54 protein-coding genes and 1 pseudogene (1 of these 55 only partly in view) are annotated in these 54,889 nt (G+C 70.4%); 28 read left to right on the top strand and 27 right to left on the bottom strand.

Features of this window, described 5'->3' with window-relative positions; all coding sequences use genetic code 11:
- Positions 1 to 319: 319 nt before the first annotated feature.
- Positions 320 to 1,195: a MaoC family dehydratase gene (locus ACFV9J_RS00760; protein ID WP_385347843.1), complete on the bottom strand. Its 876-nt coding sequence runs from the start codon at positions 1,193 to 1,195 to the stop codon at positions 320 to 322.
- The gene (locus tag ACFV9J_RS00765) at positions 1,195 to 2,487 is read right to left on the bottom strand and encodes a 3-oxoacyl-ACP reductase (protein WP_385347846.1); all 1,293 of its coding nucleotides are present in this window, start codon (positions 2,485 to 2,487) and stop codon (positions 1,195 to 1,197) included. Before ACFV9J_RS00765 ends, ACFV9J_RS00760 begins: the two co-directional genes overlap by 1 nt.
- Positions 2,488 to 2,649: 162 nt before the next feature.
- Here ACFV9J_RS00765 and ACFV9J_RS00770 point away from each other — a divergent pair, with 162 nt between their 5' ends.
- Together ACFV9J_RS00770 and ACFV9J_RS00775 are read left to right on the top strand one after the other, a co-directional pair.
- Positions 2,650 to 3,936 carry an acetyl-CoA C-acetyltransferase gene (locus ACFV9J_RS00770; RefSeq protein ID WP_385347848.1) on the top strand — a complete coding sequence of 429 codons (1,287 nt, stop codon included), beginning with the start codon at positions 2,650 to 2,652 and terminating at the stop codon, positions 3,934 to 3,936.
- A 260-nt stretch (positions 3,937 to 4,196) separates the two neighbouring features.
- Positions 4,197 to 6,137: an AMP-dependent synthetase/ligase gene (locus ACFV9J_RS00775; RefSeq protein ID WP_385347851.1), complete on the top strand. Its 1,941-nt coding sequence runs from the start codon at positions 4,197 to 4,199 to the stop codon at positions 6,135 to 6,137.
- Positions 6,138 to 6,152: 15 nt separating this feature from the next.
- Here the strand turns inward: ACFV9J_RS00775 and ACFV9J_RS00780 are convergent, their stop codons facing one another.
- Together ACFV9J_RS00780 and ACFV9J_RS00785 are read right to left on the bottom strand one after the other, a co-directional pair.
- Positions 6,153 to 6,797 carry a class I SAM-dependent DNA methyltransferase gene (locus ACFV9J_RS00780; RefSeq protein WP_385347853.1) on the bottom strand — a complete coding sequence of 215 codons (645 nt, stop codon included), beginning with the start codon at positions 6,795 to 6,797 and terminating at the stop codon, positions 6,153 to 6,155.
- 121 nt (positions 6,798 to 6,918) lie between these two features.
- Complete coding sequence (locus tag ACFV9J_RS00785; protein ID WP_030813734.1) at positions 6,919 to 7,122, bottom strand: cold-shock protein; 204 nt, start codon at positions 7,120 to 7,122, stop codon at positions 6,919 to 6,921.
- A 292-nt stretch (positions 7,123 to 7,414) separates the two neighbouring features.
- On the opposite strand from ACFV9J_RS00785, the gene ACFV9J_RS00790 reads away from it, so the two are divergent.
- The 3 genes from ACFV9J_RS00790 to ACFV9J_RS00800 all read left to right on the top strand — a co-directional run bounded on the left by ACFV9J_RS00790 (position 7,415) and on the right by ACFV9J_RS00800 (position 12,583).
- On the top strand, positions 7,415 to 8,263 hold the full coding sequence (locus ACFV9J_RS00790) for a menaquinone biosynthetic enzyme MqnA/MqnD family protein (protein WP_385347856.1): 849 nt from the start codon (positions 7,415 to 7,417) through the stop codon (positions 8,261 to 8,263).
- A gap of 71 nt (positions 8,264 to 8,334) precedes the next feature.
- Complete coding sequence (locus tag ACFV9J_RS00795) at positions 8,335 to 10,068, top strand: serine/threonine-protein kinase (RefSeq protein WP_385347859.1); 1,734 nt, start codon at positions 8,335 to 8,337, stop codon at positions 10,066 to 10,068.
- Positions 10,069 to 10,276: 208 nt separating this feature from the next.
- A complete protein-coding gene (locus tag ACFV9J_RS00800) occupies positions 10,277 to 12,583 on the top strand; it encodes a PQQ-binding-like beta-propeller repeat protein (protein ID WP_385347862.1) in 2,307 nt (768 codons plus the stop codon).
- Between the two features lie 43 nt (positions 12,584 to 12,626).
- Here ACFV9J_RS00800 and ACFV9J_RS00805 read toward each other — a convergent pair whose 3' ends face one another.
- Positions 12,627 to 17,213 carry an FtsK/SpoIIIE domain-containing protein gene (locus ACFV9J_RS00805; RefSeq protein WP_385347865.1) on the bottom strand — a complete coding sequence of 1,529 codons (4,587 nt, stop codon included), beginning with the start codon at positions 17,211 to 17,213 and terminating at the stop codon, positions 12,627 to 12,629.
- Between the two features lie 279 nt (positions 17,214 to 17,492).
- On the opposite strand from ACFV9J_RS00805, the gene ACFV9J_RS00810 reads away from it, so the two are divergent.
- From ACFV9J_RS00810 to ACFV9J_RS00820, 3 genes are all read left to right on the top strand, one after another.
- Positions 17,493 to 17,792 carry a WXG100 family type VII secretion target gene (locus ACFV9J_RS00810; protein WP_240330467.1) on the top strand — a complete coding sequence of 100 codons (300 nt, stop codon included), beginning with the start codon at positions 17,493 to 17,495 and terminating at the stop codon, positions 17,790 to 17,792.
- Positions 17,793 to 17,931: 139 nt separating this feature from the next.
- Positions 17,932 to 18,594: a hypothetical protein gene (locus ACFV9J_RS00815; RefSeq protein ID WP_385347868.1), complete on the top strand. Its 663-nt coding sequence runs from the start codon at positions 17,932 to 17,934 to the stop codon at positions 18,592 to 18,594.
- A 215-nt stretch (positions 18,595 to 18,809) separates the two neighbouring features.
- On the top strand, positions 18,810 to 19,109 hold the full coding sequence (locus ACFV9J_RS00820) for a WXG100 family type VII secretion target (RefSeq protein WP_240330467.1): 300 nt from the start codon (positions 18,810 to 18,812) through the stop codon (positions 19,107 to 19,109).
- Positions 19,110 to 19,593: 484 nt separating this feature from the next.
- Here the strand turns inward: ACFV9J_RS00820 and ACFV9J_RS00825 are convergent, their stop codons facing one another.
- The 9 genes from ACFV9J_RS00825 to ACFV9J_RS00865 all read right to left on the bottom strand — a co-directional run bounded on the left by ACFV9J_RS00825 (position 19,594) and on the right by ACFV9J_RS00865 (position 25,701).
- Positions 19,594 to 20,232, bottom strand: coding sequence for a hypothetical protein (locus ACFV9J_RS00825; protein WP_385347872.1), 639 nt, complete (start codon positions 20,230 to 20,232; stop codon positions 19,594 to 19,596).
- A 37-nt stretch (positions 20,233 to 20,269) separates the two neighbouring features.
- Complete coding sequence (locus tag ACFV9J_RS00830; protein ID WP_385347874.1) at positions 20,270 to 20,902, bottom strand: hypothetical protein; 633 nt, start codon at positions 20,900 to 20,902, stop codon at positions 20,270 to 20,272.
- The gene (locus tag ACFV9J_RS00835; RefSeq protein WP_385347876.1) at positions 20,889 to 21,302 is read right to left on the bottom strand and encodes a hypothetical protein; all 414 of its coding nucleotides are present in this window, start codon (positions 21,300 to 21,302) and stop codon (positions 20,889 to 20,891) included. The genes ACFV9J_RS00830 and ACFV9J_RS00835 overlap by 14 nt, the downstream gene beginning before the upstream one ends.
- 9 nt (positions 21,303 to 21,311) lie before the next feature.
- Positions 21,312 to 22,667 (bottom strand): hypothetical protein, encoded by a 1,356-nt coding sequence (locus tag ACFV9J_RS00840; RefSeq protein ID WP_385347879.1) that lies wholly within the window; start codon positions 22,665 to 22,667, stop codon positions 21,312 to 21,314.
- 4 nt (positions 22,668 to 22,671) lie between these two features.
- The gene (locus ACFV9J_RS00845) at positions 22,672 to 22,971 is read right to left on the bottom strand and encodes a WXG100 family type VII secretion target (protein WP_282085010.1); all 300 of its coding nucleotides are present in this window, start codon (positions 22,969 to 22,971) and stop codon (positions 22,672 to 22,674) included.
- A 126-nt stretch (positions 22,972 to 23,097) separates the two neighbouring features.
- Entirely contained in the window at positions 23,098 to 24,180 is a 1,083-nt protein-coding gene (locus tag ACFV9J_RS00850; RefSeq protein WP_385347883.1) for a hypothetical protein, read from the bottom strand.
- Positions 24,171 to 24,842 (bottom strand): hypothetical protein, encoded by a 672-nt coding sequence (locus ACFV9J_RS00855; RefSeq protein WP_385347886.1) that lies wholly within the window; start codon positions 24,840 to 24,842, stop codon positions 24,171 to 24,173. Before ACFV9J_RS00855 ends, ACFV9J_RS00850 begins: the two co-directional genes overlap by 10 nt.
- A gap of 221 nt (positions 24,843 to 25,063) precedes the next feature.
- Positions 25,064 to 25,267 carry a hypothetical protein gene (locus tag ACFV9J_RS00860; RefSeq protein WP_385347889.1) on the bottom strand — a complete coding sequence of 68 codons (204 nt, stop codon included), beginning with the start codon at positions 25,265 to 25,267 and terminating at the stop codon, positions 25,064 to 25,066.
- A 137-nt stretch (positions 25,268 to 25,404) separates the two neighbouring features.
- A complete protein-coding gene (locus tag ACFV9J_RS00865) occupies positions 25,405 to 25,701 on the bottom strand; it encodes a hypothetical protein (protein WP_282085004.1) in 297 nt (98 codons plus the stop codon).
- 159 nt (positions 25,702 to 25,860) lie between these two features.
- Between ACFV9J_RS00865 and ACFV9J_RS00870 the strand changes: the two genes are divergently transcribed.
- The gene (locus tag ACFV9J_RS00870) at positions 25,861 to 26,157 is read left to right on the top strand and encodes a winged helix-turn-helix domain-containing protein (RefSeq protein WP_385347892.1); all 297 of its coding nucleotides are present in this window, start codon (positions 25,861 to 25,863) and stop codon (positions 26,155 to 26,157) included.
- Between the two features lie 81 nt (positions 26,158 to 26,238).
- Entirely contained in the window at positions 26,239 to 26,778 is a 540-nt protein-coding gene (locus ACFV9J_RS00875) for a Uma2 family endonuclease (protein ID WP_385348843.1), read from the top strand.
- Positions 26,779 to 26,909: 131 nt separating this feature from the next.
- On the opposite strand, the gene ACFV9J_RS00880 is transcribed toward ACFV9J_RS00875, so the two are convergent.
- On the bottom strand, positions 26,910 to 27,491 hold the full coding sequence (locus ACFV9J_RS00880) for a hypothetical protein (protein ID WP_385347895.1): 582 nt from the start codon (positions 27,489 to 27,491) through the stop codon (positions 26,910 to 26,912).
- A 267-nt stretch (positions 27,492 to 27,758) separates the two neighbouring features.
- Between ACFV9J_RS00880 and ACFV9J_RS00885 the strand changes: the two genes are divergently transcribed.
- Both ACFV9J_RS00885 and ACFV9J_RS00890 read left to right on the top strand, forming a co-directional pair.
- A complete protein-coding gene (locus ACFV9J_RS00885; protein ID WP_385347897.1) occupies positions 27,759 to 29,054 on the top strand; it encodes a putative T7SS-secreted protein in 1,296 nt (431 codons plus the stop codon).
- Entirely contained in the window at positions 29,051 to 29,797 is a 747-nt protein-coding gene (locus ACFV9J_RS00890; protein ID WP_385347900.1) for a hypothetical protein, read from the top strand. Before ACFV9J_RS00885 ends, ACFV9J_RS00890 begins: the two co-directional genes overlap by 4 nt.
- A 34-nt stretch (positions 29,798 to 29,831) precedes the next feature.
- On the opposite strand, the gene ACFV9J_RS00895 is transcribed toward ACFV9J_RS00890, so the two are convergent.
- From ACFV9J_RS00895 to ACFV9J_RS00910, 4 genes are all read right to left on the bottom strand, one after another.
- A complete protein-coding gene (locus ACFV9J_RS00895) occupies positions 29,832 to 30,137 on the bottom strand; it encodes a hypothetical protein (protein WP_385347903.1) in 306 nt (101 codons plus the stop codon).
- A 74-nt stretch (positions 30,138 to 30,211) separates the two neighbouring features.
- The gene (locus ACFV9J_RS00900; protein WP_385347906.1) at positions 30,212 to 32,371 is read right to left on the bottom strand and encodes a hypothetical protein; all 2,160 of its coding nucleotides are present in this window, start codon (positions 32,369 to 32,371) and stop codon (positions 30,212 to 30,214) included.
- An 83-nt stretch (positions 32,372 to 32,454) separates the two neighbouring features.
- Positions 32,455 to 33,210: a hypothetical protein gene (locus ACFV9J_RS00905; RefSeq protein WP_385347909.1), complete on the bottom strand. Its 756-nt coding sequence runs from the start codon at positions 33,208 to 33,210 to the stop codon at positions 32,455 to 32,457.
- A gap of 69 nt (positions 33,211 to 33,279) precedes the next feature.
- A complete protein-coding gene (locus ACFV9J_RS00910; protein ID WP_385347912.1) occupies positions 33,280 to 34,191 on the bottom strand; it encodes a hypothetical protein in 912 nt (303 codons plus the stop codon).
- Between the two features lie 502 nt (positions 34,192 to 34,693).
- Here ACFV9J_RS00910 and ACFV9J_RS00915 point away from each other — a divergent pair.
- The 9 genes from ACFV9J_RS00915 to ACFV9J_RS00955 all read left to right on the top strand — a co-directional run bounded on the left by ACFV9J_RS00915 (position 34,694) and on the right by ACFV9J_RS00955 (position 41,461).
- The gene (locus ACFV9J_RS00915; RefSeq protein WP_385347915.1) at positions 34,694 to 35,413 is read left to right on the top strand and encodes a hypothetical protein; all 720 of its coding nucleotides are present in this window, start codon (positions 34,694 to 34,696) and stop codon (positions 35,411 to 35,413) included.
- A gap of 22 nt (positions 35,414 to 35,435) precedes the next feature.
- A complete protein-coding gene (locus ACFV9J_RS00920; protein WP_385347918.1) occupies positions 35,436 to 36,353 on the top strand; it encodes a hypothetical protein in 918 nt (305 codons plus the stop codon).
- Positions 36,350 to 37,657: a CpaF family protein gene (locus ACFV9J_RS00925; protein ID WP_164279012.1), complete on the top strand. Its 1,308-nt coding sequence runs from the start codon at positions 36,350 to 36,352 to the stop codon at positions 37,655 to 37,657. The genes ACFV9J_RS00920 and ACFV9J_RS00925 overlap by 4 nt, the downstream gene beginning before the upstream one ends.
- A 77-nt stretch (positions 37,658 to 37,734) precedes the next feature.
- Positions 37,735 to 38,736: a type II secretion system F family protein gene (locus ACFV9J_RS00930; RefSeq protein WP_385348846.1), complete on the top strand. Its 1,002-nt coding sequence runs from the start codon at positions 37,735 to 37,737 to the stop codon at positions 38,734 to 38,736.
- The gene (locus ACFV9J_RS00935) at positions 38,733 to 39,653 is read left to right on the top strand and encodes a type II secretion system F family protein (RefSeq protein ID WP_385347921.1); all 921 of its coding nucleotides are present in this window, start codon (positions 38,733 to 38,735) and stop codon (positions 39,651 to 39,653) included. Before ACFV9J_RS00930 ends, ACFV9J_RS00935 begins: the two co-directional genes overlap by 4 nt.
- Positions 39,654 to 39,751: 98 nt before the next feature.
- The gene (locus ACFV9J_RS00940) at positions 39,752 to 40,012 is read left to right on the top strand and encodes a hypothetical protein (RefSeq protein WP_030145342.1); all 261 of its coding nucleotides are present in this window, start codon (positions 39,752 to 39,754) and stop codon (positions 40,010 to 40,012) included.
- Positions 40,013 to 40,091: 79 nt separating this feature from the next.
- Complete coding sequence (locus ACFV9J_RS00945) at positions 40,092 to 40,568, top strand: TadE family protein (protein WP_385348849.1); 477 nt, start codon at positions 40,092 to 40,094, stop codon at positions 40,566 to 40,568.
- Positions 40,569 to 41,003 (top strand): TadE/TadG family type IV pilus assembly protein, encoded by a 435-nt coding sequence (locus ACFV9J_RS00950; protein WP_385347926.1) that lies wholly within the window; start codon positions 40,569 to 40,571, stop codon positions 41,001 to 41,003.
- Positions 41,000 to 41,461, top strand: a complete 462-nt coding sequence (locus tag ACFV9J_RS00955) for a TadE/TadG family type IV pilus assembly protein (protein WP_385347929.1) — start codon at positions 41,000 to 41,002, stop codon at positions 41,459 to 41,461. The genes ACFV9J_RS00950 and ACFV9J_RS00955 overlap by 4 nt, the downstream gene beginning before the upstream one ends.
- Before the next feature lie 16 nt (positions 41,462 to 41,477).
- Here ACFV9J_RS00955 and ACFV9J_RS00960 read toward each other — a convergent pair whose 3' ends face one another.
- The 6 genes from ACFV9J_RS00960 to ACFV9J_RS00985 form a co-directional block, all read right to left on the bottom strand.
- Positions 41,478 to 41,834, bottom strand: coding sequence for a hypothetical protein (locus tag ACFV9J_RS00960; protein WP_385347931.1), 357 nt, complete (start codon positions 41,832 to 41,834; stop codon positions 41,478 to 41,480).
- Between the two features lie 93 nt (positions 41,835 to 41,927).
- Positions 41,928 to 42,266 carry a hypothetical protein gene (locus tag ACFV9J_RS00965; protein ID WP_385347934.1) on the bottom strand — a complete coding sequence of 113 codons (339 nt, stop codon included), beginning with the start codon at positions 42,264 to 42,266 and terminating at the stop codon, positions 41,928 to 41,930.
- Between the two features lie 22 nt (positions 42,267 to 42,288).
- Entirely contained in the window at positions 42,289 to 42,894 is a 606-nt protein-coding gene (locus ACFV9J_RS00970) for a hypothetical protein (RefSeq protein WP_385347936.1), read from the bottom strand.
- A 37-nt stretch (positions 42,895 to 42,931) separates the two neighbouring features.
- The gene (locus ACFV9J_RS00975) at positions 42,932 to 43,327 is read right to left on the bottom strand and encodes a hypothetical protein (protein WP_385347938.1); all 396 of its coding nucleotides are present in this window, start codon (positions 43,325 to 43,327) and stop codon (positions 42,932 to 42,934) included.
- A gap of 25 nt (positions 43,328 to 43,352) precedes the next feature.
- Positions 43,353 to 44,933, bottom strand: coding sequence for a putative T7SS-secreted protein (locus ACFV9J_RS00980; protein WP_385347941.1), 1,581 nt, complete (start codon positions 44,931 to 44,933; stop codon positions 43,353 to 43,355).
- 78 nt (positions 44,934 to 45,011) lie between these two features.
- The gene (locus ACFV9J_RS00985) at positions 45,012 to 45,905 is read right to left on the bottom strand and encodes a Scr1 family TA system antitoxin-like transcriptional regulator (protein WP_385348852.1); all 894 of its coding nucleotides are present in this window, start codon (positions 45,903 to 45,905) and stop codon (positions 45,012 to 45,014) included.
- Positions 45,906 to 45,957: 52 nt separating this feature from the next.
- On the opposite strand from ACFV9J_RS00985, the pseudogene ACFV9J_RS00990 reads away from it, so the two are divergent.
- The 3 genes and pseudogenes from ACFV9J_RS00990 to ACFV9J_RS01000 all read left to right on the top strand — a co-directional run bounded on the left by ACFV9J_RS00990 (position 45,958) and on the right by ACFV9J_RS01000 (position 47,491).
- Positions 45,958 to 46,298 (top strand): annotated as a pseudogene (locus ACFV9J_RS00990) (ATP-binding protein).
- Between the two features lie 33 nt (positions 46,299 to 46,331).
- On the top strand, positions 46,332 to 47,246 hold the full coding sequence (locus tag ACFV9J_RS00995; protein WP_385347944.1) for a hypothetical protein: 915 nt from the start codon (positions 46,332 to 46,334) through the stop codon (positions 47,244 to 47,246).
- Positions 47,246 to 47,491 (top strand): hypothetical protein, encoded by a 246-nt coding sequence (locus tag ACFV9J_RS01000; protein WP_385347947.1) that lies wholly within the window; start codon positions 47,246 to 47,248, stop codon positions 47,489 to 47,491. Before ACFV9J_RS00995 ends, ACFV9J_RS01000 begins: the two co-directional genes overlap by 1 nt.
- Here ACFV9J_RS01000 and ACFV9J_RS01005 read toward each other — a convergent pair.
- A complete protein-coding gene (locus tag ACFV9J_RS01005; protein ID WP_385347949.1) occupies positions 47,481 to 48,587 on the bottom strand; it encodes a hypothetical protein in 1,107 nt (368 codons plus the stop codon). The genes ACFV9J_RS01000 and ACFV9J_RS01005 overlap by 11 nt on opposite strands.
- Positions 48,584 to 49,249 carry a hypothetical protein gene (locus ACFV9J_RS01010; RefSeq protein ID WP_385347952.1) on the bottom strand — a complete coding sequence of 222 codons (666 nt, stop codon included), beginning with the start codon at positions 49,247 to 49,249 and terminating at the stop codon, positions 48,584 to 48,586. Before ACFV9J_RS01010 ends, ACFV9J_RS01005 begins: the two co-directional genes overlap by 4 nt.
- A 283-nt stretch (positions 49,250 to 49,532) precedes the next feature.
- Between ACFV9J_RS01010 and ACFV9J_RS01015 the strand changes: the two genes are divergently transcribed.
- The 4 genes from ACFV9J_RS01015 to ACFV9J_RS01030 form a co-directional block, all read left to right on the top strand.
- Complete coding sequence (locus tag ACFV9J_RS01015) at positions 49,533 to 52,580, top strand: BTAD domain-containing putative transcriptional regulator (protein ID WP_385347955.1); 3,048 nt, start codon at positions 49,533 to 49,535, stop codon at positions 52,578 to 52,580.
- A complete protein-coding gene (locus ACFV9J_RS01020) occupies positions 52,577 to 53,356 on the top strand; it encodes a prepilin peptidase (protein WP_385347958.1) in 780 nt (259 codons plus the stop codon). Before ACFV9J_RS01015 ends, ACFV9J_RS01020 begins: the two co-directional genes overlap by 4 nt.
- Before the next feature lie 78 nt (positions 53,357 to 53,434).
- On the top strand, positions 53,435 to 54,634 hold the full coding sequence (mqnC, locus tag ACFV9J_RS01025; RefSeq protein ID WP_385347961.1) for a cyclic dehypoxanthinyl futalosine synthase: 1,200 nt from the start codon (positions 53,435 to 53,437) through the stop codon (positions 54,632 to 54,634).
- Positions 54,635 to 54,641: 7 nt separating this feature from the next.
- A protein-coding gene (locus ACFV9J_RS01030) for a hypothetical protein (RefSeq protein ID WP_385347964.1) crosses the window boundary here: on the top strand, positions 54,642 to 54,889 show its 5' portion. 352 nt of this gene lie beyond the right edge of the window; only the first 248 of its 600 coding nucleotides appear in the window; it begins with the start codon at positions 54,642 to 54,644; its stop codon lies beyond the right edge, outside the window.

The raw sequence follows: 54,889 nt of genomic DNA on the forward strand, positions 1-54,889 counted from the left end.
GGAGAGGTGCAGTCGCCGTTCCCCGTCGCCGCCGCGGGGGAGTCCGGACCGGAGGAGCCGGGACCGGGGAAGCCCGGACCACCGGGGGAGTCCGGATCGGGCGAGCCCGTGCCGGTGGTGGAGCCCGTGCCGGTGGTTCAGGCCGTCGGGTAGGGTCCGATCTCGCTGGAGAGGTGCAGTCGCCGTTCCCCGTCGCCGCCGCGGGGGAGTCCGGACCGGAGGAGCCGGGACCGGGGAAGCCCGGACCACCGGGGGAGTCCGGACCGGGGAAGCCCGGACCACCGGGGGAGTCCGGACCGGGCGAGCCCGTGCCGGTGGTTCAGGACGCCGGGTAGGGGCCGATCTCGCCGGAGAGGTGCAGCCGTCGTCCTCCGTCGCCGCCGCGCAGTTCGAACCGGCCGTCCCCGGCCCCGTACGCCACCGTCCCCGGCAGCAGCACGGGCGCCCGGAACTCCGCCCGTACCGCGGCCGCGTCCGGTGTCCCGTGCTCGGCGAGGCACCGGGCCACCGTCCACATGCCGTGCGCGATGGCCCGCGGGAAGCCGAACAGGCGGGCGGTGAGCGGGTGCAGGTGGATCGGGTTGCGGTCACCGGAGGCGGTGCCGTAACGCCGCCCGATGTCACCGGCGAGTCGCCACTCGGCGTGCACGGGGAGGGGTTCCCGCTCTCCCGAGGGGGGCTCCCCGGCAGGCGGCCGGGTGGTGGTGCGGTGCCGGGCCAGGTAGGTGCTGCGGGACTCCCAGACCAGGTCCGCCCCGGCACGGACCTCCGTGACCACCGTCGCCTCGGTGCCGCGCCGGTGCGGGGCCAGCCCTTCGACGTACACGGTGAGTTCGTACCCGGCGGTCGCGGGCATGGCGGCCCGGCGGGTGATGCCGATGGACGTGTGGACGAGGCCGAGCAGCGGCAGCGGGAAGCCCCGGCCGCTCATCAGACGCATGGCCATCGGGAAGCCCAGCACGTGCGGATAGGTCACGGGAAGCGCGTCCGCGCCGGTCGCGAACCCGCACACCCGCTCGTACGCCGCGAGCCGCGCGAGGTCGACGCGCAGGCCGGGCAGGACCAGCCGGGTGCGGGGGAAGTCCGCGTCCGGACGGGGGCGCTTGAGGGGTGACAGCAGCGCGCCGCGCGCGAGGAGCGGGGCCAGGGCGGGGACGCCGGTCAGGGTGGCGGGGGTCGGGGCCGCGGTGGTCATCACGCCCCCAGCAGGCTCTGGCCGCAGACCCGTACGACCTGGCCGTTGACCGCGCCGGAGGCGGGGTGCGCGAGCCAGGCGGTCGTCTCGGCGACGTCGACGGGCAGTCCGCCCTGCGCGAGGGAGTTCATGCGGCGGCCGGCCTCGCGGATGAGGAGCGGGACCGCCGCCGTCATCCTCGTCTCGATGAATCCCGGTGCCACCGCGTTCACCGTCACCCCGTGCTCGGCGAGGGCGCGGGGCGCCAGCGAGCGGACCAGCCCGACGATCCCGGCCTTGCTCGCGCCGTAGTTGGTCTGCCCCGCGTTGCCCGCGAGGCCCGCGATGGAGGCCGTCGCCACGATCCGGCCGCCCCGGTTGACGGCGCCCGCGGCGAGCAGCGCGTCCGTGGTGCGCAGGACGCTCGCGAGGTTGACGTCGAGCACGGAACTCCAGCGGTCGGCGGGCATGTTGACCAGGCGCCGGTCGCGGGTGATGCCCGCGTTGTGGACGAGGACGTCGAGCCCGCCGGGCAGCGCGGCGGCGATGCGCTCGCCCGCGTCGGCGGCCGTGATGTCCAGCGCGAGCGCGGTGCCGCCGAGGCGTTCGGCGGCCCGGCGGGCGGCGTCCTCGGCCTGCGGCACGTCGAGGACGACGACCTGGGCGCCCTGCCCCGCCAGCGTCTCGGCGACCGCCGCGCCGATTCCGCGGGCGGCGCCGGTGACCAGGGCGGTGCGCCCGGCGAGGGGGAGGGTCCAGTCGTCGGGGCCGGCGCTCTCACCCGCCGCCCCGACCCCGATCACCTGGCCGCTGACGTAGGCGGAGGCGGGGGAGAGGAGGAAGCGGAGGGTGGACTCGGCGGGCGCCGCGTCGGTGAGCCGTACGAGGTTGACCGTCCTGCCCCGCCCGATCTCCTTGCCGAGCGAGCGCGTGAACCCCTCCAACGCCTGCTGGACGGCGGCCTGGTGGTGGTCGGCCGGGTCGAGCGGGGCGCCGAGCACCACCACCCGGCCGCTCGCGGCGACGGACCGTAGGACGGGGTGCAGCGCGGCGTGCACCTCGGCCAGCGCGTCGACGTCCCGTACGCCGGTGGCGTCGAGGACGACGGCGGCGGGGCGGCCGTCCTCGTCCCGGGGCAGGCCCGTGCGGGCGAGGACGGGTGCGAGGTCGAGGTCGGTCTTTCCGGCGGTGAGGTGCAGCAGGCCGCCGTCGAGCGCGTCCCGCCGCAGCTCGGCGGGTTGTGGCAGCCCGAGCCGTCGGGTGAGGAAACGGCCGGGTGCGGTGCCGGTGAAGCTGAGATAGCGGTCGGCCATGTCTGTCTCCCAGGCGGCGGATGGGGGTCCCCCCGCGCGAGCGTGTTGGAGCGTGGGGGAGTGTCCAGGGGCCGGCGGTCGGGCTCGTGCCGCCCACTGCTGCTTACTCTGGAGTAAGGTTACCGGAGGTAAGTCTATGTCACGGGTGAGGAGCAGGTCGAGATGAGCCCTCTGGCACCGCAGCCCGCACGCCGCGTCGCGGTCATCGGCGGCACGCGCGTCCCCTTCGCCCGCTCCGACGGGCCGTACGCCACCGCCTCCAACCAGGAGATGCTCACCGCGGCCCTCGACGCCCTGGTCGAGCGGTACGAACTCCAGGAGCCGGGCGCGGTCGGCGAGTTCGTGGCCGGCGCGGTCCTCAAGCACAGCCGGGACTTCAACCTTGCCCGCGAGACGGTCCTCGGCTCGGCCCTCGACCCGCGCACTCCCGCCTACGACATCCAGCAGGCCTGCGGCACCGGCCTCCAGGCCGTGATCGCCGCCGCCAACAAGATCGCCCTCGGCCAGACCGGGTCGGCGATCGCGGGCGGCGCGGACACCGCGAGCGACGCCCCGCTCGGCGTCAACGACCGCCTGCGCCGCATCCTCCTTGAGGCCCGCCGGGCGAAGACCACCGGCGGCAGGCTCAAGGCCCTGGCCAAGGTCCGCCCGGGACACCTGGTCCCCGACATCCCGCGCAACGCCGAGCCGCGCACCGGCCTGTCGATGGGCGAGCACGCCGCGGTCACCGCACGGGCCTGGGGCATCACCCGTGCGGAGCAGGACGCGTTGGCCGCCGCGAGCCACCAGCGGCTGGCGGCGGCGTACGAACGCGGCCTCTTCCAGGACCTGGTGATTCCCTTCCGCGGCCTGGCCCGCGACCAGAACCTGCGCCCCGGCTCGACGGTGGAGAAACTGGCCGCGCTGAACCCCGTGTTCGGCCTAGACGCCCCCGGCCCCACCATGACGGCGGGCAACTCCACGCCCCTGACGGACGGCGCCGCGACGGTGCTCCTGGCGAGCGAGGAGTGGGCCGAGGCCCGCGGCGTCGGACCCCTCGCCTACCTCACGGCGTACGAGACGGCCGCCGTGGACTTCGCCGGCGGGGACGTGGCCGGTGGTGAGGACGGGCTGCTGATGGCGCCCGCGTACGCGGTCCCCCGGATGCTGGAGCGGGCGGGGCTCGGCATCGGGGACTTCGACCTCGTCGAGATCCACGAGGCGTTCGCCTCCCAGGTGCTGGCCACGCTGGCCGCCTGGGAGAAGCGCGGCCTGGCCCCGGTGGACCGGGACCGCCTGAACGTGGCAGGCTCCTCCCTCGCCACCGGCCACCCCTTCGCCGCCACCGGCGCCCGTATCGTGGCGACCCTGGCCACCCTGCTCGCCGAGCGGGACGGACCGGGGCGCGGCCTGATCTCGGTCTGCGCGGCGGGCGGCCAGGGCGTCACGGCCATACTGGAACGAACGTGACCTACCCTCAGGTAACCCCCAAGACTGCACACCTCCGGCGCGGGAAGATCGTGGAACGCGCACCAAGTCCCCACCTGGGCCCCGTACGATCCCGGAACTGACCGCCGGTAACCCATGTCCGCGGAACCGGCGATGAACGCCTCGGCGCGCGAGGCACGTACGTCATGCAGCAGAAGCAGCGACAGCCGAAGCAGCGGCACCGGAAGCCGCGACCGCAGAAGCAGGAGCAGTGTCTTCGCTGCACGTCCCAGGAGCCGCCCGTGTCCACCCCGCTTCCGTCCTTCGCCGCATCCGCCGCCTACGCCGACTCGCCCGGCCCCACCCTGGTGGCGCCCGAGACGCGGATGCTGGACGGAGCCGTACGGGAGGCCTACGTACCGCCGTTCGCGCCGCCGGTGCGCCGCGGGTCCCTCGCCGACCTGCCCTTCGACAACGCGGCGGCCGTCCCGGGCCAGGTCGTCCTCAGCCGCAGGTCGCCGGAGGGTGACTGGTCCGACGTGACGGCCGCCGAGTTCGCCGGGCAGGTGCTGGCCGTGGCCAAGGGCATGATCGCCGAGGGGCTGATGCCGGGCGACCGCATCGCGATCATGGCCCGGACGACGTACGAGTGGACGCTGCTGGACTTCGCCGCGTGGGCGGCGGGGCTGGTCACCGTCCCGATCTACCCCACCTCCTCGCTCTTCCAGACCCGCTGGATCCTCCAGGACTCCGGCGCCGTCACCCTGGTCACCGAGACCACCGCGCAGGCCGCGGCCCTCGGCCCCGAGCTGGACCGCATCCCCGACCTGGGGCACCTGTGGGTCATGGAGAAGGGCCACGTGGAGCGGCTCGCGGAGCTGGGTGCGCGGGTGCCGGACGCGGAGGTGGAGGTGCGCCGCGGCATGCTCGGCCCGGGCACGCTGGCCACCCTCATCTACACCTCCGGCACCACCGGCCGCCCCAAGGGCTGCGTGCTCACCCACGGCAACTTCTTCGCCGAGGTCGACAACGCCATCGAGCTGCTCTACCCCGTCTTCAAGGCGGAGACCGGCGAGGAGCCCTCGATCCTGCTCTTCCTGCCGATGTCCCACGTCTTCGGCCGCATGGTCGCGGTCGCCTGCGTCCGCGCCCGGGTCCGCCTCGGCCACGCGCCCAGCCTGAAACCCGAGGACCTGCTCCCCGACCTGGCGGCCTTCCGCCCGACCTGCCTGCTGACCATCCCGTACATGCTGGAGAAGGTCTTCAACAGCGCCCGCGCCAAGGCCGAGTCCGGAGGCCGGGCCTCCGCCTTCGACCGCGCCGCCTCGGTGGCGGTGCGCTACGGCGAGGCCAAGGAGGCCCGCCAGACCGGCACGGGCAGCGGCCCCGGCCGCGGCCTCAAGACCGCCCGCTCCTTCTACGACCCGCTCGTCTACCGGAAGATCCGGGGCGCTATGGGCGGCCGGGTCAAGTACGCCATCTGCGGCGGCTCCCCGCTCGGCCGCCGCCTGGCCGCCTTCTACGCCGGCGCCGGCATCGAGATCTTCGAGGGCTACGGCCTCACCGAGACCACCGCCGCGGCCACCGTCACGCCCCCGCTCAAGCCGCGCCTGGGCACCGTCGGCTGGCCGCTGCCCGGCACCCGCATCCGCATCGCCGCCGACGGCGAGATCCTCGTCGCGGGGGAGCAGGTCCTGCACGGCTACTGGGACCCGCAGGCCGGGGGCGTCGTCCAGGCCGCACCCGACGGCTGGTTCGCCACCGGTGACATCGGCAGCCTGGACGACGAGGGCTATCTGACGATCACCGGCCGCAAGAAGGAGCTGCTGATCACCGCGGGCGGCAAGAGCGTCGCCCCGGCCCCGCTGGAGAACTGGCTGCGCTCCCACCCCCTGATCTCCCAGTGCATCGTCCTGGGCGACCGCCGGCCCTACGTCTCCGCCCTGTTCACCCTCGACCCGGACGGCGTCACCCACTGGCGCCGGATGAACGGCAAGCACCCGGTGCCGCCGGAGCTGCTGGTGGACGACGAGGAGGTCCACGCGGTGCTCCAGCGCGCCGTCGACGAGGCCAACAAACTGGTCTCCCGCCCGGAGTCCATCCGCCGTTTCGCCGTCCTGCCCAGGGACTTCACCGAGTGGGAGGGCCACCTGACCCCCTCCATGAAGCTCCGGCGCGAGGTGATCATGCGGGACTTCGCGGGGGCGGTGGAGGGGCTGTACGAGGGGCTGTACGAGGGGTAGGGCAGCCCTGGGGGGTCAGCGGCGGGCGATGAGGAACGCCTGCGGGACCTGGGCGACGGTGGTCTCCTCGGTGATCCGCACCGTCCGGGACAGCACGGTGAACCCGGCCTGCTCCAGCAGCTCCGCCATCGGCTCCGGCCGTCGCCGTTCGAAGTCCAGGGCGACCGGGTGGCCCCACGGCCGGTCGTGGTGGTTGGGTTCGTCACCGACCGGGAAACCGAGCAGCAGATGACCGCCCGGGGCCAGCACGCGCCGCACCTCGCCGAAGAGGTCCGGCAGCCGCTCCCACGGCGTGTGGATCGACGAGTACCAGGAGACCGCCCCCGCGAGGGTGCCGTCCGGCAGGTCGAGGTCGAGCATGGACCCCTGCTCGAAGCGCAGCCCCGGGTTCTCGCGGCGCGCGATCGCGAGCATCGAGGAGGACAGGTCGAGGCCGAAGACGCGCAGGCCCAGCGAGGCGAGGTGCGCGGTGACCAGGCCGGGCCCGCAGCCCAGGTCGGCCACCTGCCCCTCCGGTCCGACCAGCTCGGCGAAGGCGCCCATCAGCGCCCGGTCCAGCGGGGCGTCGTCGAGCACGGTGCGGAAGCGGACGTGGTAGTCCTCGGCGATGGCGTCGTAGAAGGTTCGAGTGGTGGCCACGAAGGCGGGGTCGGCGGTCATGGGCGGACCCTAGTGGCAGCCACTGACAGCCTGGTCCCGGCGCCGAATTCACGAAGGATTCATAAAAGGCAGGAGCCCCGTCGCCGAAACCGGCGCGGGGCTCCTTGGGTACTGCTGTCAATCAGACAGGAGTGACATTCTCCGCCTGCGGACCCTTGGGGCCCTGCGTGACGTCGAAGTTCACCTGCTGGTTCTCCTCGAGGGACCGGAAGCCGGTCGCGTTGATCGCGGAGTAGTGGACGAAGACGTCGGGGCCGCCGCCTTCCTGGGCGATGAAACCAAAGCCCTTTTCGGCGTTGAACCACTTCACGGTTCCGGTAGCCATAAGCCCTCCTTGGGCCCAAAGGGTTGCCCTGCTCCAGAACCAGCAAGTGTGAAGACTTTGAATGTCGCACAACTGCATACGTCTGAGAACGACGAGAGCCCGCGGTCACATGCTCCGCAGGCTCTGTACTGCAAGGGAAACCAAACTGCAACTTGCTGTGAGCCTAGCACGCAGGCCCCCGAGCGCAACAGAGGTCAAGATCACTTCACCCGGACGTTTGAACGCCTGCGCCGTTCGGCTGACGCCGGGGGTCGCCGACGGGCGGATGCGGGCGGAGGGCTAGCCTCCCGATGTGGACAATTCTCGCACCCGGCCGCGTGTCGGCCACATCCAGTTCCTGAACTGCCTGCCCCTGTACTGGGGGCTCGCGAGAACAGGCACGCTCCTCGACTTCGAGCTGACGAAGGACACCCCGGAGAAGCTAAGCGAGCAGCTGGTGCGCGGTGATCTCGACATCGGTCCCGTCACCCTGGTGGAATTCCTCAAGAACGCCGACGACCTCGTCGCCTTCCCGGACATCGCCGTCGGCTGCGACGGCCCCGTGATGTCGTGCGTGATCGTCTCCCAGGTCCCGCTGGACCGCCTGGACGGCGCCCGGGTCGCCCTCGGGTCGACCTCGCGCACCTCCGTACGCCTCGCCCAGCTCCTGCTGTCGGAGCGCTTCGGCGTCCAGCCGGACTACTACACCTGCCCGCCGGACCTGAGCCTGATGATGCAGGAGGCCGACGCGGCCGTCCTCATCGGGGACGCGGCCCTGCGCGCCAACATGATCGACGGCCCGCGCTACGGCCTCGACGTGCACGACCTGGGCGCCCTGTGGAAGGAGTGGACGGGCCTGCCGTTCGTCTTCGCGGTCTGGGCGGCGCGGCGGGACTACGTGGAGCGCGAGCCGGTCATCGCCCGCAAGGTGCACGAGGCCTTCCTCGCCTCCCGCGACCTCTCCCTGGACGAGGTGGAGAAGGTCGCCGAGCAGGCCGCCCGCTGGGAGGCCTTCGACGAGGAGACCCTCGCGAAGTACTTCACCACCCTCGACTTCCGCTTCGGCGCCCCGCAGCTGGAGGCGGTCACGGAGTTCGCCCGCCGTGTCGGCCCCACCACGGGCTTCCCGGCGGACGTGAAGGTGGAGCTGCTCAAGCCCTGACACGGCCGGGGCGTCGCCGCGGCCCACTACCCTGCTCGCAGGTACCGGCGTACGGGGGAGGGGTGGACGCCATGCGGCCGCTCGAAGTCGACGAACCCACCGTGGTGGGGCCCTACCGGCTGCTCGGCCGGCTGGGCTCCGGCGGCATGGGCCGGGTCTACCTGGGCCGCAGCGCCGGCGGCCGCACGGTCGCGGTGAAGATCGTGCACCCGCACTTCGCGCTGGACGAGGAGTTCCGGGCCCGGTTCCGGCGCGAGGTGGCCGCCGCGCGCCGGGTCGGCGGCGCCTGGACCGCGCCCGTACTGGACTCCGACCCCGAGGCGCGCGTGCCGTGGGTCGCCACGGCGTACGCGGCCGGCCCGTCCCTGACGGCGGCCGTCGCGGACGGCGGCCCGCTGCCCGCCCACTCGGTACGGGCGCTCGGCGCGGGCCTCGGCGAGGCGCTGGCGGCCGTGCACGAACTGGGCCTCGTCCACCGTGACGTGAAGCCGTCCAACGTCCTCCTCACCCTCGACGGCCCCCTCCTGATCGACTTCGGCATCGCCCGCGCCACGGACGGCACCGCCTCCCTGACCTCCACCGGGGTGTCCATCGGCTCCCCCGGCTACATGTCCCCCGAGCAGATCCTCGGCAAGGGCGTGACCGGCGCGGCGGACGTCTTCTCGCTGGGGGCCGTACTGGCGTACGCGACGACGGGGCAGCCGCCCTTCCCGGGTGACTCCTCGGCCGCGCTCCTCTACAAGGTCGTCCACGAGGAGCCGAGCCTCGACGGCCTGGACGACGGGGAGCTGCGCGAGCTGGTCGCCTCCTGCCTGGCGAAGGACCCGTCCGCCCGACCGGCCCCCGCCGAGGTGGCCCGGCGCCTGGCCCCCGAGGGCGCCGCCCGCCTGGTGACCGGCGGCTGGCTGCCGGGGGCGCTGGTGGAACGGGTCAGCCGGAGCGCCGTACAGCTGCTGAACCTGGAGGCGGGGGAGGCGGAGTCCGGGGCCTCGGGGCCCGTGGGGTTCAGCCGGCCGTCGGTCACGGCGGGGGGTGACGCCGGGGTGGCGACCCCGGCCGCCGGTGTGTTCGGCCCGCCCCCGGTGATGCCGACGCCCACGTCGCCCTCGTACCCACCCTCGTCGCCTGCCCCTGCCCCTGCCCCTTCTCCCGTCCTCCCGTCCGTCCCCGGCCCGAGGGACGCCGGGCCACCGAACGACGACGCGTGCGCCGGGGCGGGCACGACGCACCCCCCGGGCCGGCTCGCCCTCTCCGTCGCGGCGACCTCGACGCAGGACGCCCAGGGACGCGGCCGGCGGCTCAGCTGCACCGTGGCACTGGCGGTGGCGGGCGCGCTGGCGGCGGTGACGGTGGGGTCGGTGTTCGTCCTGGACCTGCTGCCGGGCTCGGGCAACGACGCGAACAACGCGGGGGGCGACGACGGCACCCACGAGCCTCCCGCCGCCACCGCCGGGGCGCTGCCCGCGCGCTACCTCGGCACCTGGGAGGGCCAGGCCACCGCCCTGGACGGCAAGCTGCCGCTGGGCACCTTCCGGATCACCATCAAGCAGGCGAAGGCCGGCCAGGAACTGGGCAGGCTCCGCCAGACCGACGCGCTGGGCGGCGTCTGCGTCGACGTGATCACCCTCAAGAAGGTGACGGAGAAGCAGCTCGTCGCCGGGTCGGTCGGTGCCGAGGGCAACCACGACGGCTGCAACCCCGCGCCCACCACCGTCACCTTCACCCCGGTCGGCGACGACCTCGACTACGCGTCGAAGAGCGAGGAGTCGGGACGGCCGAAGGCACGGCTGTCGAAGGTCGGTTAGCGGGACCGGGTCTCCACCCGCCACCCGACACCCGCCCACCCCCTGCGCCGCGCCGTGCCCCGGTAATGGCCCTGCCCCCGTTGTTACTACTGTGTCTGCGAGACGAACACCGGCGATGAGGTGACCGTTCGTCAGGGCGTTCGGCAGGGCGTTCGTCAGGGCGTTCGGCAAGGCGTTCGTCAAGGTTTCGCTACGGGGAAGGCCCGCCATGGAGACACTGCAGTCGGACGATCCGCGGGAGCTGGGCGGTTACCGCCTCCTGCGAAGGCTCGGCGCCGGTGGAATGGGCCGTGTCTACCTCGCCCGATCGCCCGGCGGCCGTACCGTCGCCGTCAAGGTGGTCCGCCCCGACCTCGCCGCCGACCACGACTTCCGCGCGCGCTTCCGGCACGAGGTCGAGATCGCGAAGGCGGTCTCCGGCCGGTTCACCGCACCCGTCGCGGACGCCGACCCGGACGCGCCGCTGCCCTGGCTCGCCACGTCGTACGTCCTCGGCCCCGACCTGACCGACGTGGTCGCGGCCCACGGGGCGCTGCCCGAACGCACGGTGCGCGCACTGGCCGCCGGTCTCGCCGCGGCGCTGCGGGACATCCACGCGGCGGGCCTGATGCACCGGGACCTCAAGCCGTCCAACGTCCTGCTCGCTGCCGACGGACCCCGGCTCATCGACTTCGGCATCGCACGGGCGGTGGACGGCAGCCGTATGACCCAGACCGGCGTGGTGGTCGGCTCGCCCGGCTACATGTCGCCGGAGCAGGCGATGGGCAAGGACGTCGGCGTCGCGGGTGACGTCTTCTCCCTCGGTTCCGTGCTCGTGTTCGCGGCCACCGGGCGGAGTGCCTTCGGGGACGGCACGACCTCGCACGCGGGGATGCTCTACCAGGTCGTGCACGGAGAACCCGACCTGACGGACGTGCCCCCGTCGTTGCTGGGACTCGTCCGCGCCTGCCTGATGAAGGACCCGGCGCAGCGCCCGCAGCCGGGTGAGATCGTCGCCGCGCTGGCCGGGCAGGGCATCGACGCCGCCCTCCACGACTGGCTGCCGTCGGCCGTCGCGTCGACCATCGCGACCCACGCCGCGGGGATCCTGGACCTGGAGGCACCCGGAACGCCGGGGACCGCTCCGCAGCCGGAGAACCACCCGGTGACAGGCTTCGGCCCGGCACCGACCATGCTCGACGGCGCGTCGTCGACCGGAACGCCCGCTCAGGGCACGGCGCCCGGCGGCACCGCGGCGCCCGTGTACGGGACTCCGCTGCCCGGCACCGTCCGAGTCGGACAGGCCGCGGACCCCGCTCCCGGCCGCTCCCGTCGTCGCGTCCTCGGCCTGGCCCTGGGCGGCGCGGCGGCCGTCGCGGTGGCCGGGGGCGGTATCGCGTGGGCGCTCACGTCCGACGACGCGTCCGACGACGCGAAGGGGGCACCGGGCACCGGGACTTCGGCCGGTCCGGCGGACGACGACTTCACGACGCCGCCCGCCGGGGTGGCCCCGCAGCCGCTGTGGCACAAGTCGGCCGGGAAGGACAGCACCAGCCCGCGCGTACCGCTCCTCACCCACGACGGACTGCTCCTGGTCAGCGCCGACCCGCTGGTGGCCTACGACGTCCGGACCGGCAAGGCCCGCTGGACCAAGGCGGGCATCTGCCGGCCCGGGGCCCAACTCCTCTTCCACGACGGCAAGGTGTACCTCGCCGACGGCGACTACGAGGGCGCCCTGGTCGCCTACGACGTCAAGACCGGCGAAGAGGCCTGGCGCAGCCGCCTCGGCAAGCAGCTGTCCGTCGAGGACACCATCGCGATCGACGACAAGAACGTCTACGTCACGGCGACCGACTACGGCCAGTCCAAGAGCGCCACCGAGTACCGCACGGCCGTCGCGGCCGTCAGCCACACCACGGGAAAGAAGACGTGGATCCAGCACCGGGACTGGGGCACGAAGGACTACGACGTCCAGGGCACCGCCTCGGGCAAGTACCTGGTCTACGCCGACTCGAACCTCAACCTCACCGTCCGGGACACCGCCACCGGCGGCCAGGTGTGGACCAGGAAGATCGGTGACGAGTGGTCCTGGCGGCCCACGGTCGCGAACGGCCTCGTCTTCCTCCCGGGCGACGAACTCAAGGCCATCGACGTGGAGAAGGGCAGCTCGGCCTGGACACTCGACCCGGCCGGCCGACGCGGCTTCGACAACCCGACGGTCGTCGACGGCGTGCTCTACGTCAGCGACCACGACGACGGCGTATGGGCGGTGAACGTCAAGACCGGCAAGCGGAACTGGCTCTGCGACGAACTGGACGTCGACGGCCCGGAGTCGTTCCGCCGCGTGGGCTCGACCCTGTACGGCGCCACCGGCGCCGTCGACGGCGGCATCGTCGCCCTGGAGACGCGGACGGGCAAGCTCCGCTGGACGTACACCGACAGTAAAGCCGCCGGCGAGCCGTGGCAGGTCGCCCTCGCGGGCAACCGACTGCTGGCGACGCACGGCCACGAAATCTACGCGCTGCCGGCGGTGTAGCGAGGACGGCCGGTGCCCGCCTTTTCCGGGCGGCCGGTGCCCGTCACATCGGCGTCGTGACCGTCAGGTGCTCCCCGCTGCCGAGGTGCAGCATGCCCTTGCCGGGAGTGATCTGGCCGCCGACCATGCTCCGGTTCGTGCGGATGCCGATCAGCTCTCCCGCGGAGCTGTCCTGCGGAGACAGCAGGATGCCGCGGCGGGCCTTCTTCATGTCGACCTGCCAACCTGAGAAGCCGTCGCAGATCTCCTCCTCGTCACCGGCGATGACGACGGCCAGCCCTTCCTCCACCCCGCGTTCGACGATGCGCTTGAAGACGTCCTCGGCGTCGCAGTCGTCGTGCACCTCGGCGTCGTCGACCAGGACGACGACCGGCTGCTCGGGACTGGCCGTCCCGATCAGCTCCTCCATCTCGTCCTCGTCGATGTCCCGGCCGGTGAAGACCTTCAGGACGCCCTCCGTCCCCTCCAGTTCACGCAGCGGGGACGGGCGGGGCGTCGCCAGGATCAGCCGTACGCCCTGGGCGAGGCAGGAGCGCGCGACGTTCGCCAGCACGGTGCTGCGCCCGGACTTCGCGGGCCCGCCGATCACGAACGCCGGGACGCCCTGGGCGAGGTCGGGGCCGAAGGCGGTGAGTTCGTCGCCGCCGACACCGACCAGCGCCCACAGCGGGGAGGCGCTCGCCACCGGGTCACGCATCGCCCAGGCGTCGGCGAAGGAGATCCGGCTGGGCAGGACGTCGACGCGGAACGGGCGGCGGGAGCGCGGCAGCCCGGCGTCCCGGGCGGTCGCCGCCTCGCCGATCGCGGCGAGCGCGGCAGCCTGGCCCTGACCGGTGGTGTCCTCGGCGAGCAGGGCGAACTGGGTCTCGGTCGCAGTCCCGGCGGCGAAGCCGCGGCCGGGTGGAATCTCCTCGGGGATCTTGCGCGCGTTGATGTCCAGCAACGAGAAGTCGCCGCGGTCCGCGAGGCGCAGACCGTACTTGTCCTCGGTGAGGGAGGAGATCCGCCCCGTCAGCAGCTGACGGTCGCCGGTGATCACCAGGTGCAGGCCGACGCTCGCGCCCTCGCGCATCATCGCCATCACCTGGTCGGTGAGGTCGCCGTGGTTGTACTCGCCGAGCGTGGGCAGCCAGCCCTCCCAGCGGTCGAGGAGGACCACGATGTGGGGCAGTCGCCCGTCCTCGGCCGCGGCGGCCCGCTGCTCCCCGATGTCGGCGTAGCCCTCCTCCGCCAGCAGGTCCTGACGCCGGGTCAGTTCGCCGGTGAGCCGGTTGAAGAACCGGATGACCCGCTCCTGCTGATTGCGGCTGACGACCGCGCCGCAGTGCGGCAGCCGGGTCAGCGCGTTGAGGGCGCCGTTGCCGCAGTCGATGCCGTACAGATGGACGTCGGCGCTCGACAGGGTGCGGGCCAGGGAGCCCGCGACGGTACGCAGCACCTGCGAGCGGCCGCTGCGCGGGCCACCGGCGACGAGCAGGTGCCCGAAGGCGGCGAAGTCGACGACCACCGGGCGGCGGGCCTGGTCGGACGGCAGGTCCGCGATGCCGTACGGGGCCGCCGGCAGCGCCCCCTGACCGCGCACCTCCGGAATGTCGTCCAACAGCAGGGACTCGTCCAGGGCGGGCAGCCACGGAGAGTGCTGGGCCGGAATGCCGAGGCTGTGGTTGGCCTCCCGGATGGCGTCGACCAGGACCTTGAGGTCGGTGATCTCGTCGTCCTCCCGCGCCTCGGTCTTGGGCTTCGTCAGCGCGGCCCGGCCCAGTTCCTGCCAGGAGAGCTGCCCGGCCCACGGGGCGAGCGCCGCCGGATCGGCGGCACCGGGGCGGCGGCCACCCACGCGGCCCGACTGGAAGGGGATGAGGGAGGCGTGGCCGAGCCGGACGTACGCGCGGCCCGGGGTGCTCTTGGCGATGTGACCGGCTTCGGGAGCGTCGATGACGTCGGTCGACTCACCGGCGTCGGTCACGCGCAGCGCGATCCGCAGGTTGGTGTTGGCGCGGATCTCGGGCGAGACGACACCACTCGGCCGCTGGGTGGCCAGCAGGAGGTGAATGCCCAGGGAGCGGCCTCGCTGCGCGATGTTGACGAGACCCGTCACGAAGTCCGGCAGGTCGCGCACCATGGACGCGAACTCGTCGATGACGATGAGCAGCCGGGGCACGGGCGCGTGGGACGGGTCCCGGCGCGCCAGGTCCTGGTAGTCCTCGATGTCCTTGGCATCGGCGGCGGCGAGGATGTGCTCGCGCCGCTTCAGCTCCGCGCCCAGCGATTCCAGGGCGCGTTCGACGAGGTGCGCGTCGAGGTCGGTGACCATGCCGACGGTGTGCGGGAGCTTGACGCAGTCCTTGAAGGCGGACCCGCCCTTGTAGTCGACGAGGACGAACGTCATGTTCTCGGGCGTGTTCGCGACGGCGAGCGCGGCCACGATGGTCTGGAGCAGCTCCGACTTGCCCGAACCGGTCGTACCGGCGATGAGGCCGTGCGGGCCGTCGCGCCGGATGTCGATGCCGAAGGGACCGTCGTAGGACTCACCGACGACCGCCATGGTGGACTGGCCGCCCATGCGCCAGCGCGCGGCCACGTCGTCGCGGGTCGGGGGCTCCAGCTGGAGCACGTCGAGGAGCCGGCTCGAGGACGGGAGCGCGGAGTCCTCGGTCTCGCCGCTGATGTCGCGCAGGGGCGCCAGCGCCCGGGACAGCCGCGCGCACCAGGCGGGGGAGACGAGGTCGGGCCGCACACCGGACCTGCGCCGGGCACCGGTCTGCTCGACACGCAGTCGCAGTTCGGGGGCCCGCTCGGCGGCCTGCTCGTTCTGCTGGGCGCCCTGGTGCCAGGCTTGGAAGGAGGGGAAGCCACCGGCGGCGGCCTGCGGGGGATTGCCGGGCCGTGCGGCGGCGACGGCGGCGTCGTGGGCCACCGGCTCGGCGACGACGAAGGCCTGACACTCCCCCGGCAGGAAGCGCTCCTCCTCGTCCAGGCAGATCGCGTACAGGGCGACCGCCGGCCCTTCCCGCAGGAGCCGTACCACGCCCGGCAGCGACCTCAGCCGACGCGACCCGTCCCACACGACGACGATGTCCGGGTCGGCGAAGGCGGGGCCGACACCACCGCTGCCGTTCTCCTTCAGGGCCTTCTGCCGGGCGTCGAGCAACTGCGTCAGCTCGCCGACCCGGGCGCTCACCGTCTCGGAGTCCGTCCCGATCACCACGTTGACGTCCTGGCCGCTCGCGGGGCGGGCGTGCGGGAGCCAGCGGACCCAGTCCCAGCGTGGCTGCGCGTGGTTCTCGGTGAGCACGTAGAACTGAACGTCCATCGGGCTGTGCAGCACCGCGGTCTGCGCCACGGCCCATCTCGCGAGTGCCTGCGCCGAGTCGCCGGGCCCGGCGACACCGATGACGCCCAGGTCCCTCAGCGGCAGTGCGACGGGAGAGTCCTCGATCTCCCAGGTGACCTGACGCTTGTGTTCGTCCTGCTCCGGGTCGTCGAGAACGACTTCGGACGGCACCTGGCCGGTGCCGACCCGAAGGAGCAGATGGTCGGCGTCCGTGCGCCGCCGCTCCCACAGCCGGGTACGAGGTCCGGTCCCGAAGGCGAGCACAGCGGCGGGATCGGGACTGGCGCCCCGTCGGTCGAGCCGCTCCAGCCGCAGCGCGTCCTGGGCGTCCTTCTCGATCCGCTCCTTGGTCTCCTTGTACTCCTTGACCTGCTTCGCATGGGACTTGCGTCCGTGCTTCTTGTCATTGAAGTAGTTGCCGAAGAGCATGACCGGACTCAGCAGAGCCATGATCAGGTAGTACCAGCGCCCGAAGATCATGACGGACACGACCGCGCCGACCAGCGGAAACAGGGCCATCAGCCAGGGCAGCGGCCGGACTTCGTACTCCCTGGGCGGAGAAGGCAGCCGGAACTGCGTCGTGCGCTCCGCCGGCCGCAGTCGCGGAGGCCGGTTGTAGTCGAGCCCGGCTCCGTCTTCGGACCATTTCAGGGCAGCGTCGGGAGGGGAGTAGCCGGCTATCTCCAGGAGCGTGTTGCCGAGAGCGAGTTGGGACCCGAGAGGCCAGCTGCCGCCGTCGAAGCCTTCGCCGTCGAGCCGCGGACGACTGCCGCCGCCCTTCTCCTCGTCCCCGGCCTTCTTCGGCTCGATGCCGTGCAGGGCGACGTCGCAGGTGCCGTCCATGGCGATGGACAGAGTGGCGGCACGCGTGGCGAGTTCGGGGTCGTCGATGCGCAGGTGCGCGGCCGGGCCGCTGCCGATGTCGTACCGGCCGACACCCAGCCGGTGCACGGCACCGGCGGCGGGACCGCCGGCCACGCGGAACTCCACGACACCCGTCGGCTCGCCGGACACACAGCCCGCGGGATCGTGCAGGCTGACGACAGCGCCCTCGCGCAGCGGCGAGCCGACGATGGTGGCGCCGGGGTCGAGGGCGTAGCCGTCGACGAAGGCCTGCGGTGTACCGCCGGGGCCGGGGCGCCCGCCGATGGGGATGATCTCCGCACCACCGGTGACACCGACATGGCGCGCCAGCTCCCGAGTGATGTCGCCGACCGACGACTCCGCATCGGCGTCGAGCACCACATCGGTGCTGGCTCCGCCGACGGGGTCGACGACGGTCAGACTCAGGCGCACGTTCGTCCTCCTCGCTGGGCTGAGGCCGCCCCCCGGAACGCTGAACACATTGGAGCGACCTTAGCCGCCGTACCTCACCCCCAGGCAACGGGATGCGCTGGGCCGCACGGGCCGGGATGTGCACCGGTTCACGCTTGTGCTGCCGGGCATCCCTGTCGTCCCAAGAGCTCCACCCGTAGGATCTTTGCGCATGCGGACGGCCGGTGGACGAACGGCCGGGTGGACCGCGTCAGTCACGCCGCGGGGGAAGGCCCTGAGGCGACGGGAGGGAGAGCTGTCATGGCGAAGGACACGGACCTTACTTATGCCGAGATGGAGAAGAAGGCCACCGACCTGATCAAGGCGATGGGCGACATGGAGGACATGTTGAAGGCCATCGAGAAGGGTGTGGAGGAGCTGGTCGCCAACGGCTTCACCACGCAGAAGGCCTCCGGCGCGTACGACGAGTCCATCAAGGACTTCACCAAGGGCGCGGCCAAGACCGTGAAGGGCCTGGAGGGCCTGTCCAAGTTCCTCACCAACGCCAAGAAGGCGTACGAGGACCTGGACGAGCAGCTGGCCAAGAGCGCCAAGGGCTGAGCCGGGACATCACGCGACGCAGCCCGGTTCGGCGGGGCGTAAGTGTTCTGTCGCACCGGGTTGTCTGTCTGGACGAACCCTTCAGAAGGCGACCGGAACCGGCTGAGCCCGCGTCCGTATGCGCACGAAAGGTTCGAGCATGACCACGCTGGACGATCCCGCTCCGCTGGACGAGACCTTCGAGTGCGCCTTCGAGTTCCAGCCCGGCTGGATCGATCTCACGTTGCGCGAAGGAACCCGGGCCGAGGCCAAGGCGCTGGCCACGGAGGTCGTGAACCGGCTCAATCCACTGGGCCTCGAGATCGAGAAGAGCGCGGTCCTCGACGACATGGTCGAGCGGGCCGTGGACCTCAACGACGACGTGCCCACCCTCGCGGCGGCGTACTACTCCGAGGCGGGGGAGGCCCTGGCCAACCTCACGGTCGACTCGTACGGAGACGAGGGCGTATCCCGCCCAGGCCCGGAAGAGGTCATCCCGCTGCTTCTGCAGTGGGGAAACGCACAGGTCACGGGTGACCCCCAGATCACCCGCCTCGAGCTGGCCGCGGGGCCCGCCGTGCGCATCCAGGCGATGCTCAAGGTCAAGCGGATGCTCGGCTTCGGCCGCAAGCTGGCCGAGTTCATCAAGTACGCCGTCTTCCCACCCGGCATGGAGAGATTTGTCGTCGTCACGGTGATCTGGGAGAAGGCCGCCCTCACAGAACAGATCACCGAACTGGCCGACGAAGCGGTCCGGACCATGCGGATCACTCCGCTCCCGACGGGAGGCACCTCGACGTCCGCGGACGGGGGCACCGCATGAAGACGGCCGACCAGTTCTCCTCGCCGACCGAGGCCCGCCTTCATGGGCCGGGATGTGCACCGGTTCACGCTTGTGCTGCCGGGCATCCCTGTCGTCCCAAGTGCCTCGCCCGTAGGATCTTTGCGCATGCGGACGGCCGGTGGACGAACGGCCGGGTGTACCGCGTCAGTCACGCCGCGGGGGAAGGCCCTGAGGCGACGGGAGGGAGAGCTGTCATGGCGAAGGACACGGACCTTACTTATGCCGAGATGGAGAAGAAGGCCACCGACCTGATCAAGGCGATGGGCGACATGGAAGACATGTTGAAGGCCATCGAGAAGGGTGTGGAGGAGCTGGTCGCCAACGGCTTCACCACGCAGAAGGCCTCCGGTGCGTACGACGAGTCCATCAAGGACTTCACCAAGGGCGCGGCCAAGACCGTCAAGGGCCTGGAGGGCCTGTCCAAGTTCCTCACCAACGCCAAGAAGGCGTATGAGGACCTGGACGAGCAGCTGGCTAAGAGCGCCAAGGGCTAGTGACGTCGGTGACCGCCACATCGTTCGGGCGTGGCGAAGCACGATCCGTGTTCAGCCGCGCCCGGGATGGGTGGCTCCTGAGGAGGCGGTAACCCGATGCGACGCGATCTCCCACTCTCTGCGCTGGTTCCGGGGCAGCGACGGTAGAGGTCATTGCGCCCCACACACCTGCCCAGTCCGCCTCACACCCCGGCACCGAACGTGGGAGGGTCATGTCGAATGACGGATTGCGTCCGCGGTGGTGTCGTCAAGCAGGTTGGCCCGTTCATGGCCCGCCCTGTGCCATCGCCGCAGCTGACCTGAAGCCGCAGTCGACGCCATTGCACCCAGTTCTTCCCGGACGCGCCCGAACGTCCCATGCCCCAAAGGGGAGGAGCCCCGTGAGGAGCCAGTCCGCACATACCGAGTTGATACGACCCGTGACGGGTGTCGGCTGCGGTTGACCCGTCGTACTCGACAGGCAGCCAGTTCTCGGCGGCGCCGGTCAATGGGCCGCAGGGAGCCGGAGCGTCCGCGCGAAGTCGTCCAGGGGCTCCATGGCCGCGGCGATCACTTCCGGATCGTCGTGGTGCCCGCGGAGCAAGATGTCGGGGAGGCCGGGCGGAGTGTGCCAGTGGTACGTCACCGAGGTCATCATGATGCCGCTGTCCGCAGGGTAGGAGCGGGTGCCCCGGACCCCGTCCGCGCCCAGGTGCGGAGAGGCGAACGAAATGCTGCCGGTTCGCTGCTGCCAATCGGGGATCTCGGGGTGCGGCACAGTGAGCGCGGTGATTCCCTCGCAGGAGGTCGTGTCACGGGCCTCGCAGTGGATGCGGGTAGCGTGCATCACCAGCGGCATGTAGGTCAGCGGAACAGGGTGGTAGATAAACGCTTCGTCGGCCTCCAGCTTGTCCCGGAGCATGACGATTGTCTTCTCGTAGAAGTCCTTGTGGAATCGGCGGAGTTTGCGGGTGAGTTCGATGCCGTGGATGGCGGCCAGGCCGGTCAGGTGCAGGTCCAGCCATTCCTTGAGGTTCTTCTTGTCGATCTGGAGGTGAAGATAGCCCCAGACGTCTGGGTTGGCATCCGTGTCGATGTGGAGCGGGGCGCCAAGATCGGTGCTCCACAGGGTGCCGTCGGACATGAGTGGTCACTTTCTTCGGGGGCGGCAGAGAGGGCCTTCAGGCGTAGCTCCAGCGGAAGGTGTTCATCACAGCATCGAACAACTCCACGAGGATGTCATAGAAGGCGGGATCCGAGCCGGGCGCGATCAGGGCGCTGAAAGAGAAGGCCAGGTACTGGTCGGGGGCGCTGTCCGGGACCGGGACAAAGTACGCGACGCGGCGGTGAGCGACGTCGACGCCCTGGGCCGCGTCGGCAGGCACCTCCCGCTCCGAGCGCAGAGCCGCGGTGTCATCGAGCGTGCGCGTCTCGGCACCTGGAGTTACGGAGGCGAGCGCCGCCAGGACCGCGTCCGGGCCGCCAGCGGGCCTGACCCGTGGAATGTCGATCGGCGCGGAGGCCACGATCGAAACGGGAAGCGCGACGCCGTGAAGGCGTTCGGTGGGGAGGTAGAGGGTCATTCCGCCCTTGGCCCTGGCCCGGCGCACGACCTTCTTCATCTCCTGGGTGAGCTTCAGTCGTGCCTTCGGAATGTCATCCTTGGGGAAGCCCACGGGTAGTTGCGCGACGGCCTTGCGGACGATGTGGTCCATCGCCTCCTGGGTGCCCGTGCGCAGCGGAATGACATCCCAGCCGGGTGGCGGCACGAGGTTGAAACCGATCGGGGACCGACGGTGCTCAGCGGTGTTCATTGCGCCCCCGCGTCACTTCCACGGCATAGGTGCCGCCTACGAAAATCGCCCACGCCGGGGCGGCGATCATGCCCGGCCAGAATCCGAAGAAGAGTGATGGCAGAAAGAAGCCGCCGCCCATGGCGAGGTCCCGGGTGAGGTAAGGAGGCCGGTCCGCGTACCGGGGGTACTTCGCGAAGACCCAGACGTAGTGCAGGAGGCAGCCGATGATCCCGGCCTCGTAAACGTAGAGCACGTCGTTCATCAGTGGCTTCGGCAGCAGGATCATGACTCCCAATACCGGCAGGAACAGTGGCATTCCGATGAACAGCGTCAGCCGGAGTCGTCGGTTAGGGCCGGTGCCAAGCCCGGTGCGTGTGGCTTCGGCCTCGGCAATGCGATGCGCCGAGTTCAGGTCCATGCTCATTCCTCACCAGTGAGTGTCGGGGGCGGGCTTCAGCGTGTTGTCTTTCCAGTCTGAGTACGCCGCGTTGTAAGGCTTCTCGCCGGTTCCGACCTCCTCCTTGGTCCAGCTTGTCAGGTCGCTCTTGCCCAGTGCCTTGTCCACGACGTCCATCCCCATGCCGGTCCAGGCGATGCCGAGGCTTGCTTGGTAGGTCTTGTACGCCTTGTCTGCTGCCGCCCCTGCGGCCGCTGGGAAGGCGGCCTTGTTCGCCTGCAGCATCTTCGCCATGCCAGCCATCTCCTTGTCGCCGAGGTGCACCAGCGTCGACAACGGGCTGACCCGCAGGGGCCCTTTGGTGACCAGGCCGACGTTCTGAGAGATGGACTTGCGCATCGCGTTACGGGCCGCTCCGAGGGCCTGCCGCCCTGCCCCTGCCGGCAGGTTGGTCATCAACCGTCCTGTTTCGTCCAGGACACTCTTGACGCCCCTGAATCCTTGCCGCAGGCCGGCGGTCCGGGCGGCCTGGGCAGCGCCCACGGTGGCCTTGGCGCCGCTGGCGAGCTTCGCGGCAGCCCCTAGGCCACCCACGACGAGCAGCCCACCCACGACATCGAAGATGACGTCCGTCCAGGAGGCGTCGCCGGATGCCACCAGCAGGAGTCTGAGCCCGATTGTTAGCACCGCGATGCCAAGGACGACGAAGTTCAATAGAGGACAGGCGAGTGCCAGGAAGCCGGCAACTGTCGCGACCCAGCCGAGCGCATCGATGAAGGCCTTGAGCCCGTCCGCATGGTCATGAACCCAGCCCTTGACGTCGTCCCACCACGAATCCTCGATCACATCGTCGATCTCGTCGCGGATCTTCCCGGCGTAGTGGTTGGCGCGAGTGCTCCTGTTGCCGGTGAGGGTGTCCAGAGTGATTCGGAACGGTTGGATGGGGTCGTCGGCAGGGCTGGTGCCACTGGGGGACGCGTGCGGGACGTCCTTGTCCTCCGAAGCGGCCTTCTTTGCCTTGTCAGCCTCGACCTCCTCCTGCTTCTCCTTGGCCTGGCGCAGGAGCGTGTCGGCGTCGCTCTGGAAATCCTCCAGTTCGTTCGACCATTTGGTCAGGTGGCCATGCACCCGCTCGTACCGTCCGGCCACCTCCCGCATGTGCTTCTCCAGCGTGGAGGACTCGTCGCGCAGGGTCTTTACGTATTTGCCCTTCAGGGTCTCGTCGTCGCTGATCGCCTTCAGATTCTTGGCCTGGTCCCGGAGTTTCTTGGCCACCGAGATCATGTGCTTGACCTCGGCGCGGATCTCCTCAGGGTCTCCGGGAATGGGATCGGATTCGCACAACGGCTGCCAGTCCACCGGACGGCGCTTGGAAGTCGGTGTCATGGCGTTACTTCTTCTGCTTCTTCTTGTTTGCCTTGGCCAGTTCGTCGTCCAGATCCTGGAACGCCTTCTTGCTGCCGGCCACGAGCTTGCCGACCGATTCGATTGACTCGATGAGCCTGGTGCGGTAGTCGTCCCAATTGTCGACGAAGTCCTCCATGGCATCGGCGACGGAACCGGAGCCCCAATGCTCCTTCATGTCATCCCGGCGGTTCTCGATGTCCTCGAAGGTCTTCTTGAGCTGACCGAGTTTGCGCTCGCAGTCTCTGAGGAAGTCAAAGTCGACCGTCAGGTCCGGCTCACCCACGCACTTTCCTTCCCGCGTGCTTGATCGTGTCGGCCCGCATGGGGTGGGACCGCCTCGCCCCAGGCGGCACATTCGGCCCGAGACCAGGCCGCGTCTTCACGGCCTCTGCGTGGCCTGTGGATCTCATCAGCGGTTGACCGCCTGGATCTCCTGCACCGTGACGGCCTGGGCGTTCTCGAAGGTGCCGTCGGGCAGGTCGCCGCCCGCGCCGCCGGTGCCGGTCCAGGCGATCTCCCAGGTGATGGTGGCCTGGAGGTCGAAGGTGCCGTCTCCGGAGGAGCGGAGGTACTTGATGCCGCAGGGCGGGGTCCGGTCGGCCTTGCCCTTGGCGTAGGGCTCGCCGATCGAGCCGTCGTCGTTGATCGTGCACTCGCCTGAGGCGGGGTACGTCTCGGCATCCGGGGTGCCCGGCTCCAGCTTGAGCGACACGGGCTTGGCGGTGGTCGTGGCCGTGAGGGCGAAGCCGGGGGCGTTGATGGCCGCCGTGGCCTGGACCTCGTGGAAGTCGGCCTTGTCGAGCCAGGCCCAGGTCGGCAGGTTCACCTTCGTGGTCTCTGCCGGGGCGAGGGTGACCTCGGTGCCAGGGAGTTCCATGTGCTGGTAGGCGAGGGCGGCGAGTATCTCCGGGGTGATGGCCCGCTCGTAGCGGGGCGGCGGAGCCTCACCGTTGTCGACCCAGAAGGGGAGTTCGGTACAGGAGTTGCGCTTGAGGACGTCGGGCTCGTTGGGATTCTCGACGCCGGCCCAGAACATCCCCTCGCCGTCTTTGGCGACGTTGTAGTCCTCGTATCCGGGGTGGTCCTCCCAGCCGAACCCGTCCTCGTAGTGAGCCTTCGTCTGGCCGATCGCCGCCCCCGGAGTCCCTGTCATGCCGGGCGCGCTTGCGGCGTCCTTGATCTTTGCGGACATCTCCTTCTTGAAGTCCTTGGCGCCGAGGTACGGGGCGTACCAGCAGGGTGGAGGAGACCAGGTCACGTCCGAGGCCGTCACGTTCCCACTGCCGCCGTTCGGGGCGACGGATCCGGAGTACTGGATGCGGACCGTGGAGTGGATGCCGCTTTCATCGGCGCCGCCCGACTGCTCCGTCTCGGCACCTTTGTCGGACCCGACTGGTTTCCCCGCGTAGGCAGGAGTAGTGAGAAGGAGAGCGCCGATGGCAAGCGTCAGTGTCGCGACGCTGACTGTTGTGCGAAGTGACCTCACTGGCACTTTGCCGCCTTCGTCTCGACGAAAACCTTTGATGCCTGCCACAGTCCCTCAGCCGTGGGGTACTTGACCATAATGATTTTGTAGTAGTCGAAGTCCTCGATACTGGGGTCGGTTGTCAGGATCTTGTCGGTCTTGATCTCCTTGCCGTAGAACTTGCTCGAGTCGGCGCAGAACGCCACCTCCACGGACGTGCCGTTCTCGGCCGACCGAGTAGTGACGTCGTAGTGGCGCAGAGTTCCGGTGGCTGTCCAACCACCCTCGATCCAGGCTTGGATCTGCGTTTGTGCGTACTTCAGTCCGCCATCGGTGGCGTATGCCGCCACGGCAGCGTCCTTGGTCGTGCGCTTGTCGACGCCTCGGTAAATAGCTCGGAAGAAGTTGGCCGCGTCGTTCATCGCGGCCTCTTCGTTCTTGTTCTTCGGCTTGTCCCAGTCGAAGACCAGGTTCATGTCCTTGGGGAGGGACACGTCGACGCCGTCCGGCTTGTCCTCCGCCGCTGACGCTGAGGGCTTCGCCGGCTCCTTCGGTGTCTCCGTCCCCTGGTCGGCTCCCGCGATCTTGTCGTTGTCGCTGGACTTGTCGTCCCCGCCCCCGCAGGCCGTCAGCAGCAGGGTTGCTGAGGCGGCGAGCGCGGCAGCAACGGGCAAAGAGCGGCGCTTCACAGTGGACTCCCCGTGAGACAGAAGTGCGGTCGGCTACTGACGGTATCTACGGGGCTCTTGGTTCCGCCAGCGTGAGTCAGTCCGGAAAGCGGGGCACTTCAGGATTTATGCGTGCGCGGCTGTGTCTTGTGGCCTGAACTCGCCTGAACGGGTGCCGTCCCCGGACGCCTTGAAAGGTGTCCGGGGCTGGGCGGGGTGTCAGGGGGCGGTGGGTCTTGTGGCTACTGGGAGGAGTGGCACCTCGGGCATGCGCATGGCGGGTATGCCGTTGAGTGGGGGATGGGTTCGTTGGTGCCGCCGGCCTGGATCTCGGTCTTGTGTCCGGCGTCGGTCACGGCTCCGTCCGCGTCGACCTTGTAGACGCGGAGCGTGAGGCGGGAGCGGCGGCGGGCGGCGGAGTCGAGGATCTCGAGTGGGTCTGTCATCGGCGGGTAGTGCGGGGCGCACTCGGAGCATGCGTAGACGTTGAAGCCGGGGCCTGTGGCGGCGTGGACTTCGTGGACCAGGACCGGTTTGTCGGTGGTGTGTTGGCAACGGGCGCACATGCGCACGGTGGGGCGGGTCACCGGGTGGCCGCCGGTACGCGTACGCCGTGGATGTGGTGCGGGCCGATGTCGATGCCGAGGGTTGCCAGGTGGGCGGCGCGGCGGCGTTCGCGCTGGTGTCGGCGTTCGGCCGGGTCCAGGACGTAGGGGCGCACGAGCCGGGAAGCGTTGCCGTCGAGGAGTTCGGTGAAGCGGGGCGGCGGTGCGGGGATGAATCGGAGGGGCGGCGTCGCGCCCAGGCGGTGGCGGCCTCGTGGGCTGGGGGTGCAGATACTCAGCATCCACGCGAGGAAGCGGACGGTAAGGTCCAGCATGTTGGCGCTCCTTTGCAGCGTCGGCCATGCCCCGGGACGGCCATCATCCGTCGCCGGGGTCTTCTGGCTTTAAGGCTACATTGCTGCGCATGTCAGTGCATAGCAGTGCGCTGCATCGCATCTATTGATGCAGCTCAGGGCTGTTTTACGGTTGCTGGTATGGCAGCAGACTCAGGCGGTTCGCCGATCGACCCCAACAAGATCGCGTACGTCTACATGCAGGTGGCTGACCACATCGCTGCCCGCATTGCAGCGGGTGAACTGCGCCCGGGAGCACGACTTCCAGGTGAACGAGACCTCGGTGAGGAGTATGGCGTCGCCTACCTCACTGCCCGTCGCGCGGTTCGCGAGCTTCGTGAGCGTGGGCTCGTGGTCACACTCCCCGCCAAGGGCACCTTCGTCGCCTACCCGACGGAGTCCGACGAGTCCTCGGCAGCCGACCACGAGCAGGAGTAGACGGCCAGCCCGTCGGGATGTCTGCCCCCTCTCGCCTCACCCAGTCATAACGCCGATAGGAGGTGAGTCGCCGTGTCTGTGATGAGTGAGCTGATCGAGCGGGGCGCCGTCCCCGAGGGGTACAAGGTCGAGGTGTTCGACGGCAGGGTGATCATGACGCCGCGGAGTCCTGAACAGGACTGGACCGTTTCCGACGCCAGGGATGCGGTCAAAGCCTCCGGTATCCCACGTGAGCGCGTCTTCGGTGACGTACTCATCACCTTCCCCGGGGAGAACGACGCCGCGCCGGATCTGACGATCGTCGATGTCGGTGCCGAACGTCGAAGGAACAGCTACTCCTGCCTTGATGTACTGGCCGTGGTCGAGGTCCCGTCCGAGCCGGAGGACGAGAAGGACTACGTCCGGAACGTGCGGAAGTACGGTGGCTTCGGGATCGACTTCTACCTCGTCGCCGACCCCTTCAAGGCGATGGTCACTGTGGTGTCGGAGCCGCACGGTTCGGGGTACGGGCGGACTGTCGAGGTTCCGTACGGGCAGCCCGTCAGCTTCACGCTGGCCACCGGAGAGCGGGTCGAGATCGACACGGCGACGTTCCCGACGCGGACCACTGGGGAGGGCTGAATCCGTCGAGCGGGGTCGATCAGTGTCTCCGACACATCCTCTCGGTTCCCCTCCGGACCCAGGCCGGGTGCGCTTCTCGCCGGAGGCATCCGGCTGGTGTTCGTCCGCCTCTATCTCGACGGACTCGGAGGTCAGTCGACCCCGGAGTCTCGCAGTACGCGACTGTATTTCGTGTACCTGCGCCGTGCGATGGCGAGGCCCGTCAGCCACAGGGCGGCGAAGAACAGCCAGACGGCGCCGCACACGAGCAGCGACGGGGCGCTGAAACCGGTCTGGGACAGGGGAATGAGCATGGCCGCCATGAGGACCAGGAGGGCGATCAGTCCCCGCCGTCGGTGGGTGCGGCTGTAGTCGACCATGATGCGGGCGTGCAGGAGATCGACCTCGTGCCGCACCTCGGGCAGTGGCCGCAGGCGGCTCCCCCCGGGGCGCATGCCGGGCAGCGGCCCGGCTTCCGGCGCAGCGGGGTAGTGCCGTGCACTCCACGCCGCCCGCTCCGGCGCGTCCGGCAGTCGGCGGAAGGCGAAGTACGGGTTCGGGCTCCCCTTGGGCGACAGCGTGGACAGCCCGTCGTACCGGTATCCGTACTGCTCGGCGACGTAGGCGAAGGCGGCGAACTTCCGCCACGACCGCTGCAGGTTGCGGGCGTCATGCCGTTCGACACCCTGCGCGCCGTCCCGCAGCAGTGCTCTGAGCTGGGGCTGCAGGAACATCGGACCAACCTCCTGGGACCGGGTCGTAGCGCGACGTCGGGACGCCGTTACCGTGTGATCGGCGAGATGGCGCAACCACTCGCCCCACGGATAGCTTCCTATCACTGGGCCAGGCCGGCTCCCCGCGGCGGGAGGCGTTCGACACATAGGGATACGCAGGGACACGCAGGGACACGCAGGGATACACAGGGGGCAGAAGTGGGTTCGTCCAAGTACCCAAATCTGGGATTCGACCCGGCTCCGGGAGATCTGGAGACGGTGCGTCTGATGGTGGGCGCGATCGGCAGGGTCAGCCGCGAGAGCGGTACGGCGCACACGCAGCTCAGCAAGATCGGCGCCTCCGACGGCATCTGGACGGGCAAGGCCGCCGACACGTTCGCGAAGTCGGTTGAGAAGATCCCGCCCTACCTCAAGAAGGCCCTCGACTCGGTCGGCTCCGCCCACCGGGCCCTGTCCGACTGGGAGACCAGCCTGGACGGGTTCCAGTCGCGGGCCCGTGCTTTGGAGGAAGAGGCGGCAGCCGCGGCCAGGAAAGTCGGTACGGCCAAGGGGAGCCTGGACGGCCTGCCCGATGACACGTCCCAGATGACGGACAAGGAGAAGGAAGAGTACGAGAAGGACAAGAAGGGCAAGAAGGCGGCCTACGACTCGGCGAACGGTGAGTTGGAGGCCGTGCGAGGACGGGCGCACACCCTGCACGCGGAGTACGTCACGGCGGCGGACACGACCGCACGTACGGTCAAGGAGGCCGCGGACGACGCCCCGCCGGAGCCGGGCTGGTTCGACGACCTCGTGGACGGTTTCACCGATTTCCTGTCCGACGCCTGGAACGTCCTCAGCGACCCCAACTTCTGGAAGCTCGTCGGCGACATCCTCGCCGACATCGCCATGGTCATCGGCGTGGTGTGCCTGGTCGCCCTGATGCTGGGCACCGGTGTGGGAGCGCTCGGGCTGATCGGATTCATTGTTGGCGTCGGCGCGCTGGCCGCCCACGGTGCCGCGATGGCCGGCGGCGCGGAAGGTGTCACGTGGCAGACCCTGGCCTGGGACGCACTCGGGGTGGTCGCGGGCGGTGCCTCCCTCGGTGGGGCCAAGCTCGCCCAGGCGGGACGGGCGCTGGTGCAGTCCGGACGCTCCCTGCGTGCCTCGCAGGGGCTCATGGCGACGCTCGGCAGGATCGGCCCCGGAGGGTGGGGCAACATCGCGAAGATTCCCAGCGGTATGGCTAACTCGATGCGCGGGTTCGCCACGGCGGGCAAGGGCTGGGTGCACGTCGCCACGGGCAAGACCCTCGACGTCGCCGGCACGGTGACCGGTGCGGGTTTCGCGTTCGGCTCCAACACCAACGAAGGCCGGTGGCTGGACGGCGACTGGAACATCTCCGACATACCCGTGGTGGGTCCCGGAGCCGGCTTCGTCGACTACGAGGCGCCGGACAACGAGCCGAAGACGATGGCGCCCGGTCCCCTGGGCCCCCGGTTCGACAGCACCACCACGCTCACCTCGGCCGGCGAGAGCTTCACCAAGGGGCTCCAGCCCGGCAACTTCGGAACCGCCGCATGACCCGCACACCGATCGAAGCCGCCGCTGCCCGCCAGGTCCCCTACGCGTTCCGGTACACGGTGCCCGACGAATTCGTGCGGTTGCCCGACCCCGCAGCCGTCGAAGGCTGGGACAAGGCGCTCAAGCGACTCGTCCCGGATGCCGACGACGAGCAGTTGGCCTCGGCCACGGAGCAGATGAGGGCCGTGCTCCCCGGGCTCTCCGCGGGCGGGGAGGACACGGTCGATCTGGCGGCGATGTGCCTGGGTACGGAGGACGTCGCGGGCGAGGAGCGACTCTCCATGGGCCTGCTCGCCGTCACCGTGAAGCCGAGCGGGCATCATGACCGGCTGTTGACGGCTGAAGGCATCTACCGGGCGAAGCGCCACGGGTTCTTCGCCGGCGAGCACGAGCTGCAGGAACTGGACTTCGACCTGGGCAAGGGCGTGCAAGGGCGACAGGACATGCTCCTGGCGGTCAAACTGCCCTCCGGCCCGGCCGTGATGTCCGCGTCGTTGCGTCTGCTCACCCTGCCCGCGAGCTTCGTCGCCGAGAGCGGTCTCGCGGACGCCGTCGGCGACGACGAGACCGTACGACCGACCCTGCCGATTGCTTCACTGCAGCTGATCGTCCCGGCGCCGCGCGACTACTGCGTCTACGTGACGATCTCCACGCCGTCGGTGTTCCTGCTCGACTCGTACTGCGGTCGGCTCGCCCAGATCGGTCGGACTTTCACCTTCGACGTGGAGAAGGGCGCTCATTGAGGCCCGAGGCCCGAGGCGGTGGCGGGCGTACGCGCTACTTCTTACCCTCGTTCTGCTTCTTCTTCAGCTCGTCGTTCAGCTTCTGATCGAGCTTGGTGAACTCTTCCGAGGACTTCTTGGCGAATTTGGAGACGCCCTTGGTCAGCTTCGACAGCTGACCGAAGCCGTAGTCCCATGAGTCCGCGAAGTCGTCGCACGCGGACTCGAGGCCGCCGTGCCCGATCTGTTTGGAGTCGGCGTGCTTCATGTCCTTGGAGGCGGACTTCATCTGGCCGCCGCTGGTCTCCAGCGTGCCGGCCATCCCGAGGACTTCGTCACTCGCGAAACGCAGAAAGGACAACTGCCTCTCCCCTTCCCTCCCGATGCGCGCGGTTGCCCGAGCGTACCTCGGCCCAGCGATGGAAGGACTGGACCTCAGTGCACGTGCGACGACTCCCGGACCGCGGACGCCAGCCGTGAGATCCCGTCGCCGAGCACCCACAGCGGACTGCCCTCCGGTTCGTCGTACGGCACCCGGGTGCGGGCCGGGCCCGGCAGGGTCAGCTTGCGCTCGCGCAGTTCGTGCGGGGCGGCGGTCGCCGAGTCCAGGCAGAGGGGGCAGAGGGACAGCATGCGCCTGCGGTTGCCCTCTGCGGAGACCCGGACGTGGCGGCGCCCGGCCGAGGGACCGTGGAGCGGGTTGACTCCGCAGCAGTGGTCGTTGCTGTCGCCGTCGAGGGCGTTGCGGGACGCGCGGGCGAGGACGATGACCGCTAGGAGGGTCGCCGGGTCGGCACCCGGTGTTTGCGGTGAGGGCTCCTCGTCCACGTCGCCGTCGACGAGGAGCATGGCGGCCTCGAAACGGTCCCACGCCGCGGCGATGCGGAGCGACTCCCCTCCCGCCCGCGCGTCGTACGGCTCGGCGATGACGGCCTCGTGGGCCGCGTGGAGTTCCGTGCGTGCCGTACGCCGCAGGTACTCCTCCGACGGCTCCGTGGGTGACACCAGGGGCAAGGCGTCCGCCGGCAAAGGGGCTGGGTGGCGTCGGCGCATTACCGCAACCACGATCCCCAGGACGCCCGCCACCAGGCCGAGCAGCAGCGCTGCCGCGACGACGCCGACGAACAGGCCCGGCCAGAAGTCGGTGGCGAAGAGCGGCGGGAGACTGTTCTCCTTCTCGGGGCTGGGAGCGCGCGCGGGGTCGCCGAAGGTGGTCGGGTCCTCGGTGCGCGGTGCCTTGTCGAGGTACGTCATCAGCGCGTCGAGACGCTCGCCCAGGAGATGGTCGTCGGCCTCGTCAGCCCGGTCGTCCCCGAGGGCGATGGACTCGGGGAGGTCGAAGTTGAGGGGGAGACTTTGGAGGCGCAGGCCGTGGTTGAAGACGTCGATGTAGCCGGTCATCGGGTCGGCGACGACGTACACGCCGTCTGCCTCGCCGATCCCGTCGGCCTTGCTCAGTTTCGCCCGTACCGTCGCCGCGAACAGCTCCCCGTCCCCCGCGGACTCGTCCTCCGACAGGTGCGGTACGACGGTGACGTACACCGGACCGCCGCCCTCCGAGCGCCCGAACCGCTCGATGCGGTCGTGCAGCCGGGAGAGTTGAGTGGCGTCCAGGACCTGCGGGCTCTCCGGGTCGACGTACACCGGGTCACGCGCCAGGCCGGTCGCGACCCGCTCGACGCGGGCTGTCATGTCGCCGCTGGTGGGCAGGGGAGCGGGACCGCGTTTCGTCTGGTCGAAGACGAGCGGAGCGGTGACGGCGATCGCGGCCGCGGTGGCCAGGGCGAGGCCCGGGACGAGCAGACGCCGCCGCCACTTCGGCCGGTCCGTCTTGGGGCGGGGCGGGGTTGCCCGCGGGAAACGACGCCGCGACCACCGCACGCACCACGCCAGGAGCAGGATCGACAGCGGTACGCCGGTGAGCGCGATGCCCGTGACGAAGGACTGGTTCTGGCGGTCGGACGGGCCGATGTACATCCGCTCGGGCTCGTGGCCGTCCCGGAACCTCTCGTGGGCCGCGTCCGCCCGCGCCTTTGCCCTCTCGGAGCCCTGCGCCACGACGTCCACGAAACGTCCGAAGCTGCGCAGCGGGCCCGCGTCGTAGGGGAGCTCGAAGGCGGCGGTCGTCCGGGCGGCCTCCGCGGGGGCGCGTACACCGTATGCCGCCGCCTGCCTCACTTCCGATTCGTCGACGAGCACGAAGAGCCCGTCGCGCCCGAGCCGGTCGTGCACCGCGCCCAGCAGATCCTCGCCGGAGCCGCCCTGGCCCGGCAGCACGAGCACGTACGTCGGTACGCCGGTGCGCTCGGCGAGCCGGGCGAAGTCGGGCGCCATGGAGCGCGGGACCTCGCGGGGGAGCTGGTCGGTGACGTGGACCGGGTTCTCGCGGAGGCGGTCGGCCAGGTAGGCGGCCTGGGTGGGCGGCCGGTCGGCCGCCGGCGCGTCGGCGGCGCGGGCCGGGGCGGCCGCCAGGGGCGCGGAGGCGAGGAGCAGGGCGGTGAGACCGCACAGGGTGAGCAGCAGGCGGAAGGCACCGCTTGCGGTGTGGTGGGTCGGCGGTCGCCCAGCCGTCGTGAGTGTGGTCACCCCTCGCATTCCCCGTGCCCCCGTCTCCCGGTCGTGGATCTTTCGCTCGCGGCACTCTACTGACGGCTTCGCTGCTGCGAAACCGCCCTTATTCAGCCGAGCTTCCCGTTCTGCGCCTTCACCACCGTCGGCGACAGCTTCGCGTCGCTGGGCCTGCCGTTGGCGATCGCCATGCCGTCGACCGAGAAGTAGACGGCGAGGACGTCGCCGCTGCGGACGACCTCGCCGTGCAGGATGTGCGGGACACCGCGGAAGGCGATCGTGGACGTGAAGCCGAGCGACTCGTCACCGGCCGGGGTGACCTTCTCCGCCGTGACGGAGTCGTACGGGCTCTCGTTGCCGTTCGCCTTGGCCGTGAAGCCGCCCCCGCAGGCGTCCACGGCCTTGCGCGCGGCGGCGAAGGCGGACTGCGCCTTCCCCGGGGCGTAGGACGCCAGGGTGACGTAGGTGAAGGTGATGCCCTTCGTCAGCTTCGTCGGTGCGTCCGTCGGCCCCGAGGTGAGGCGGGTCAGGTCGGCCTCGGGGGTGCCGAGGGGCAGTTGGTTCATGGCGTACGCGAGGGGTGCGCAGACGGGTTCGTCGACCGTCACCTCGTCCGTCGACTTGGCGAAGGCGTACTCGGCGTCCGGTTCCTCCACCTCGAAGCCGTCGGTGTCGGCCTTCGTGACGATCGTCGCGGCCAGGTGCTCGGCGGGGGAGGGCGCCTCGGCCGTGGAGGCGGACGTCGACGCGCCTGCCTCTGGCTTGTCGGTCGCCGGGTCCGGCTCCGAGCTGCCTCCGCACGCGGTGAGCGCGGTGACGGACAGCAGGGACAGGGCGGCGAGGGCTGTGGACGTGGGGCGGTTCACGGGTACTCCGTTGCTCCGTAGGTGAGGGGGGTGAGGGGGGTGAGGGGGGTGAGGGGGAGAGGGGGCGGGTCAGTGGTGGCCGTCGAGCAGGGCGCGCAGCTGCGGGGAGAGCTCCGGAACGCGTGCGCCCGCTGCCTGCGCGGCCTCCAGCTCCTTGACGTACTTCAGGGCCTCCTCGCGCAGCTCCTCCTTCTCGCGGCCCCGGCGGCGGCCCGCCAGCCAGACCCAGATGGCCACGGGTACGAGGAGCAGGGCCGCGAATCCGACCCCGGTGCCCACGGTGACGGCCCAGGTCACGCCGCCCCCGCCGGCGAGGACCAGGAGGCAGCCCACCTCGTCGTGCCAGCCGCCCGCGTCCGCCGTGTGCTCGTAGTACGAGACGGCCGAGGGCTTCGGCGGGACGGGGACGGGGACGGCGACAGGGGCGGGTGCGGGCCCAGTGGCCGAGGGTGCCGTGGCCGTCTCCGTGTGGGCCTCCGGTACCGGTTCCACCGGCGGATACGTCGGGATCGGGGCCGCGCCCCTGCCGCCTCCGCCGGCCGTCCGGCCCTCCAGCCACGGCGGTATGTGCGCGAGCGGGATGCCGTGGGCGCGGGCGGCGCCGAGGACCTCGCGGTAGCCGGCCAAGGGGCCGTTGCGCAGTGCGTGCTTCCATTGGGTCCGCGCGTGTACGAGCAGGGCCACGCCGACGACTGTCAGGCCGCCGGCGGCACCCAGTACGGCGAACAGGTGGGCGTCCAGCGCCGGGGACAGCGGGATCCCGAACGGCAGGAACATGCCCGCCATCAGCGTCAGCAGCCCCAGATAGGCCGCCGGTCGGCGTTGTTCCGACTCCAGGGACCCGCGGCGCTCGGTCAGCAGCGCCGTCACGGCCGCGTCGTCGGTGTAGTCGACGCCGTACCGGGCGCCGATGTCCCGCACGGCCTCCCGTACCCGGGCGTCGGCTCTCAACGCCGCCCCGCTCACCGGAAGTAGCCCCATTTCTGTCCCCCGCTCCCTCTGTGTACGCACCCCGTCACTGGTCCGGGCGAAGATCATGGCACGGGCCGTTGGGTCCCTCGTGAGTGAATCGTGCAGGACCGATGGACGCTGCGTGACGAACGGCATGCGGACGGTGTCCGGGGCTGGTCGTTGTGGATTCGCGCGAGCACAGTGAGAGGGACTGCTCGGCGGGCCGTGCTCAAAGGGGCTCCACCGGTGCGAAGTTGCAGATGAGTAACGGCGTGCGGGGGTGCTGGGTAGTGGGTGGGCATGCCTTGAGGGGCTTATGTGCGGCTGATACGGTGCGATGGCTTGACACTCGCCTGACTGCTGGTTATTCGCCCAGGTCGGGCGGGTGCGTCAGGGGGTGCCCCGGGACGCCGACGGTCGGGCGGGCACGGGTGAAGTGTCCGAAATTGCAGATGATTCTGCGGACTTGGGCGATCGGCGCCCGAGTGAGTACGTGGCAGACAACTTTCTTGGTCGTACGGGGAGCGGTTGCGTGAGGATCCAGGAGCGTACGGGGGCGGGCGCGGGACGTTCCGCGGCTCCGGCTCAGCCGTCGGTCGGTGACCGGCTTCCCAGCCCTCCTCGCGAGCGCAAACCGGCGCTGGCCGCGCTGGCGGTGCTGCTGATCCTGCTGGGCGCGCTCGGCGCGACGATGCTGGTGCTGCAGGTCGGCGACCGGATCGAGGCGATCCAGGTGACGGCGGACATCAAGCCCGGTGAGTCCATCACCGACGACAACATCAAGGTCGTCATGGTGAACGACGACTCCGGGGCCGACTTCGTGCCCTGGGAGCAGCGCGAGGGCCTGATGAAGCTCGAGGCCAAGTCCACGATCTACGAAGGCACCGTCGTCGTGGGCCAGATGTTCGCCAAGAAGTCCGGCATGGAGGAGGGCAAGGTCACGGTCGGCGTCGCCCTCAAGGAGGGCCAGTACCCGAAGGGCCTGAAAGCGGGCGACAACGTCGCCGTCTACCGCGTCGGCAACAAGTCCACCGGCGGCGGGGACCAGGAAGGCTCCTCCGGGTCCGCCGGTGCCGACAGCTCGCTGCTGGTCGAGCGCGCGGTGGTCGAGGACGCCTCCGGTGCCTCGGGCGACAGCATCACCAGCACCAACCTGCCCGTCACGCTGACCGTCGACGCCGCCGACGCCGCGGCGCTGGCGCAGGCCGCGTCCGCGGGCGAGGTCGCCGTCGTTCTGATTCCCGGCAACTAGCCAGAAGGCGACCGAAGAAGCCATGGCCCTCATCGCCCTCGCCGCCGACAAGGGTTCCCCCGGCGTCACCACCGCGGCCGTCGCCCTCGCGGCGGTCTGGCCGCGCCGTGTCCTGCTCGCCGAGACCGACCCGGCGGGCGGCGACCTGGTGTACCGGTCGGCCGCCGCGCACGGCGGTCCGCTGAACCCGAACACCGGCATGCTGTCGATCGCCGCGACCGCCCGTCGAGGGCTCGTGCCCGACCAGCTCTGGGACCACGTACAGCCGCTCAGCGGCGGCCTCGAAGTCCTCGTCGGGCTCGGCATCTCCGAGCAGGCCGCCGGGCTCGCGGGCCTGTGGCCCACCCTGGGCCGGGCCTTCGCCTCCCTCGCCGACTCCCCGAACGCCCCCGCCGACGTCATCGCCGACTGCGGCCGGATCAGCGGGGACTCCCCGGCGACCGAGCTGTTCCCGCACGCCTCGCTCGTCCTCCTCCTCTCCCGCACCGAGCCGGAGGCCATCGCCCGGGTCCGGGACCGTGCCGCCGCGCTGTCCAACAAGCTGCACGGCGGATCGCGGGGCGCCGCCGGCCTCGGCCTGCCGTTGGTCGGCGTCGTCCTCGTCGCCGACACGAACGACGCGGCCAAGCTCTCCGGCCAGGTCAACGACATGCTGGTGCACGCCCAGACCGGCGCCCGCGTGGTCGGCACCATCGCCGACGACCCGGCCGGCGCCGACCAGTTGGCCGGACGCAGGCGCGGGCGGCTGGAGAAGTCGCTGCTCATCCGCTCGGCCCGCAAGGTCACCTCGGACCTGTACCAGCAGTTCGGCGCCGCCTGGTCGATGCCCACCACCGGCCCGGGCGGTCACCCCGGTCCCGGCCCCGGAGCTGCTGGTCCGACGGGTCCCGCCGGTCCCGCCGGTCCCGGCATGTCCGGCCACGCGGGGGCCGGCCGATGACCGCTGTCGACCACTCGTTGGTCAAGCGGTTCCGGCAGGACGCCGGCGACCGCATCTCCGAGCAGCGCCGCCAGGACCAGGTCAGCGGCGTCACGCCGATGTCCACCGAGGACGAACGGCACTACGCGCGCGCCGTCATCGCGCAGATACTGGAGGAGTACGCCCGCGCCGAGATCAACGGCGGGCGTACGCCGCTGGACGCGGAGACGGAGGAGGCGTACGCGGCCGCCGTGCACGCCGCGCTCTTCGGCGTCGGCCGGCTCCAGCCGCTCCTCGACGACCCCGAGGTCGAGAACATCGACATCAACGGCTGCGACCACGTCTTCGTCGGCTACTCCGACGGGCGCGAGACGCGCGGCGAGGCCGTCGCCGAGACCGACGAGGAACTCATCGAGCTGATCCAGATCCTCGGCGCCTACTCGGGCCTGTCCTCCCGTCCCTTCGACTCCGCCAACCCGCAGCTGGACCTGAGGCTCCCGGACGGTTCGCGTCTGTCGGCGGTCATGGACGTCGCCCGGCGCCCGGCGCTCTCCATCCGCCGCGCCCGCCTGGGCAAGGTCTTCATCTCCGACCTGGTCGGCAACGGCACCCTCACCCCCGAGCTGGGCCACTTCCTGGCCTGCGCGGTCCGGGCCCGCAAGAACATCATGATCGCGGGCGCCACCAACGCCGGAAAGACGACACTGCTGCGCGCCCTCGCCAACGAGATCCCGCCGCACGAGCGGCTGATCACCGTGGAACGCGCGCTGGAGCTGGGCCTGGACACCTTCCCCGAACTCCACCCCAACGTCGTGGCGTTCGAGGAGCGGCTGCCCAACTCCGAGGGCCAGGGCGCCATCACCATGGCGGAACTGGTCCGCCGTTCCCTGCGCATGAACCCCTCCCGCGTCATCGTCGGTGAGGTGCTCGGCGACGAGATCGTCACCATGCTGAACGCGATGTCGCAGGGCAACGACGGCTCGCTCTCCACGATCCACGCCAACAGCTCGCACGAGGTCTTCAACCGCATCTCCACGTACGCCCTCCAGGCGACCGAGCGGCTGCCGATCGAGGCCAGCCAGATGCTGGTGGCCGGCGCCGTCAACTTCGTCGTCTTCGTCCAGCGGCGCAACGACTTCCAGAGCGGCGGCCGGCTGCAGCGCATGGTCACCTCGGTCCGCGAGGTCAACGGCGTCGACGGCCGGGTGCTGTCCAGCGAGGTGTTCGCCGAGACGCCCGACGGCCAGGTCGTCCCGCACGCGCCCATCGCCTGCCTGGAGGAACTCATCGCCTACGGCTACCGGCCCAACGGAACGTGGGGGTGACGGGGAGGATGCAGACGACCACGCACACGACCACGCACACGACCACCACACTCGCGGCACTGGACTCGCTCGGCTCCATGGGCGGACTGTTCTCCACCACGGTCCTGTACGCGCTCGGCTGCGGTGTCGCCGTCGGCGGCGGCCTGGCCCTCTTCCTCGTCGCCGTACGCGGACTGCCCGCCAAGCCCGAGCACGAGAAGCGGCAGGCCAGCGAGCGCGTCAACGAGCTGATCCGGTGGGCGGGCCGGCGAGGTTCCGCCGCGGCCCTGGCCGGACTCGTCGTCCTGCTCCTGACCCGCTGGGCGGTGCTCGGCATCGCGGCCGGCGTCCTGGTCTTCTTCTGGGACCGCCTCTTCGGCGGCGCCGCCGAGGAACGCGCCGCCATGAAGCGGGTGGAGGCCCTCGCCTCATGGACGGAGTCGCTGCGGGACACCATCGCGGGCGCGGTCGGCCTGGAGCAGGCCATCCCGGCCTCCGCCCGAGCCGCCGCGCCCGTACTCCGCCCCCACCTGGACGCCCTGGTCGACCGACTGCGCTCGCGCACCCCGCTGCCCGAGGCGCTCCAGCACCTCGCCGACGAGATCGACGACGCGTCCGCCGACATCATCGTCGCGGCCCTCATCCTCAACGCACGGCTGCGCGGCCCGGGTCTGCGGCAGGTCCTCGGCGCGCTCGCCAAGTCCGCGCGCGAGGAGGTCGACATGCGCCAGCGCGTGATGGCGCAGCGCGCGTCGACCCGCCGGTCGGTGCAGATCGTGGTCGCGGTCTCGGTCCTCTTCGTCCTCGGCCTGTCCATCTTCAACCGGGACTTCGTCGAGCCGTACGGCTCACCCGTCGGCCAGCTCGTCCTGGCCTGCGTGTGCGGGCTGTTCGCGCTCGGCTTCTGGTGGCTGCGCAAGCTGTCGACCATCGAGACGCCGGAGCGCTTCCTGGTCCGGGACGGCGCCGACGTCCAGTTCGTGCGCCCCCGCACACCGGGTCAGCCGGGTCACCCCGGTCAGCCCGGTCAACCCGTACAGCGCCTGCCGCAACCGTCCCAGCCGTCGCCTGCGTCTGGGGACGAGGGGGTACGACGATGAACCTGACCATGCCGGTCCTGGTCGGCGCCGTCACCGGCCTGGGCGTCTACGCCCTGGTCCGCGCTCTGATGCCGAGCAGACGCAGCCCGATCCAGCAGGTCGCCCGCATCGACGCGATGCGGGCGCGCGGGGCGGCGTACGAGTCGTCCCGCGCGGCGCAGGACACCGGCCGTCTCGGTTCGCTGCGGGCCCAGGTCGGCGCCCGGGTCGCCGAGCTGTACCTCCAGCAGGGCTGGGAGCAGCGCTCGCTGCGCGCGGACCTGGCGGTGCTCGACCGCAGCTGGGAGAAGTTCCTGGCGACGAAGGCGCTGCTGGCGGTGGGCGGCCTGTTCTTCGGCCCGTTCCTGTTCGCGATCGTCTGGCAGCTGGGCTTCGGCAGCAGCCCGATCATCCCGGTCTGGCTGGCGCTGCTCTGCGCGGCGCTCTTCTTCTTCCTCCCCGACCTGGAGGTACGCAGGGACGCCGCCGACAAGCGCCGTGACCTGCGGCGCGTGATCGGGGCGTACCTGGACCTGGTCTCCATGAGCCTGGCCGGCGGCCGCGGTCTGCCGGAGGCGCTGATGGCGGCGGCGGAGGTGTCGGACGGCTGGGCCACCCACCGCATCCGCAACGCGCTGGCGGACGCGCGCATCACGGGCATCAGCCAGTGGCAGGCGCTGGGGCAGCTCGGCGAGGACCTGGGCGTCGAGGAACTCAAGGACCTCTCCGCCTCCCTCGCCCTGGTGGCGGACGACGGCGCCAAGGTACGCGAGTCCCTCGCCTCCCGCGCCGAGACCATGCGGCACCGCGAACTCTCGGAGATCGAGGGCAGCGCGGGCGAGAAGTCCCAGTCGATGCTCGTGGCCCAGCTCCTGCTGTGCGCCGGGTTCCTGGTGTTCCTGATCTACCCGGCGGCGATGCGGGTGTTCCAGGTGTGACGCAGTTTCCGGCGCACCCGCCGCACCCGCCGCAGCCACGATCCAGCAGCTCCGAGCCGCTTCGCTCCCAGAACTGACACGAGAGGACACAACCCACCATGAACGGACGGAACCTCCGCACCGGCACCACGGGCATCGTGCCCGTCGACTTCCTGATCACCTTCCTGCGGGCCCGCGTGGACCGCGCCCGCTCCGGTGAACTGGACCGCGGCGCCTCCGCGGTCGAGTGGGTCATCATCTCCGCGGTCGTCGTCGCGATCGTCGGCGTGGTGGCCGCCATCATCAACGCCGCGCTCAGCGACGGCGCCAACAAGGTCGGCGACTGCATCAAGGGCGCGGACGCGGGCAAGACCTGCTGACCGGCCGCCGGCGCAGGGCACTGACGGGGATGACGTGACGGGACGGACGGGGACGAGGACGCCGGGCGCGGTGCACGGCGTGCTCAAGGACGCGCTCGGGGGCGTGCGCAGACGGGTGCGCCGCAGGGTGGACGCCGCGCGGGAGGCCGCGACCACCCGCGGCGACGACTCCGGCATGACCGCGATCGAGTTCGTGCTGCTCACTCCGGTCCTGTTCTTCATGATCTTCGCGACGGTGCAGTTCGGTCTGTACTTCTTCGCCGACCACGTGGCGCAGGCCGCGGCCCAGGCGGGCGCGCGCAAGGCCCGTGCGACGGCCGACGCCCGGCCCGGCGCGTGGCGGGGCGAGGCCCGGGACGTGGTCGACAGCTACATCCGCCAACTCGGCCCGCAACTGGTCCTGTCCCCGGACGTGAAGATGCTCCAGCCGGAGCAGAACACGGTCGGAGTGGAGATCACGGCCCGCATCCCCACGGTCTTCCCGGGCCTGGACCTGACGGTGCACGCCCAGTCGGCCGGCCCGGTCGAGCGCTTCGTGCAGGAGGGGGACACCTAGATGAACCGCTCCCGCCTCACGGACCGTCGGCCGCAGGGGAAGGTGGACGACCGGGGGCTGTCCACCATCGAGGTGGTCATCCTGGCCCCCGTGATGATCCTCTTCATCCTGGTCCTGGTGGCCTTCGGCCAGCTCGTCGACGGCCGCGGCGCACTCGACGGCGCCGCCAGGGACGCGGCCCGCGCGGGCTCGATCCAGAAGGACCACGGTACGGCGATGGCGGAGGCGAAGAAGGCCGCCGAGGCCAACCTCGCGGACGTGTGCTCCGGCCCGGTCTCGGTCGTCCAGAAGAGCGCGGGCTTCGAACCGGACACCCTCTTCACGGTCGAGGTGAGCTGCGAGGTGCGCGGCCTGGACGCGATCGGCCTGAACATCCCCACGACCCTGTCGGCGACCTTCAGCTCCCCGCTGGACCCCTACCGGAGGACGGCGTGAGAACCCAGGTACGCGACTGGCTCGCGAACCGGCGCACCCGGCTGGACGACCGCGGCTCGGGCGCCGGCGCGGTCATCATCTTCGCCCTGGTCTTCCTGTCCCTGTCGGCCTTCGTCATCGACGGCGGCATGTCCATCTCCAAGCGCGAACGCGCCGCGGACATCGCCGAACAGGCCGCCCGCTACGCCGCCCAGGACATCGACCGCGAGGCCCTCTACGACGACGTGGGCGGCCCCGCCCCCATCAACTACGAGAACTGCAACGCCCGCGTCAAGGCATTCGCCGCCGAGATGGACATGACCGGCGCGGACATCGCCGCGACCCACTGCGTCACGGCCGACGCGGCCCAGGTGCAGGTCGAGGTCCAGCTCACCTACTCCCCGGTGTTCACCGGCATGTTCTACGGCGGCGACGTGGTGGTCCACGGCGAGGCGGTGGCGGAGAACGAGGTGGGGTGAGCGTCCGCCGGCGTGCTCAGCCCTGCTGCTCGTCCTCCGGCGAGATGCCGCCGGTCTGCATCTTGCGCAGCGCCCGGTCCGCGGTGCTGATCTCCGGAAAGTACTGCCGGTGCACCTTGTACGTGCGATCCAGCTCGATCTTGTGATACATGCCGGTCGGCTCGCCGAAACTGGTGTTGCGGGGGAGGCGTTGTACCCCGCCGCGGCCGATGACGAGGACCGCGCGGTCGGTGGCCACGAACGTCCACACCCGAGTGGTGAAGACCGTCGAACCGCTCTGCGCGATGAATCCCGTCTGGATCTGCTCACCGGGTTCCAGATGAGGCGCAGCCCGTTTGGCGATCAGTTCGACCCGCCGTTCCTGATGGCCCACGACTTCCCTCCGAACCGAGACGTGAGCGCCATCGTAGGGGAGAGGGGCCTGGCGACGCTCTCCGTACGAAGGTCAACTCCGGGTCCCTCGCCCTTACTTGTCCTTCGCGCCCTTCCCGCTGCCCCGCTTGTCCTGCGTCTTCACGGCGCCGTTGACCTTCTTGGTGAGATCGTCGTCCAGCTTCTTGAACTCGCGGACCACGGCGTCCGACATGCCGGCGAGGGCGTCGAGCTGCTGGGTGATGTCCTCGCGGCCGTCCTCCCAGTTGGACTCGAAGTCGCCGAGGGCGTCGTTGACGCCGCCGTCGCCGATGTCGTCCTTGTAGGACTCGAAGAGCTTCTTCGTGTGGTTCAGCCGCGTCTTGAGCGACCGCAGCCGGCGCCCGTAGTCCTCCAGCTCGGTCAACGGCAGCGCGAGATCGCTCTTGCCCATGGCCCGAAGTCCTCTCTGCGGGTCAGACGAAACGGAACGTGCCGGTCACGGCGTCGAAGATGTCGTGGAACGCCTCGGCGAGATCCAGCACCGGGCTGGCTCCGGAGACGAGGACGACCTGGTCGGTGGTTCCGGGGACGGGGATGTACGTCTGCGTCAGCACCATACGCAGGGTACGACTGTCGCCCCGCGCCACGGGCACGTCCTCCACGCCGTACGTCCGCGCGGCCGGGCCCACTTCGGGAATGTCGACGGTCGTCACCTTCCGCCAGGCGTCGCCTTCACGTCGCGCGGTGATCGTCCGCAGGCTGTCGGCGATGGCCCGGGGATCGGTGGACAGGGCGACACCCTGCTTGTTCTTGGCGCCGAGGACGGACACGGTGACGGTCGCGGAGAGCGGCACGCCGTCGAAGTTCTCCGCCATGCATCCCAGGTAGAGGGCACCGGAGTCGTGGGCGTCCTTGGCCATCTTCCGGAGCATGGCGGTCAGGTCGGCGCGATAGGGGGCCAACTCCGGGGTCTCTCGGACACGTTCATCGACCAACGCCCGTACCGTGGCCTCACGCCCCTCCGGGCGCATATCAAATTCCCACCAGGAATCCGGAACGGCTAGCGAGAAGCTCGGCATCGACTTACCCTTCCCTTTCTGTCGGCTCTGTAAAGCTTTAGTCGAGAGTCATGCCGAGATCTTCTGTGGCGATCGCGACGAGCCTGTTGTCTGGAACCTTCGATGGCGAGTAGTTTGCATCCCGGATGCGCGTGACGAATTGATCGGGCAGGGCGACGTGATGTTTGGAAACGTAATGCGAAAGGTCTCCGCGCCACACCCATTCGCCGTCGGTGTACAGAGAGCCGATACCGGTCAGGAGCGGGCCGTCGGCGTCCAGTACGTCAGGCCCCGCACTCATTTCACTCCAGATCTCGGTACCGCTCAGCAGGTAAGAGACGATTCCTGCTTCATCTGCCTCGCCGGAAGGTCTTACCGCCTCTCTGATCGAACCGCTCTCAGGGAGTCCCCATCCAGGGCTGAGTTCTGAAAAAAAACCTACCGGGTTAATCATGTGAGCTCCATATGTTCGCCGCGGCTCACGCCATGGGCAGGAAGGTGAGCCATGACCCGTTGTCCTTGATTTGCGGGGTGAAGGGACCGTCTCCAAAGGACGGGACACCCACAGCGTTGGTCGGGGCCTTGACGGGGACCCCCAGAGAGTTGGCCATGTGCTGGATCACTTCGGGCTGAGCCGCCCCGGAATGACAGGTGAGCATTCGGACAGGCTCGCCATTGTAGCCCGGTATTCGATTGATCGTGTCCAGGACATGATTGGGATGAACGGTGTGTCCGCCTGCTCGCTGTCCCGCTCGGTTAACCTGGCCGGCGACCATCCGGCCATCAGTCGTGCCGTGAATGATGACGTCTTGGTAACCGGGCAGTCGCTCCGCGACGTCAAAATTCCGGAGAGTTGCCGGATCGTATCCGATGGCAGTTGCCCCTGGTTTGTGATAAATGGGCATGTCGGACGGCAGGGCGTCGTCGGCTCTTCGGCCGGGTGGACCGACGTGGGGAGAGTCCGCTTTCCACCATCGACTCTTTCCCATCATGCTGAACAGCGCGAAACGTACGTTTTTCAGGTTGCGTACGCCATTGGCGAGGTTCTTCAGACCGCCACCGATGCCACCCATGGCGCCGGCACCAAGAGCTTTCAGCCCGCCCGCCTTCCACAGTTTGCCGAGCTTGGCGAGGCTGGTGAAGCCCTTGGTGGCGGGTATGCAGTCCAAGGCGGCCCATAGGAGATCGCCCCAGCCCGCCTCACCCTTGATGACTTTTCTTATCGTGTCCGCCATCACGACGAGCGCCGCAGCGAAGACCAACCAGCCCAACGGGCCGCCCACGATCATCACGATGATCCCGACGATCGTCACGACCCACTTGCAGATGGTGACGATCTCGTCCCAGTGGTCGGAGACCCAGTCGCCGATCTCCTCCCACCAGTGCCGGTTGGGGATACCGGCGTCGGAGGCCTCCCGGAGTTTGGCCACCGTCCGGCGGGCGGCCTCCTCGCGCAGCCCCTTCGCCTGGCCGGCGAGCTTCTTGGCCGCGTCGAGCGCGCTCTGTGCGCTCTCCATGTTCCGCTCGGCCGCCGCCTGGCGGGCCTTCGCGTGCTGGGCGTCACGCGTGGCGCGGCGGACGTCGGCCTCGTCGGGCTTGGGGACGTCCTTGCCGGCGTTCTTGGCCGGGTCGTACGAGTCGGTCTTCTCGGTCGCCCTGCGCACCCAGTCCTCGGCACCGGTCAGCGCCGTCTGCGCGGTGGTGAGTTCCTCGCGGGCCTTGCGCCCGTCGCGCAGCGCCTTGTCGGCCTTCTCCTGGGCATCCTGGAGATCGGGCCAGAAGGTGGCCAGCGCGTCGCCCGCCAGGCCGTACGACTTCTTCAGCTTGCGCAGCTTCTTCGGGGCGTCCTCGAACTCCTCGGCGAACACCGTCGCCGTCTTGCCCGCCCAGGAGAGGATCTCCTCCTCCTTGGCGATGCCCTTGAGGTCGCGCAGCACGTCGGACACGTCGTCGGCGAAGTCGTTCAGGGTGCCGGCGAGTTTGCGAATGCGGTCCGGGTCGCCCGGCGTCGGGTCCTTGTCCAGGTCGAGTACGTACCAGTCCGCCGGCCTGTGCGACACCGTGTTCTCCCCCGTGCCCGTGCGATGCCCTCGCGTAGAACGCGCGTCTGAACTTATCGCACCCGATCGGGGTCCCGGTCAGACAGTGGTCCTCTTGAGGCTCTGTATGAGGGCGGCGAAAGATCCGACCGGGATGGTGACTGTGCCCCGGGAGGGCGCCTTCGAGTCGCGTATGGCTATGCGGGTGTGCAGGGCTGCAATCTCCGGCGTTCGAAAGCGCTCCAGTTGGGACTGGGCGTCAAGGAATGCCGTGCCGCTGGGAGAGTCGCGAAGCACGGTGTCCAGCTGAGGGAGGGGCCCACCCACGTGCATCATGGCGGCGCCGGCGCCGGCGCCGGCGAAGTGATCGGTGTCGAACGGGATGACCCGCACCGTGACGTGTTCCCTCTCCGACTCGTCCAGGAGCCTGCGCAGCTGTGCTCGCGACACTCCGCGGTCGCCCACGCGGATGCGGAGCGCGGCTTCGTGGACCACGGTCTCGTAGGCTGCTGGAGCGTCGCGCTCGATCACTGCACGGCGTCTGAGGCGATGCTCCACGCGTGGACTCAGCTCGCTGTCCGGCAACTCCGGGACCATGTAACCGAAGACCGCGCGTGCGTAGTCGGGCGTCTGCAGCAGTCCGGGGACATGAGTGATCATGACCTCGTGCAAGAACGTCGCGTGGTGTTCCAGCTCGGCGACGTCCAGGAACACTGGTGGCAGGACTCCACGGAACTCCTCCCACCAGCCCTGAGTGCGATCGGTGGCCATCGCCACCATGGCGTCGACCAGGGCTTCGTCGGCGCAGGCGTAGTGAGCGGCCAGCCGTCGTACACGCGCCTCGCTCGCCCCGGCGAAGCCTGCCTCAACCTGACTCATCTGGGCCGAAGTCGAGCTGATCAGCCCCGCCACCTCTCGCGCCTTCAGCCCGGCGGCCTCCCGCAACCTGCGCAGTTCCGTACCCAGACGTACCTGCCGCGCCGTCCTGACCATGACGGCTGCGGCGATGCCACCGGCCTCCCCCTTCCGAGCAACGGAGTTCCCCATGCCCGAAACCGAGCCCGCCGACCCGGCCGCCCCTGGGAGTACACCCTCTACATCCCGAACGAGCCGCGCGCCGTCACCGTCTGCCGCCGCACCCTCCGGCTCATCCTCACCATGCACGGCCTCATCCGCCTCGTGGACACCGCCGAGTTGCTCGCCACCGAGCTGGTCTCCAACGCCGTACGGCACACGAAGGGGTCCGCCGCGCTGCGGGTCGGGGCCTGGGACGCCGACCCGGGGCCTCGCGCTCGTGCGGGCGTGTGCGGACCTGTGGGGGCGGCAGCCGCTGGCCAGGGGCGGGAAGCGGGGCAGTACGTGTGGTGTGACCTCGTCGCGGCATAGCTCGTTGATCGCGTCGTACAGGAGGGAGAGCTGATGGTCGGCTCGACGCACGAAGCGCTGCACTGGGTCTTTCAGAAGGACCCGGCGCTGCTGACGCGGGCGTTTCAGAAGGTCTTGCACGTTCCGTTCCCGGAGCCGCGTGACTTCGCGGTTCTGAATGCCGACGTCACGGAGATTGAGCCCGTCGAACGGCGCGTGGACACGCTGATGCGGGTGGAGACGGCCGAAGGGGCCTACCTCCTCGTCGTCGAGGCGCAGGGGAAGAAGGACGAGAGGAAGCGCGGCAGCTGGCCCTATTACCTCTCGTATCTGTACGAGAAGTACCGGTGCGAGCCGGTGCTCGTCGTGATCACGCAGAACAGTGCGACGGCGCGCTGGGCGGCACAGCCCATCCGGCGGGGGCTGCCCGGCTGGGACTCGATGACCGTGCGGCCACTGGTGATCGGTCCGGACAACGTGCCGGTGATTGCGAATGAGCGAGAGGCCGAGAGGGACGTTCCGCTGGCCGTCCTGTCGGCCATGACACACGGGCGTGGTGCCGAGGCCGCCGCCATACTGGAACCGCTGGCTTGCGCTCTGCGGACCGTCGACGGTGACAGTGCGGCGGTCTTCGGACAGCTCATCGAATCGTGCCTGGGCGATCCCCGGGCCAAGGACCTCTGGAGGGACCTGATGTCGGAGATCCGCTACTTCTTCAACAACCCGGTGGCCGAGAAGGTCCGTGAGGAAGGCCGGGTGGAGGGCCGTGTCGAGGGGCGTGAGGAAGGGCGAGCCGAGGACCGCTCCGAGATCACGCTGGAGATTCTGGAGTGGCGCGGTGTCCCGGTGAGTGGCGCAGTGCGGGAGCGGGTGCTTGCCTGCACCGATCTGAACCAGCTCAAGGTCTGGTCCCAGCGGGCCGTTCATGTCACGCGGGCGGAGGATCTGTTCAGCGGTGGGGGCAGCTGATGCCCAGGGAGATCCGCTACTTCTTCGACAACCCCGTGGCGTTGCAGGTGCGTGAGGAAGGCCGGGTGGAGGGTCGGATCGAGGAGCGCGCCAGGATGACGCTCCGTATTCTCGAATGGCGAGGCGTTCCGGTGTGCTCCGTCCTGCGAGAGCGCGTGCTCGACTGCTGGAACCTCGACCAGCTCGAAGTCTGGGCGCGGCGTGCGCTGACCGTGGAGCGGGCCGAGGAACTGTTCAGCGGTTGATGGACTGGATCTCCTGGACTTCCATGTCCTGGGTCGTCTCGAAGGTGCCGTCCGGCAGGTCGCCCTGGGCGCCGTCGGTGCCCTCCCAGGAGATCTCCCAGGTGAGCGAGGCATTCAGCTGGTACGGCTCGCCGTTCGACGCGCGGAGGTAGCGGATACCGCAGGGCGGGGTCTGGTCGGCCTTGCCCTTCGTGTACGGCGTACCGATGGAGCCGTCGGCGTTGATCTCGCAGTCGCCGGAGGCGGGGAAGGTCTCGGCGTCGGCCGTGCCGGGTTCCAGGTGGAGGGCGACGGGCTTCGCGGTCGTCTCCGCCCACAGCCCGGTGCCCGGCAGCTCGGCGCGGACCTTGACCTCCTTGAAGGTGCCCTTGTCGAGCCAGACCCAGGTGGGCAGGTTCACCGTGGACTTCGTCTGCGGCCTCAGCTCGACCTCCGTCTTCGGTACGTCGATCTGGTCGTACGCGTAGGCGGCGAGCGTCTCGGGAGTGGGGGCGTGTTCGTCGTCCGGGATCGTGCCGGCGTCCTGCCAGAACATGACGCGGCCGCAGTCCCATGCCTTGGTGTCGTGCTCGTGCCCCTTGCGGACCACGCTGCGCCAGAACATCCCGTCCTTGCCCACGTTGTAGTCCTTGTAGCCCTTGGCCATGGTGTTCTTCGACGAGTTGATGTCGAAGTTGTCCTGCTCCTCGCCCTCCTCGTAGTGATCCACGAAGATGCCCGAGGTCCAGAACTCATGGGCGTTCACGGCACCCAGGCCGCCGTTCTTCTTCAGGTCCGCGACCGCGGACTTGAGCTGTTCGGGAGTGAACACCGGCTCGTACCAGCAGACGGGCGGTTCCCAGTCGGGGTCGACGGAGGTCAGCTCCTCCATGGAGCCGCTGCCGGTCCGGCCGTCGGGGTAGGTGAGCTGAATCCTGGACTGGGAGACCGACGACAGCAGGGTGCGGCCGTTCGCGTCGCCCTTGGGGCTCTCGTCGGCTGGAGGCGTCGTGGTGTTGCCGGGGGTGCCGTTGGCATGGGCCGCCGGGGCCAGGCCTCCGATCATGGCGATCGACAGAGCTGCGGACGACCAGTAGAGGCGGCGACGCGCGGTCATCCCTTGCACTCCTTCACCCGTCCCTGCACCTCGATCTGCCGCGCCTGCCACACCGCCGCCGACGCCTCGGAGGGGCTCATCAGCAGGCTGAACTTCTGGTAGCTGTCCAGGTTCTCCTCGGTGTAGTTGACCTTCCCGGTCTTGACCTTCTTGCTGTAGAACTTCGCCTGGTTGCGGCAGAAGCTGACGAGCACCGACTTGCCCTCACCCACGGGGTCGATACTGGCGTTGAAGTACCGGTCGTCTCCGGTGACCGTCCAGCCGTCCTTGACCCACGCCTCGATCTGGGACTTCGCGTATTTCTCGGCGCCGCCGGTCGAGTAGAACTGATACGCAGGGTCGTTCGGATCCTGCTGCGCGATGCCGTGGTCCAGGGCGCGGATGTAGTTCGCGGCGTCCTCCAGGGCTGCGGCCTGCTCCGCGTCCGACGGCCTCTCGAAGTCGAAGACCAGCTTCAGATCCTCGGGCAGGCTCACGTCCGGCCGGTCCACGTCGGCCGTGCCCGCCGCCGAGGCCGACGGAGAAGAGCTGCTCGCCCCCGTCTCCGCCCCCTTGATGTCGTCCGGGGACGCGTCGTCGCCGTCTCCACCGCAGGCGGTCAGGAGCAGGGTCGCCGTTGCGGCGAAGGTGGCGGCGGTCATGGTGAGGGCGCTGCGGGCCACTGGTGTTCCCCCCGGGATACGGCGTGTGCGGCAGGAAACGAAGCTATCAGGGGTGCGTGCGCGGCCTCTGACCGGTTTTCGGGGATTGTGTGCGGAGTGTGAAGGGCGTGCTCGCAGAAGCGGGCAAACGGCGTGAAGGGGGCGGACGTTGTGATGCGGGACTCCCTCGCCCCTTCGCCGCCCCCGGTGGGAGTCCATAGGATCTCGGTAGGCTCAGCACACCCCTCTTGCCGGACGCCCCCGCGGCTTTTGCCGCCCACGACCACGACCCAGGACTTGGCCCATGCCGCGACGCCGCACCACCAGCTCGTCAAGCTCGACGGCTCCCTCGGCACCGAGAAACCGCACGCCGCAGCCCGTGCGGGTGCGGCGGCGGTCGTTCGGGGACTTCGTCAAGGCGTTCCTTGCCTTTGTCGTGCTGGCGGGGCTGGTGGTCGGGGTGCCGTTGGCGCTGGCCGTGACCGCGGGATGGCCGTTCCCGGGTGGTGCGCCGAGCCTCGACTGGCTGCAGCGCGAGATCACCGTGCAGACCTTCCTGCACATCCTCACCGTCATCGTCTGGCTCGCCTGGGCGCAGTTCACCGCCTGTGTGCTCGTCGAGGTCAAGGCCGCGCTGTCCGGCGTCGGGGTACCGGGGCGGGTGCCGGGGTCGGGGCCCAGTCAGTTGCTCGCCCGGCAGCTGGTCGCCGCCCTGCTCCTCGTCGGCGCCACCGCGGCGAGCCTCACGCCGGGGCTGTCGCAGCTGGGGCAGAGCCTGGAGGGGAACCAGAGGCCGTCCGTCGCCGCCGCCCAGCAGACGCCGGGGATCTTCGCCCAGCAGCAGGAACAGGCGGCCGCCACCGCCAACGCCCTGGCCGAGCAGGCGGGACAGGCGGGCCAGGACGCCGCCCGCGCCGACCGCGGCTCCTCCGCAGCGCACGGCGACACGAAGTACTACCGGATCCAGCCGCCCGAGGGGCGTCACCACGACTCCCTCTGGGAGGTGGCCGAACGGCACCTCGGTGACGGGCGGCGGTACAAGGAGATCTTCGAGCTCAACAAGGACCGGGTGCAGCCCGACGGGTCCCGGCTGTCGGAGGCCTCACTCATCCGGCCGGGCTGGATCATGGAGATGCCCGGCGACGCCCGTGGCGGCGAGCTGGTCGAGTTGCCCGACGAGGCGCCGAACGTCTCCGAGCAGGTGCAGCAGCAGATCGGCGACTACGCCCGGACCGGGGACCACGCCCAGGGGAGTGGCGGTGGCGACGCCCAGGTCTCCCTGCCCGAGCAGCGGCCCGCGCCCACGCCCGCCAACCCCGCCAACCCCGCCAATCCCGTCACGCCCGTCACACCCGCCACTCCCGCCACTCCCGTCCCCGGCACGGGTCAGGAGCACGCCACCCCCGCCGCCGGACAGGCCGGGGACTCCTTCGGGCTGCCCGAGGCGCTGCTCGCTTCGCCGCTGCTCGCCGCCGGTCTCCTCGGTGCCCTCGGGCGACGGCGCCGGCAGGCGATGTGGCAGTCGGCGCTCGGCGCGGTCGGCGGACGGCGCGGCATGGAGCCGCCCACGCCGACCGGCGACGCCCAGGACGTGCAGGACGCGCTGCTCGTCGGCGCCGACCCCGAGGGCGTACGCCTGCTCGACCGGTCGCTGCGCGGGCTGGCCGCCTCCCTCACCGCCGAGTCCCGCCCGCTGCCCGTCGTCTACGCCGCCTGGATGAGCGGCAACGGCGATCTGCACCTCCAGCTCGCCCAGCCGGCCGGGAAGCCGCCCGCCCCGTGGCAGCAGGGGCAGGACCAGACCTTCTGGATGCTGGCCCGCGCCGGCGCCGAGGGGTACGAGGAGGCCGAGACGGCCGCGCCGTATCCCGGGCTCGTCAGTCTCGGCACCATGGACGACTCCCGGCTGCTGCTCAACCTGGAGGCCGTGCCCGGCATCGTCTCGCTCGGCGGCACCGAGGCCGACCGGGCCGCCGTGTTCGCGTCGGTCGCCGCCGAACTGGCCACCAACGGCTGGTCGGACCGTATGACCATCACCCTGGTCGGGTTCGGGGACGATCTCACGCCCCTCGCGCCCAACCGGATCCGCCATCTCGACGGGTTCGAGGACCTCTTCGAGACCATGTCCGCCGAGACCCGTCAGCGGCGCGGCGCGCTCGGTGCCGCCGGGCACGACTCCGTGCTCACCGGCCGCACCGGGCCCGCGCAGCACACGCGCTGGGCCCCGCACCTCGTCCTGCTGGCCGCCCAGCCCTCCGACGACGACGCGCTCAGGCTCGCCGAACTCGCCGCCGACGCCGGTCGGCTCGGCATCGGCTACCTCGTCGGCACCGAGGGCACCGACCTGCCCGGTGCCGCCTGGGAGATGGAGATCACCGGCGAGGGCCGCCTGCTCGCGCCGCTGCTCGGGCTCGAACTGGACGCCCAGATGCTGCCGGCCGCCCAGCGGCGTGCCGTCGTCGAGCTGTTCACCGACGCCGATCCCGGCTCCGGCTCCGGCCCCGGCCCCGGCTCCGATCCCGAGGGCGGGCCCGGCCGGCCGCCCAACGCCCCGCCGTTCCTCGTCGACATCAGCGAGCAGGGGCGGCCCGCGGTGTACGCCCGCCTCGTCGGGTCGTACGAGATCATCGGCCTGGACACGCCCGACGGTGAGCGCAGCGCCCTGCTGCACGAGGCGCTGGCGCTGCTCCTGCTGCACCGCGAGGGCGTCCACCCGCGGGTGCTGTCCTCCGCGCTGTGGCCGCGCGGCGTGACGGCGGACGTGCGCGACGCGCTGCTGGAGCGGCTGCGGGCCTGGCTCGGCTCCGACCCGGACGGCACCCCTCGGCTCGGCACCGACGCCACCGGCCGGCTCACCCTCGCCAAGTCCGTCGTCTCCGACCTCGACGTCCTGCGCTCCCTCTACTACGAGGCCACGCAGGGCCGGGGCGTCGGCAGCCGCCAGGTGCGCGGGCGGCTGCTCACCGACGCGCTGGTGCTGGTGCGCGGGCCGCTGCTCGCCGACCGGCCCGAGGGCCGCTACCGCTGGCTCACCCACGAGATCGTCGACGCCCAGCTCCCGCTGCTCGTCGCCGACACCGGGCTGGCGCTCTCCGAGTTCCACCTGGAGAAGAACCGCGCGGAGAAGGCCATCGAGGCGCTGACCGCGGCGCTGCGCACCGCCCCCGCCGACGAACGCCTGTGGCACGAGCTGCTGCGCGCCACGCACACCACCGGGGACCCCGGCCGGCTGCGCGCCCTCGCCGCCGACCTCGTCGCCCGCAGCGGGGCCCGCGGAGTGCCGCCGCGCACCGAGGCGCTGCTCGACGAGCTGCTGCCGACCTGGCGCGAGGGCGTCGCCGCCGCCGGATGAGCATCAACACCGCCGTCGATACCGCGCTGGACAGCGCCGTCGACATCGATCTCGTGGTCGTCCTCGTCGCCGCGCTGTGGGGCGCGGCGACGGGCGCGTTGCTGCCCCGCGCGGCCTACCGGTTCTCCGCCCCGTCCGGGGAGGCCTGGCGCGAGCGGTGCCCGGACGGGCACCCCGTACCCGGCTGGCTCGGCCGGGCCCGGTGCGGGCAGTGCCCGGCCGACCAGGCGTCCTACGGCCCGCGCACCGCGTCCCTCGCCGTCGCCACCGCCCTCGTCTGCGCCGCGCTCGCCGCCGCCACCGGGACCCGGCCCGAGGTCGCCGTCTGGCTGCTGCTCGCCCCGGTCGGCGTGCTGCTGGCCGTCGTCGACCTGAGGGTACGGCGGCTGCCCGACCCGCTCACCCTGCCGCTGGCCGGGGCCGCGCTGGTGCTGCTGGGCCTCACCGCGCTCGTGCCCGAGCACGCGGGGGAGTGGACGACCGCCCTGCTGGGCGCCCTCGCCCTCGGCGCCGGTTACCTCGTGCTGTTCCTCATCAACCCGTCCGGCATGGGCTTCGGCGACGTCAAGCTCGCCCTCACGGCCGGTGCCGTCCTCGGCTGGTACGGCTGGCCCACCCTGATGCTGGGCACCTTCGCCGGGTTCCTGCTCGGGGCGCTGTACGGCGGCGCCCTCCTAGTCGCCCGGCGTGCGCACCGCAAGACGGCCATCCCCTTCGGGCCCTTCCTCATCGCGGGCGCCTTCCTCGGCGTCCTGGCCGGGGCCTACGCGGCCTGAGCACGAGTGCGCCGAAGGGCTGGCGTACGCTGGTCGCGTCCGTCCACAACCCTTACGAACCTTGCGAAAGGGACGCCGGTGACCGAGAAGGCCGACCTTCAGCCCATCCTCGACCGCGCCGCCGCCGGTGGGCGGATCACCCCCGAAGAGGCGCTCGTCCTCTACCGCGACGCCCCGCTGCACGCGCTGGGCGCCGCCGCCGACGCCGTACGCAGGCGCCGGTACGCGGGTACGGAGCACATCGCGACGTACATCATCGAGCGCAACATCAACTACACGAACGTGTGCGTCACGGCGTGCAAGTTCTGCGCCTTCTACGCGGCCCCCAAGGACACCAAGAAGGGCTGGAGCCGCGACCTCGACGACATCCTGCGCCGCTGCGCGGAGACGGTCGAGCTGGGCGGCACGCAGATCATGTTCCAGGGCGGCCACCACCCGGACTACGGCGTCGAGTACTACGAGGAGCACTTCGCCGCCATCAAGAAGGAGTTCCCGCAGCTCGTCATCCACAGCCTGGGGGCGAGCGAGGTCGAGCACATGGCGCGGATCTCGAAGGTGTCGGTCGAGGAGGCCGTCACCCGTATCCACGCCGCCGGACTCGACTCCTTCGCCGGTGCCGGTGCGGAGCTGCTGCCCGAGCGGCCGCGCAAGGCCATCGCGCCGCTGAAGGAGTCCGGCGAGCGCTGGCTGGAGATCATGGAGATCGCGCACGGGCTGGGCGTCGAGTCGACGTCCACGATGCTGATGGGCACCGGCGAGACCAACGCCGAGCGCATCGAGCACCTGCGGATGATCCGGGACGTGCAGGACCGCACCGGCGGCTTCCGCGCCTTCATCCCGTACACCTACCAGCCCGAGAACAACCACCTGAAGGGCCGCACGCAGGCCACGCTCTTCGAGTACCTGCGGATGATCGCCATCGCCCGGCTGTTCATGGACAACGTCGCCCACATCCAGGGCTCCTGGCTGACCACCGGCAAGGAGGTCGGCCAGCTCTCCCTGCACTACGGCGCGGACGACCTCGGCTCGATCATGCTGGAGGAGAACGTCGTCTCCTCCGCCGGGGCCAAGCACCGGTCCAACCGGCTGGAGATCATCGACCTGATCCGCAAGGCGGGGCGGGTCCCGGCGCAGCGGGCCACCACGTACGAGCACCTCGTCGTGCACGACGACCCGGCGAACGACCCCGTCGACGAGCGCGTCGTCTCGCACATCTCCTCCACGGCGATCGAGGGCGGCACGGCGCACCCCGAGCTGAAGCTGCTCGCCTCCAACTGAGGCCGCCGTGCTGACGATTCACGTCGCCGAAGCCTCGCCCGAGACGGCCGTGGTGGTCGACGGTGCGCAGCTCGCCGCCGTCGGCCCGTACGAGGCGCTGGCCGCCGGCCACCCGCGGGCACGGGTGCGCCGGTGGCCCGGCATCCTGACGCCCGGACTGCTCAACCCGTACGGCCCGGAACTGCTGGAGCAGGCGTACCACCCCGACCCGCGCGAAGCGGACCGGCTGGGCACCGAGCCGGTCTTCGGGCAGCG

It is taken from the genome of Streptomyces sp. NPDC059906 (genome assembly GCF_042730645.1).
GTDB classification, from domain to species: Bacteria; Actinomycetota; Actinomycetes; order Streptomycetales; family Streptomycetaceae; genus Streptomyces; species Streptomyces rubrogriseus.

What these genes read in the sequence shown, in the direction of transcription:
- ACFV9J_RS00935 (WP_385347921.1), top strand. Translation starts at nt 38,733, where the DNA reads ATGAACCTGACCATGCCGGTCCTGGTCGGCGCCGTCACCGGCCTGGGC.
- ACFV9J_RS01020 (WP_385347958.1), top strand. Translation starts at nt 52,577, where the DNA reads ATGAGCATCAACACCGCCGTCGATACCGCGCTGGACAGCGCCGTCGAC.
- ACFV9J_RS00820 (WP_240330467.1), top strand. Translation starts at nt 18,810, where the DNA reads ATGGCGAAGGACACGGACCTTACTTATGCCGAGATGGAGAAGAAGGCC.
- ACFV9J_RS00835 (WP_385347876.1), bottom strand. Translation starts at nt 21,302, where the DNA reads ATGGACCTGAACTCGGCGCATCGCATTGCCGAGGCCGAAGCCACACGC.
- ACFV9J_RS00780 (WP_385347853.1), bottom strand. Translation starts at nt 6,797, where the DNA reads ATGACCGCCGACCCCGCCTTCGTGGCCACCACTCGAACCTTCTACGAC.
- ACFV9J_RS01000 (WP_385347947.1), top strand. Translation starts at nt 47,246, where the DNA reads ATGCCCAGGGAGATCCGCTACTTCTTCGACAACCCCGTGGCGTTGCAG.
- ACFV9J_RS00910 (WP_385347912.1), bottom strand. Translation starts at nt 34,191, where the DNA reads ATGGGGCTACTTCCGGTGAGCGGGGCGGCGTTGAGAGCCGACGCCCGG.
- ACFV9J_RS00840 (WP_385347879.1), bottom strand. Translation starts at nt 22,667, where the DNA reads ATGACACCGACTTCCAAGCGCCGTCCGGTGGACTGGCAGCCGTTGTGC.
- ACFV9J_RS00885 (WP_385347897.1), top strand. Translation starts at nt 27,759, where the DNA reads ATGGTGGGCGCGATCGGCAGGGTCAGCCGCGAGAGCGGTACGGCGCAC.
- ACFV9J_RS00795 (WP_385347859.1), top strand. Translation starts at nt 8,335, where the DNA reads ATGCGGCCGCTCGAAGTCGACGAACCCACCGTGGTGGGGCCCTACCGG.
- ACFV9J_RS00810 (WP_240330467.1), top strand. Translation starts at nt 17,493, where the DNA reads ATGGCGAAGGACACGGACCTTACTTATGCCGAGATGGAGAAGAAGGCC.
- ACFV9J_RS00970 (WP_385347936.1), bottom strand. Translation starts at nt 42,894, where the DNA reads ATGCCGAGCTTCTCGCTAGCCGTTCCGGATTCCTGGTGGGAATTTGAT.
- ACFV9J_RS00975 (WP_385347938.1), bottom strand. Translation starts at nt 43,327, where the DNA reads ATGATTAACCCGGTAGGTTTTTTTTCAGAACTCAGCCCTGGATGGGGA.
- ACFV9J_RS00765 (WP_385347846.1), bottom strand. Translation starts at nt 2,487, where the DNA reads ATGGCCGACCGCTATCTCAGCTTCACCGGCACCGCACCCGGCCGTTTC.
- ACFV9J_RS00880 (WP_385347895.1), bottom strand. Translation starts at nt 27,491, where the DNA reads ATGTTCCTGCAGCCCCAGCTCAGAGCACTGCTGCGGGACGGCGCGCAG.
- ACFV9J_RS00985 (WP_385348852.1), bottom strand. Translation starts at nt 45,905, where the DNA reads ATGGTCAGGACGGCGCGGCAGGTACGTCTGGGTACGGAACTGCGCAGG.
- ACFV9J_RS00825 (WP_385347872.1), bottom strand. Translation starts at nt 20,232, where the DNA reads ATGTCCGACGGCACCCTGTGGAGCACCGATCTTGGCGCCCCGCTCCAC.
- ACFV9J_RS00890 (WP_385347900.1), top strand. Translation starts at nt 29,051, where the DNA reads ATGACCCGCACACCGATCGAAGCCGCCGCTGCCCGCCAGGTCCCCTAC.
- ACFV9J_RS00930 (WP_385348846.1), top strand. Translation starts at nt 37,735, where the DNA reads ATGGGCGGACTGTTCTCCACCACGGTCCTGTACGCGCTCGGCTGCGGT.
- ACFV9J_RS00950 (WP_385347926.1), top strand. Translation starts at nt 40,569, where the DNA reads ATGAACCGCTCCCGCCTCACGGACCGTCGGCCGCAGGGGAAGGTGGAC.
- ACFV9J_RS00815 (WP_385347868.1), top strand. Translation starts at nt 17,932, where the DNA reads ATGACCACGCTGGACGATCCCGCTCCGCTGGACGAGACCTTCGAGTGC.
- ACFV9J_RS00870 (WP_385347892.1), top strand. Translation starts at nt 25,861, where the DNA reads ATGGCAGCAGACTCAGGCGGTTCGCCGATCGACCCCAACAAGATCGCG.
- ACFV9J_RS00875 (WP_385348843.1), top strand. Translation starts at nt 26,239, where the DNA reads ATGAGTGAGCTGATCGAGCGGGGCGCCGTCCCCGAGGGGTACAAGGTC.
- ACFV9J_RS00760 (WP_385347843.1), bottom strand. Translation starts at nt 1,195, where the DNA reads ATGACCACCGCGGCCCCGACCCCCGCCACCCTGACCGGCGTCCCCGCC.
- ACFV9J_RS00920 (WP_385347918.1), top strand. Translation starts at nt 35,436, where the DNA reads ATGGCCCTCATCGCCCTCGCCGCCGACAAGGGTTCCCCCGGCGTCACC.
- ACFV9J_RS00965 (WP_385347934.1), bottom strand. Translation starts at nt 42,266, where the DNA reads ATGGGCAAGAGCGATCTCGCGCTGCCGTTGACCGAGCTGGAGGACTAC.
- ACFV9J_RS00995 (WP_385347944.1), top strand. Translation starts at nt 46,332, where the DNA reads ATGGTCGGCTCGACGCACGAAGCGCTGCACTGGGTCTTTCAGAAGGAC.
- ACFV9J_RS00900 (WP_385347906.1), bottom strand. Translation starts at nt 32,371, where the DNA reads ATGCGAGGGGTGACCACACTCACGACGGCTGGGCGACCGCCGACCCAC.
- ACFV9J_RS00865 (WP_282085004.1), bottom strand. Translation starts at nt 25,701, where the DNA reads ATGCTGGACCTTACCGTCCGCTTCCTCGCGTGGATGCTGAGTATCTGC.
- ACFV9J_RS01005 (WP_385347949.1), bottom strand. Translation starts at nt 48,587, where the DNA reads ATGACCGCGCGTCGCCGCCTCTACTGGTCGTCCGCAGCTCTGTCGATC.
- ACFV9J_RS00800 (WP_385347862.1), top strand. Translation starts at nt 10,277, where the DNA reads ATGGAGACACTGCAGTCGGACGATCCGCGGGAGCTGGGCGGTTACCGC.
- ACFV9J_RS00785 (WP_030813734.1), bottom strand. Translation starts at nt 7,122, where the DNA reads ATGGCTACCGGAACCGTGAAGTGGTTCAACGCCGAAAAGGGCTTTGGT.
- ACFV9J_RS00770 (WP_385347848.1), top strand. Translation starts at nt 2,650, where the DNA reads ATGAGCCCTCTGGCACCGCAGCCCGCACGCCGCGTCGCGGTCATCGGC.
- ACFV9J_RS01015 (WP_385347955.1), top strand. Translation starts at nt 49,533, where the DNA reads ATGCCGCGACGCCGCACCACCAGCTCGTCAAGCTCGACGGCTCCCTCG.
- ACFV9J_RS00830 (WP_385347874.1), bottom strand. Translation starts at nt 20,902, where the DNA reads ATGAACACCGCTGAGCACCGTCGGTCCCCGATCGGTTTCAACCTCGTG.
- ACFV9J_RS00940 (WP_030145342.1), top strand. Translation starts at nt 39,752, where the DNA reads ATGAACGGACGGAACCTCCGCACCGGCACCACGGGCATCGTGCCCGTC.
- ACFV9J_RS00925 (WP_164279012.1), top strand. Translation starts at nt 36,350, where the DNA reads ATGACCGCTGTCGACCACTCGTTGGTCAAGCGGTTCCGGCAGGACGCC.
- ACFV9J_RS00860 (WP_385347889.1), bottom strand. Translation starts at nt 25,267, where the DNA reads ATGACAGACCCACTCGAGATCCTCGACTCCGCCGCCCGCCGCCGCTCC.